Genomic DNA, 56,683 nt, shown 5'->3' on the forward strand with positions numbered 1-56,683 from the left:
GCAGCACCATCGGCACCACCGTCGGCTCCAGTTTCCCCACCAATGACTACGGCCTGATCAAGTACGCCGGCAACTCGCCCGTGCCGCCCGGCACCGTCGGCAGCCAGGACATCACCAGCGCCGTCGACGCCACCACCGGCATGTCCGTCACCCGACGCGGCTCCACCACCGGAGTCCACGGCGGCACCGTCACCGGCCTCAACGCCACCGTCAACTACGGCAACGGCGACATCGTCTACGGCATGATCAAGACCAATGTCTGCGCGGAGCCCGGCGACAGCGGCGGCCCGCTCTACTCCGGCAGCCGCGCGGTCGGCCTCACCTCCGGCGGCAGCGGCAACTGCTCCTCCGGCGGGACCACCTTCTTCCAGCCCGTCGTGGAAGCCCTGAACGCCTACGGCGTCAGCGTGTACTGAGCCACCCGCGTCCGCGTACCCCTGGACGTCCTCCCGCCTTCTGGGAGGATGTCCAGGGCGTGCGTGTTTCCGGGGGGAGGCAGGTTTCCTTATGAAACGCATCGGGGTGACCGGTCACCGGTCGATTCCCATCGAGGCGCTCGGACACGTCGGGCAGTGCCTGCGGGCCGTACTGTGCGGCCGCGAGGGGCCGTTGGAGGCGCTCTCCAGCCTCGCGGAGGGCGCGGACCAGTTGTTCGCCGGCATCGCCCTGGAATGCGGCGCGGACCTCACCGTGGTGATCCCCAGCGAGGACTACGAGGACGACTTCGCGGACGCCGAAGCCCTGGCCCGCTACCGGCGGCTCAGGCGCCGGGCCGCCCAGGAGGTGCGGATGGGCTTCGCCCGCTCCACCGACGAGGCGTACTACGCCGCCGGCACCTACATCGCCGAGTCGTGCGACCGCCTGGTCGCCGTCTGGGACGGCCTCCCGGCCCGCGGCCACGGCGGCACCGGCGAGATCGTCGCCTACGCCCGGGCACTCGGCAAACCCGTCACCGTCATCTGGCGGGAGGGCGTGACCCGGGAGTGAGCCACGCCCTGTGCCCGCCACCGCTCAACTGCTGTGCCGGGCGAGCCAGTCCGTGTGCTGCGGGGAGACGTACCGCTCCGTCTCGTACACCGCCGACGGCCACTGCGACTCGGTGATCGTCGTCTGCATCACCACCATCATCGCCGACAGGTCCTGCTCGATCAGCGTGTGCGCCTCGATCAGCGGATGGTGGCGCCTGACCTCGTTCCAGGCGACGGCCGCCGCGGCGGCGGCGCTCAGCAGCGCCGTGAGTGACGGGCCCGGCCCCGAGCCGAACGCGCCGAGCAGCGAGAACAGCAGGGCCACGCACGTCAGCAGCACGATCGTCCAGGACCACAGCGCAGTCGCCCGCCGGGACACCTCCGTCTTGCGCTGGTACCAGTTGCGCTGCTCGATCAACCGATCCCGTACGTACGTCTCCCGGCGCACCTGGTAGCCCAGTCCGCGCAGCCGCTGCATCGCCCCGGTGATCTCCCCGCCCTCCGGCACCAGGCCCGCGGCGCGGGGATCTTCCCAACCCATCTTGCGCAGCTCGTCCAGCCCCGCCTCCAGTCGGGTCCGGTACGTCGCCTCCGGGGCGCCGACGTCACTGCCGAACGGCGCCCCGTGCACCGCGTACCGCCAGGCCAGGGACTTGATGAACTCCGCCGCGCTCCGGTTGAGTTGCCACTGCGGACGGGCCCGGCGCCTGGTCGCCCTTACGCCCACCGCCAGCACCCCGGCGTAGGCCAGCGCGCTCAGCGCGCCGAACAGGTGCAGCGGGCCCGCGGCGGGCGCGGAGGGCAGGGTGGCGGCCGCCGCGGCCGCCACCAGCAGCATCAGCTGCCGGCGCGTGGCCCGGGTGGACTCCCGCTGCCGGGAGATCGCCGCCTGGTCGGTGTGGTGGAAGAGGGCCGGCAGGTCCTCGTTCCGGAACGTCATGCTGTCGCTCACAGCAACCCCCCAGGTCTGCTGTAGGGGCGGAGGGCGGCCCGTGCGGGGGCCGCCCTCCGTCGGATCACACGGCGAGCGGCTCCAGGTCGCGGTGGACCCGGCGCTCGTCGCGGGCGTAGCGGGTCAGACCGTGGTCCTCGCCGAGCAGGCGCGTCAGCTCGGCCACCGTCTCCGTCCGTACCCGGGCCGCTTCCTCCTTGCGGCCCATCATGTCCAGGCTCACCGCCATGTTCGACGCGGCCGCCAGGGTCTCCGGGTGGTGCGTCCCGAGCGCTTCGCGCAGCCGCAGCACCACCAGCCGCTCCAGCTCCAACGCACCCTCCGGGTCCCCGAGGTCGGCGAGGGCGTTGGCCAGGTTCAGGTTGCCGAAGATGGTGTGCGGGTGGTTGTCGCCCAGCACCTCGCGCATGTGCCGGATCGTCTGGCGCAGCATCGGCTCCGCCGTGTCAGCGGAGCCCGTGCCCCAGTGGAAGACGGCCAGGTTGTTGACGGCCGCCAGGGTGTACGGGTGCCGCTCGCCCGGCACCTTCACGTACTCGTCCACCACCTCCTGCGCCAGGTCCCGCGCCGCGCCCGCGTCCCCGGTCGCGAACAGGTCGGCCGCCAGGTTCAGTTCACAGGCCAGCAGGTCCGGGTTGACGGACGTGTACTTGGCGCGGTAGCGGTTGCGCGTCGCCGTCGTCAGCCGCAGCGCGTCCTCCAGGTCGCCCGCCCTGCGCAGCGACACCGCCAGGTTCTTCGCCGCGGACAGGGTGCCCGGGAAGGCCCGGCCGAGCGTCCGCTTGTAGATGTCGTACGTCCGGCTCAGCAACTGCACCGAATCGTCGTACCGGCCCACCTCGCGCAGGTCACGGGCCAGGTTCTGCGCCGAGGACAGGGTGTACGGGTGGTCCGGGCCCAGTACCTCGGTGCGCCGGTCGAACACCTCCTGGTCGATCTCCCGGGCCCGGGAGTACTGCCCGACCATGCGCAGGTTCAGGGCCAGGTTGTTCGCGGCGGCCAGGGTCCTGGGGTGCGCCTCGTGGAAGATCTGCCCGAAGCCCTCGTGCGCGGCCGTCGCCAGCTCCATCGCCTCGCCGTAGCGGCCGAGCGCCCCCAGGTCCATCGCGAGACCGCTGGTGGTCATGTACGTGTGCGGGTGGGAGGGCCCGAGCGCGGTCCGCTGCCGTTCCAGGGTGACCTCGTCCATCTCCTTCGCCTCCACGAACCGGCCCTGCGAGCGCAGGATGTTCGACAGGTGGAAGCGCAGGTACAGGTACTGGAGGTCGCTGTCGCCCAGCATCTCCTTCCACACCTCGCGCAGCTCCTCGCCGAGCTGGTACGCGGCCTTGAAGTCGCCGCGCTTCCACAGGTAGCGCACCCGGTCGATCAGCAGTCGGCGGGTCTCCGGCTCCTTGCAGAACCGGGCCTCCGAAGGCGTCAGGTGCGGCCAGATCGTGTTGAACCGCGGCCAGGTGGCCGGATTGTCTATGGGCTCGTCGTCATCGGGCCGGGCACCGGCCAGGATGCGGTGCACGGCGTGCCGGGCCTCGCGCTGCTCCTCCTCCGACAACTGCGCCCGGATCACGGCCTGGACGAGGCGGTGCACCTGGATGCTGTTGCCGACCTGGTCGACCTTGGCCATCGCGAACCGGCCGATCTCCCGGATCACCCGCCCCAGCATCAGCTTCTCCTGGAGCGAGGAGTCGTACGGCTTGAGGGCGTTGATCATCTCCTTGCTGTACAGGAGGTTCGCCGATATCGGCTCCGGCGCGAAGAAGGCGCACAGCTGCAACAGCCGCACGGCGGCCGGGGAGCGGGACTGGAGGCGCTCGATGGAGACGTTCCAGGTCGCGGCGACCGGCTCCGGGTAGCCGGCCGGCTGGTTCAACCCGAGCACGCTCGCGGCCTGCTGCGCCAACTGTTCCAGGTACGCGGACACGGGCGTGGCGGTCTCCGCGATCCAGGCACCCGCCTGCTCGACGGCGAGCGGCAGGTCACCCACCGCTATGGCCACCTGCTCGGCGTCCTCGTGGGAAAGACCGGGGGCGCGCCGCTGGAGGTGCTCGACGGACTCCTCGCGCAGGAACACGTCCACCGGCAGGGCGTCCCCGTACTGCGACCAGGACTGGTTGCGCGAGGTGACCAGCACGTGCCCCGGGCCGCCCGGCGGGAAGAACCGCTTGAGCGCCTCGGGGTCGTCGGCGTTGTCGAAGACCAGCAGCCAGCGCGAGGTGGGCACGCCGCGTCGCAGCAGGTCGATCGCCTCCTGGGAGGCGGCCGCCATGTCCTCGCCCGTCTGGGCGCCGAGCCGTACCGCCAGCTCGGCGAGGGCCGCGACCACGTCGTCGGTCTGCTCCGAGGAGATCCACCAGACCAGGTCGTAGTCCGCCATGAACCGGTGCACGTACTCCAGGGCCACCTGGGTCTTGCCGACGCCGCCGAGCCCGTACAGGGTCTGCGGCTGCGGCAGCACCACGGCCATCCCCCCGCCGAGCTGGTTGCGCATCCGCTCCAGCACGATGCTGCGCCCGGTGAAACCGGTGTTGCGGGGCGGCGCGTTCCAGATCTTGGGCACCGTGCCCGGGAACCGGGGGCCGGGCTGGGAGGCACTGTTGACGGTGTCGTTCAGGGCCATGGGCCGCTCCACCGCCCGCAGCAGGGCGGTCGTCGCGTGCACCTCGTCGAGACGGAAGAGGTCGACCGGGTTCCGGTCGATGTACGGGGTCGCGAGCCGTACGTCGCCCACCCGCAGCGGCACCAGCTGACGCCGGCCCCCCGTCGGGTCGTCGGCGGCGGCCCGGTTCCACACCTCGACGGCGCGCGCGGACTTGAGGAAGGCACTGGAGAGCAGCACGACCGTGCGGGCGGCGTTGTCGACGCTGATGCCCGAACCGCCGAGCGTGTCCCCGGAGGAGGGGGCGGGGGCCACTTCCGCCGACACGTCCTTGGGCACCACACGGAATCCGGCCCGGGTGAGCACCGACTCGATCCAGTCGGCCCACATCCGGTTCTCGGCGACGTAGCAGAGGAACAGGTCGGCGGGCAGGGCCGGGCGGCGCCGGGTGAAGGCGTCCCGGATGCGCATCCGCGCGTCCTCGGCGATGGCCGGCATGGAGGTGACCTCGCCCTCGGTGACCACGGCGGTGAGCCGCTCGAACGCCGAGAGCAGGGAGTTGGTGAGACCGGCCTCGTCGCCGAAGGTGGCCAGGGTCTCCTCGTAGGCGTAGTAGGGCCGGTACGGGATCTCCACGGCGCCCCAGTAGGACGTCAGGTCGTCCCCGACGAGGCCGCCCGGGAAACGGTCGAACTTGATCCGGGCCAGTGCCCGGCCCGCGTCGGCCTTCTCCTTCTCGCCCTCGTCGATGCGCATCGGCACCGGGTAGATCTTGATGCCCCGGTCGTTGAACCGTTCGTCGATCTGCCGGGCCACGGAGGCTGCGCCGTCGATGGACTGGTCGGAGAGGGTGAAGCAGTCGACCAGGACGTCCGGCAGGTGCACGGTGCAGATGTCGGCGATGTCGGACAGGCCGGTGCGGCTGTCGATCAGCACGTAGTCGTAGTTCTTCTTCATGTCGGCGCGCAACGCGTCGAAGAAGAGGCCGCCTCCGAGGCGGTCGTAGAAGTTGTCCCAGTCGAAGGTGGACACGGTCGCCGAGTACTCGCGGTTCTGCCGGCCCGCCGAGACGAAGTCGAGCGTGCCGCCGTCGGGGAACTCCCAGCCCAGCGTCTCCGGGGTGAGTGAGACCGCGTGCGGCTGTATCCGCGCGTAGTCCTTGTGCCAGTCGTCGGCGCGCTGCACCGGGCTGGTGGCGGCCCAGGCGTATTCGCTGATCAGGTCGATGACCCCGGTGGTGGCCCCGAGCGTGGAGGGGTCCAGGAAGGGGTGGAAGAAGCGGTGCAGGCCCGGCGCCTCCAGGTCCCAGTCCACGGCGAGCACGCGCTTGCCGTTGGCCGCCAGGATCCAGGCGGTGTTCGCCAGCGCCATGGTGCGGCCGGTACCGCCCTTGTAGGAATAGAAGGTGACGATGCGTCCGCCACGGCTGTCACGACCGGCTGTCATCCGTGTCCCCCCGCTCTGTGTCGCTGACGTCGTTGGTGTCGGGCCCGCCCGGTGCGTCGCCGCCCGCCTCGGTGTCGGGCGGGAAGGGGACGCGCGGCGGCGGCGGGGGCGGCTCGTCCATCCCCATCGGCCCGATCAGCCGCGGCCGTTCGATGTGGGTACCGCCTGCCGGCGGGTACACCTGGGCGTGTCTGAGGAACTGCTGGGCGGCGGCCTCGACCACCTGGGGCAGGATCTGCCCGAGCATCTCCATGTTGGCCACGCCGTTGGCGGCCGCCCGGCAGGCGGCCCGGCCCTGGCTCATCTTGACGGGCATCGTCCCCTCCAGCCGGTCCGCCAGCTCGCCCTCCTTCGCGCGGCTCTGGTGGTCGTACCGGTTCCAGGGCACGACCACGTTGATCCACGGTCGGTGTTCCTGGTCGAAGGCGGCCAGGCGCTGGCGGCGCTGCTCGTCCTCCACCGCCCAACGGTCGACGATCAGGATCTCCGGCCGGGTCGGCGGCTGCTTGCTGTCGAAGTGGCCCGCCTCGTCGTCGAAGGAGCCGAGGCTGGTCTGGTAGTTGAGGTTGCGGATCACGTCCTCGGCCACGTAGGCGATGGGCCGCTGCGCCACCGGGTGGTACGGGTTCCACTCCAGCGCGTTGTCCCCGTAGTACTCGGGGCTGCGGCCCTCCGGGATGTCGTGGCGGGAGGCGGCCGCGACCGTGATGTGCAGGGTGCGGGCCGGGTTGCCGCCGTTGCTGCCGAAGGCACTCGGGACCACCCGGTAGTCCAGCGGCTTGATCGGGTCGATGCGTACGGTCTCGGCGACGTGCACGATGCGCTTGGCGAGTTCGTACACGGCCGCCTCGTACTGCTCCGCGTAGCCGCGCAGTTTGATCAGGCCGTACAGGCCGTCGGTGACGTAGCGCTCGCCGAAGGTGTTGTGGTTGAACTGCAACCGCGAGGCCGGGCCCGGCATGTGGGTCGCCGGCACCGGGACCCACAGGGCCGGCACGATGGCCTCCGGCGGCGGCTCGTTGTGGCGCGCGCCGTGCTGGATCGCGCGCTGCGCGAAGGCGAACCACTCCTTCCCGCACATCTCGCTGGCGAAATAGCGCGGCGAGAACAGGGGGACGAAGACCCGGCAGGTGGCGAGCGCCGCCGCGAGCCGTTCCGACCAGCCCTCGCCGCTGCGTATCTCACGGTCCATGAAGCCGGCCTCGGAACCGGCGGGAAGATCAGTCAGCGCCATCACGTGGTTGCAGAGATCGCGGAAGAGCCGCTCGACCCACATGTCGGGGTCGGGCCCCCCGGCCCCGAATCTCGGCGTATGCGCATAACTGAGAAAGAAGTACGGCTGCACTGATGCGGGCACACGACCCCCGTCCCGAAGATGCGAGCGAAGAAACATCATTCCGGAGCTGCTTCGCCACATCCCCTCATCGTTCAGTCAATCAGCGTCTGTTTTCGGTCATCCAGTCGATTGCGTGACCAACGGCATCGGGAATCGAGAAGAGCACGGCCGTCGCCCCTCCCAGCCGACCCCTGCGCAACCGTGAATCCGGGAACGCGTCGCCGATCTCCCCGAAATCACTGTCGTCCAGCGCGACGTCCTCGTACGTCGTCCACCCCTCCCCCTGCCGGCCCCCCGGAAGGTTCACCTTCACCACACAGTCGTACATGCGCAAGGGGGGCTTCGGAATTCGGTACTCCGCCAGATGGAAAGCGGTGCAGGCCGAAAATCCCACATTGATCATGAGCACCTGACCCCCCTCCCCGCACATTTTCCCCAGGGGCGACTCCTCGCCCAGGTGGCATTCGAGGCGGTGACCTGCGCACAACCGCCGCGCGTCCTTTCCGAGTGCCGCGAAGGAGGTTTGCGGGTGCGCGCTGCGCGCGGCGCCCGGGGAGGTACGGACCGTCTCGGCGAAGCGCCCCACGCCCTGGCTCGGGGTCCGTCGCGGGTCGAAGGCGGGCATCCGGGCCCGGAACTCCCGCACCCGCGACGGCGAGAGGCCCGCGATCCGCTCCAGGTGCGCCGTGGAGGTACGGGAGTTCTCCGAGGTGAACGCGGGTACGACCAGGGTGCCGTCCCGACCCAGCACGTCCGTCAGGGCGTCGCGCAGCGACTCGGTCCGCAGGCCGGTCCCGCCGAGCGCCGCGTGCACCAGCAGGGGCGCGGCCGGCCGCACACCGAGCCGGCGTAACTCCCCGGCCAGCGCGGGCGCGCCCGGGCCGCCGGAAGACGTCACGCGTCGACCGCCTTCGACTCCCACCGCAACTCCGCCACCAGCCGCTTGCCGGTACTGGTCAGCTCGGCCGCACCGGCCAGCCGGTCCAGGGCCCGCTGGATACGGTCCGACGCCCCCGGCTCGGGGGCGGCCGTGGCCCGTCGGTACGCCTCCACCGCCACCCGCTCGTGCACGTCGGCCAGCAGCCGGGACACCGGCACCGGGCGCTCCCGCCAGGGCGACGGGTGCTGCCACTCCCCGTCGAGCGCGTACAGGTCCGCCACCTCGGTCAGCGCCCGCAGCCGCGCCCGCCGCCGGCCCGTCAGCAGGGCCAGGGCCGTCTCCCGGGCGCCGGCGCCGTACGGCACCCCGAGCGCCCCCGGGCCGTGCCGGCCCGCCTCGCCCCAGCCGTGCGCACGCGGACCGCCCGCGAGCGGGGTCAGCGTCGTCAGCCCCGCCGCGGCGGCCCGGGCGAACTCCGGGACGGCGGTGTGCAGCAGCGCCCAGGCCGCGTCGAGGCGGCCCCGCCACTCCTCGGCCTCCCCGGCTCCCAGTCGCAGCCGGGGCGGGCGGGCGAAGCAGTTGCGGTAAGGGTCGAGGTCCTCCAACGCCACCGGGGCGCCGTCCGACCCGGGCGGCGACCAACTCCGTACGGGCAGCCAACGCGCGTCCCCCGCCGCCGGGCCGAAGCGGTGCTCGGCGCGGCCGTCGCGCACCGCGTACCCCGAGCCGGTGGCACGCAGCGCCGCCCGGCCCTGCGTGCCCGGCGCGCCCAGCCGCAGCAGCCCCAGCGTCGGCAGGTACACCTCGCCGTCCCGGTAGGGCACCTCGGCCGGCAGGTCCAGCCCGCCCCGCAGCACGGCCGCCGCGGCCAGCGCGGCCAGTCTGCGCGCCGCGCCGGGGCCGTCCGGGCGCCCGTCCCGCCCGGCGTCCAGGGCCTCCAGGACCCAGGTGCGGGTGAAGGGGTGGTCCAGTACGGCGCCCAAGGCCCGCGCGCCCGGCTCCCCCGCCCGCTCCACTCGGGCCAGCAGCTCCCAGGACCGCGCCCACTCGGGGTCACCCGTACGGTCGGCGTTCAGCCGGGCGAGCAGGACCCGGGTCAGCTGCTCCTGCGAGCGGGCCAGTTCGGCCGGGTCGGTGAGCTCCGGCGCGGTCTGCCGGGACGCGGTGCGGCCCTCGACGCCGTCCACCAGCTCGCGCAGGTCGGTGCAGTACACGGAGGGGTGGTCGAAGCCGCCCTCGCCGCCCGGGTCGGCCCGGTAGCGGTGGGTGTACAGGCCGCCGCCGCACGAACGTACGACGGGGCACCGGCGGCACGTGGCACTGACGCCGGCCAGGCCCAGTTGCCGGGCCCGTACCCCGGGGTGGGCGGCGACCTCGTCGAAGGAGTGGCCGAAGACGTCGAAGCCGGTGGCGGCGGCGCCCTCGTAGGCGCTCTTGAGGGAGTCGACCTGCTCCAGCGTCCCGTCCGTCTCGACGACGACCAGGTCGGTCGGCGCGAGGCCCAGGGACTCGGTCAGGCTCGGGCCGCCGCGCAGGGTGGACAGCAGGGACTCGAAGAGCCGTACGGAGACCGGCCGCCCGAGGCGCTCCCAGTGGTCGAAGACCCGAAGCAGCCAGCGCGCGTACGCGTCGGGTGCGCCGTCGGGCCGGACCGGCGGGGTCTCCCACGTGGCGTGGGGGAGCAGGAAGTCCACCCGGGGCGGTTCCAGCTCCACGAGGGCGTCCAGCACGGCGACGGGGTCGTTGGCGAGGTCCACGGTGCAGAGCAGGCCCTGGTAGAGGTGGCGGTAGGGCTCCGAACGGAGCAGCGCTACGGCGGCCAGGACCAGGGGGTGACTGGTGCGCCCGTCGGCGAACCTGCGGTGGCGGTCGTTCGCTGCGCGGTCCCCGTCGAGGGAGATGCCCACGCGCACGTCGAATTCGGCGAAGAGGTCGAGGCAACGGCTGGTGAGCTGGAGCCCGTTGGTGTGGATCCGCAGGTCGAGCGCGGCGGTCCCGGCGAGCGCGCGGGTGAACTCCTCGCACACGAGGCGTAGTCGGGCGGGGCCCGCCAACAGGGGTTCCCCTCCGTGGAGAATCACCGTGACGGAGGGGAGTGCATGGTCACGGGCATGTTCGGCGAGCCGCGACGCGGTCTGCGAAACGACCTCGGGGGAGATCACTTTCGGCCGGGCTCGCCAGCTCTGATCAGCGTGTTCGTAGACATAGCAATGATCACAAGCGAGATCGCATCTGCTGTGAACCTTGAGGACGATCTCGCGAAATGCGATCAGGCCGGTCATTCCACCAGTCTAGAGCGCGGGCTCCGGTGTCAGAGCGCGGAGTTGAACATCGGTGCCTGAACGTGACGACCGTTTTCCGAGGGCAGGACGCGTCCGAGCGTCTCGGCCGCCGAGGCGCTGTGGACGTCGATCCGGTCGAGCGGGACCAGGGGGGTCTTGACCGTGCTGGTCGTGGGGGTTGCGGAAGTGTTCACGACACCGTCCTCGGGGAGGTCATGCGAAATGGGCAGGGGAGCGGCACCAGCGGACCCGCTGGTGTCAATCGTGGACTTTACTCGTCCACACCTTATTGGCAACCGAGACATGACGCCTGGTCAAGCGTTCTATGGAAAGGCTGCCGCAATTCCCGAGGTGCGGTAATCGGCCGTTTGCCGTACATCAAGATCCTTTATGCCTGACACCGGGTCACCGTCGATGTCGATCACCGGATCGGGCGGGGTTTAGCATGTCCACGCCACCCTCCTGACCTGCCGTTCGGCCGAAAGCACCCCTCATGCGCCTCCAGCGGACCCTCGCCGCGACCACCGTCCTCATCGCCCTCCCCGCACTCGCCGCCTGCCAGGGCGACCCCGCGCCGGCCGCCGGTCGTGCGGGCGCGAGCCCCTCCCCGTCCGTCGCGCGTCCGTCCGCCGGCGGGTCGATCATCGAAGCACAGCAGTACGTCAGGCAGTTCACCTCCTGCGAGGACCTCAGCGGCGAACCGGACGACCCCCGGCTGCCGACGAGCGAGTTCACCCGCGTCGGACAGTGGTCCGTGACCCAGCGGGGCGTGTGCAGCGACCGGCCCGCGCACGGCGAGCTCGTCTTCTACGTCGCCTCCGACATGAAGGAGTTCCAGGAGCGCTACAAGCAGAAGGTCATGGACGCGATCAAGGGCGGTGACGGGGCCTCCGGCCTGAGCAGCCGGGTCTTCGTCGGCAAGGGCTACGTCGTCACCCCGACGCAGACCAAGTCGGCCCTCGCCCTCGCCCGGTCCGACCTGCGGATCCTCACCTGCAACCCGACCTTCGCCGTACCCGAGGGGTACAAGAAGGAGAAGGCGCTGGTCGAGGGCTGCGTCCTCAGCGACTTCGTCAACAGTTCGGACGGCTCCGGCAGTCCGAACCCGGGGACCCCGCAGGACGCGGGCGGCGGGAAGCCGGGGCAGCCGGCCCAGGGCAGCCTCGGGCTGGCGCACGCCGCGAGCATCGCCGAGCTGAGGAAGCTGGTGGCGCCCAGCGTGGACTGCTCGCACTTCTCCACCGACCCCGACACGGTGGCGATCGAGTCGATCGACTACGCGCCCGTGGTCGAGGGCAACCCGCTCGACTGGGGCGTGGACGGTCGGGCCCTGTGCGGGGTGCCGGCGGGTGCGCAGCGCGCCCACGACCTCAACTGGCTCGACACGGTCCGCGACATGAAGCGGCTCCAGAGCAAGGCGAAGGCCGCCCAACTGGCCGACCTCAAGGACGACGGCCGGCTCAAGCACACCGCGAGCCTGCTGCTCGTCGGCGACGGCATCGCGGTGGAGACCAACGATCCGAGCGCCCGGTTCGGCCTCTACCAGTCGCAGTTCCTGTACCTGAACTGCACGCCCGGCTTCTCCGCCCCGACCGGGTACCGGCTTGAGCGGTCGCAGGTCGACGGCTGCGTCCTGACCAACTACGAGCCCGAGCACCCGGTCGAGGGCGGCCGCTAGGCCTGTCGGGCACGGCTTCGCGGGCCGGCCCCGGGGCGGCGTCCGCCCCGGGGCCGCTCAGGCGGGGAGTTGCTCGCCCAGAGGGGGCACGGGCAGGTCGCGCAGCAGCCAGGTCAGTACGTCGGGCAGCGCGCGCAGGGCCGCGAAGTGGGCGGCGGCCGGGTCGAAGGTGGTGGTGGCGCCCGGGATGCGGCGCGCCAGCCAGCGGGAGTGGCCGACGGGCGAGAAGACGTCCAGTTCGCCGTGCCAGATCAGCACCGGGCAGCGGATGTCGGCGGGGTCGAACCCCCACGGGCCGCTGAACGCCATCGCGTCGTCGATCCAGCCGTACGCCGAAGTGCGCACGCCCTCGCGGTAGTTGCGCAACAGCATCGCCCGCAGGCCGGCGTCCGCGACGATCACGCGGTCGTTCTCCGTCAGCTCCCGGCGCAGTTCCTCCAGCAGCCGGCGGGGGTCCTTGCGGATGCCGTCGGCGCGGGGGATCAGCCGGGCGGCGAACTCCTCGGGGTCGTCGTAGGCCCGGGTGTACTCCTCGACGTTCGAGGCGGCCATGCCGTCGAACCAGTCGAGGTCCTCCGCGTCCCGGGGCGCGAGCGGCACCAGGGCCGCCGTGCGGGTGACCCGGTCCGGGAGCAGGGCGGCGCAGGCCAGCGCGCCGGGACCGCCGCCGGAGCGGCCGGCGACGGCGAAGCTGTCGAGACCGAGCGCGTCGGCGATCGTGGCCACCTCTCGGGCGACGTCGGCGACGGTGCGGCCCGGGTGGCGGTCGGAGCCGCCGTAGCCGGGGCGGTCGTAGGCGATGAGTTGTACCCGCCGTTGGTAGAGGACCATGCCGCGCGGGGCCGGTCCCAGGCGGCTGCCGGGGGTGCCGTGGAGGAGGAAGACGGGCTTGCCGTCCGGGTCCCCCCAGCGCTCCACCATCAGGGCGCGGCCGTCGGCGGTGCGCACCAGATCGCGCACGCGCTCCCCCCCTCACGTTCGACGCGGGCAGTCAGGGTGATTGTGCGCTTCGGGGCCGGGGCGCGGTAGAGCGCACCCGGTGGCAATTTCCCGGCTCGTCCGGGGCGCCAAGCCGTCCCCCGTGCCTGCGTCCCCGCGGGCCGCGGCCACGGCACAGTGGGCACATGAACGCAGACGACGAGAACGTGCTGGCCCGGGGACGCGTGGCGACCCGGCTCCCGGCCGCGGACCTGGACCGCGCGCGGCGCTTCTACTCCGAGCGGCTCGGTCTGGAGCCCGTGGACGAACGGCCCGGCGGGCTGCTGTACCGGTGCGGCGGCACGGAGTTCGCGGTGTTCCGGTCGGCGGGGACCTCGACCGGCACCTTCACCCAGATGGGGTGGGAGGTCGACGACCTGGAGTCGGCCGTGTCGCAGCTCAGGCGGCGCGGCGTGGTGTTCGAGGAGGTCGACGTACCCGGGTTGCGGACGAGGGACGGGATCGCCGAGGTCGAGGGCAACTACCCGAGCAAGGGGGCCCGGGGGGAGCGCGCCGCCTGGTTCCGCGACAGCGAGGGGAACCTGCTGGGCATCGGCGAGCCGGTCGCCTGAGGAGGCACCGGGCCGGGCCCCGGGCAGGGCGTTGCGGGCATCCAGGCCGGCGCCCCGGGGTCAGGGCCCCGGCCGGCGCCCCGGTCAGGGTCCAGGCGTCCGGGCGGCGGGGCCCGTCGGGGCGCCGCTGCCCACCGCCGGGCCGCCCTTGCCGCGGTGGAGGACCGCACTGATCAGGGTGACGGCCGCTCCGAGGACCGCCCAGGCGGACAGCACCAGCGTCGGCGGGCCCGCGTCGTTGCCCCGGAAGTACGTGATCGAGCGGGCCGCGTACGTACCGGCGCCCGGTGGCAGGGCCGGTCCGATGGCGCTCCAGAACGGCGGGAGCAGCGGATAGGCGTAGGCGCCGCCCGCGCTCGGGTTGCCCAGGACCACCACCAGCAGGATCGCCAGGCCGATGCCCACCACCCCCGCCACGCCCTGGAACGCCAGGGTGATCGCGCCCACGGCGAAGACGACCAGGGTGCCCAGCCCCCACAGGGCCATGACGTTGCCGGGCAGCGCGCCCAGGATCGGGCCCGCGATGACCGTGCCCAGCAGCCCGGCGGCGATCGAGTACAGCAGCAGGGCGCCGAGCCGGATGACGGCGCGGGCCAAGTTCGCGGGCCGCGCCCCGGCGCTGATCGCCAGGACCGCGGCGCACAGGTAGCCGCCGACGCACCAGCCCACGACCAGGTAGAAGGAGCTCAGGCCCCGGGCGTCCCCGGCGGCGGCCGGGGCCACGTCGACGATCCGCACCTCGCGCCCCTGGGCCGCCTCGGCCCGGCCGACGACCTCTGCGAGCGCCTGGGAGAGCGAGGCCCCGGCGCCACTGGCGACCAGCAGCCGGTCGGTCTTGCCGCTCGGGTCGATGATCAGCGCGCCGTCCACGTCCCGGTCCCCGATCCGCGCGAGGGCGGCGGTCTCGTCCGGGACGGTGCGGGCGTCGAGCGGGCCGCCGGGCAGGGCGTCGAGGCGCTGCGCGGCGCGTGCGGCGACCTGTTCGGCGGGCGCGGTCACCGCGAGGGGGATCCGGCTCGGCGCGGGGTGGTGGAAGGCCCCGATGTAGGAGGTGATGAAGGCGAGCTGGAGCGCCAGTACCCCCAGGACCAGCAGGAAGGCGCGGGTGCTGACGGCGTCCTTGAACTCGGCGGGGAAGCCGCCGGAGGGACCCGCGGATGCGTCGGTGGTGGGCTGGGTCATGCCTCACACGCTCGGCGGAGCGGGGACCGGGCGCAGCAGGGGTGGGCCGAACGGGGGAGCGGGCCCCTCGGAACGGGCGCGGATGGATGATCGAACAGGTGTTTCGCACGGGTATTCGAATTGCTCTATGGTGGAGACGGGGGAGGTCGAAGGAGTGCGGGGAGCATCGAGGGAAAGCAGGAGGCCGCGGGTGCCCGGGTTCACGCATCTGCACACCGTTTCGGGGTTCTCCATGCGCTACGGAGCCTCCCATCCGGAACGGTTGGCGCAGCGCGCCGCCGAGCGGGGCATGGACGCCCTCGCCCTCACCGACCGCGACGGCCTCGCGGGCGCGGTCCGTTTCGCGCGGGCGGCGGCCGAAGCCGGGGTGCGGCCCCTGTTCGGGGTCGACCTGGGGGTCGCCGCAAGCCCCGCGGCCGCCGCCCGCGCCGACTCCGGGGAGACCTCCTCCCGGCGGCGCAACCCCGTCAGGGGCGGCGCCTTCGTCGACGAGTCCGCCGCCCGCGCCGTCTTCCTCGCCCGCGACGGCGCGGCCGGCTGGGCCGAGCTGTGCCGCATGGTCACCGCCGCCCACGCGGGCGCCCCCGACGTCCCGCTCCTGCCCAGGGAGGAGCTGCGCGGCGCGAGCGGCGTGTTCGTCCTGCTCGGCCCCGGCTCCGAAGTGGGCCGGGCCCTCGCCGCCGGTCGACCGGACCGCGCCGCGCGCCTGCTCGCGCCCTGGCGGGAGGTCTACGGCGACGACCTGCGCCTGGAGGCCGTCCACCACGGCCGTACCGGCACCGGGCCCGGCTCGCTGCGCCTGGCCGCCCGTACGGTCGGCTTCGCCGCGGAGCAGGGCGTCCAGGCCGTGCTCACCAACGCGGTCCGGTACGCCGACCCCGGCCAGGGACCTGTCGCCGACGTCCTCGACGCGGCCCGCCGGCTGGTCCCCGTCGACCCCCGCAAGCCCCTCGACAGCGGGGAACGCTGGCTCAAGGACCCCGCCGCCATGGCCGAGGCCGCCGACCGGATCGCCCAGGCGGCCGGACTGCGTCCCGCCGACGCCCGCGGGCTGCTCGCGCAGACCCGGCGGACCGCCGAGGCCTGTGTGGTGGACCCCGAGGACGACCTGGGGATCGGGTCCGTCCACTTCCCCGAGCCCCGGCTCGTCGGCGCCGCCCACCGCACCGCCCAGCGGGTCCTCGCCTCCCGGGCGGCCGCGGGCATGGTGCTGCGCGGCTACGCCGGCGAGCGCCGGTACTGGGAGCGGATGCACGAGGAACTCGACGTCATCGCCTACCACGGCTTCGCCTCGTACTTCCTGACGGTCGCCCACGTCGTGGACGACGTACGGGAGATGGGCATCCGGGTGGCGGCCCGCGGCTCCGGCGCCGGTTCCCTCGTCAACCACCTCCTCGGCATCGCGCACGCCGACCCCCTCGCCAACGGCCTGCTGATGGAGCGCTTCCTGTCCAAGCGCCGCCGGGTCCTGCCCGACATCGACATCGACGTGGAGTCCGCCCGCCGGCTGGAGGTCTACCGGCGGATCATCGACCGGTTCGGCGCCGAACGCGTCGCCACCGTCTCCATGCCCGAGACCTACCGGGTCCGCCACGCCATCCGTGACGTGGGCGCCGCCCTGTCCATGGAACCGGCCGCCGTCGACCGGCTCGCCAAGGCCTTCCCGCACATCCGGGCCCGCGACGCCCGCGCCGCGCTCGCCGAACTCCCCGAACTCCAAGGCGTACGGGGAGAGTCGCACGGGCGGCTGTGGGAGCTGGTCGAAGCGCTGGACGGGTTGCCGCGCGGGATCGCCATGCACCCGTGCGGGGTGCTGCTCTCCGACGCGACGCTGCTCGCCCGTACCCCGGTCGTGCCCAGCAGCGGCGAAGGCTTCCCCATGTCCCAGTTCGACAAGGACGACGTGGAGGAACTCGGGCTGCTCAAACTCGACGTGTTGGGCGTGCGGATGCAGTCCGCGATGGCGCACGCCGTCGCGGAACTGCGGCGCGCCACCGGGCAGGAGCTCGACCTGGACGACCCGGCGCAGGTGCCTCCGGGCGACGAGGCCACGTACGAGCTGATCCGCTCGGCCGAGACGCTCGGCTGCTTCCAGATCGAGTCCCCGGGCCAGCGCGACCTGGTGGGTCGGCTCCAGCCCTCCACCTTCCACGACCTGGTCGTGGACATCTCGCTGTTCCGCCCCGGCCCGGTGGCCGCCGACATGGTGCGGCCGTTCATCGAGGCCCGGCACGGGCGGGCCCCGGTCCGCTTCCCGCACCCGGACCTGGCGGACGCGTTGCGGGAGACGTACGGGGTGGTGGTCTTCCACGAGCAGATCATCGAGATCGTGCACGTCCTGACCGGCTGCGGCCGTGACGAGGCCGACCGGGTGCGGCGCGGGCTGTCCGACCCGGACTCGCAGGGGCGGATCAAGGTCTGGTTCGCGGCGACGGCGCGGGCACGCGGCTATTCGCCCGAGGTGATCGCCCGGACCTGGGAGATCGTGGAGGCCTTCGGCTCGTACGGGTTCTGCAAGGCGCACGCCGTGGCCTTCGCCGTCCCCACCTACCAGTCCGCCTGGCTCAAGGCCCACCACCCGGCCGCCTTCTACGCCGGGCTGCTCACCCACGACCCCGGCATGTACCCCAAGCGGCTGCTGCTGGCGGACGCGCGACGCCGGGGCGTGCCCGTGCTGCCGCTGGACGTGAACCGGTCCTCGGTCCACCACCGTATCGAACTGGTGTCCGATGTGCCGCCGCTGTGGGGGCTCCGGCTCGCGCTGGCCGACGTCCACGGCATCAGCGAGGCCGAGGCCGCCAGGATCGAGGCGGGCCGGCCCTACGCCTCCCTGCGCGACTTCTGGGACCGGGCCCACCCGGGGCGCCCCGTGGCCGAACGACTGGCCCAGGTAGGGGCGTTGGACGCGTTCGGCGCGAACCGCCGGGACCTGCTGCTGCACTTGAGCGAACTGCACGGCGCCCAGCGCGTCGCCGACGCCAGGGGAAGCGCACAACTCCCGCTCGGCGGCGGACGGTCCACCGCCGCCGTCGGGCTGCCCGACCTCAGCGACGCCGAGCGGCTCAGCGCCGAACTGGGCGTCCTCGGCATGGACGCCTCGCGGCACCTGATGGCGGACCACCATGCCTTCCTGGCCGAGCTGGGGGTCGTCCCCGCCCGGCGGCTGCGCGACGCCGAGCACGGGCGGACCGTGCTGGTCGCCGGCGCCAAGGCGGCCACCCAGACCCCGCCCATCCGCTCCGGCCGGCGCGTCATCTTCACCACCCTCGACGACGGGACCGGCCTGGTCGACCTGGCTTTCTTCGACGACAGCCACGAGGCCTGCGCCCACACCGTCTTCCACTCCTTCCTGCTGCTGGTGCGCGGAGTGGTGCAACGGCGCGGCCCGCAGAGCCTGAGCATCGTCGGAGCGGCGGCCTGGAACCTCGCCGAACTGGTCGAACTGCGCGCGGAGAGCGGCCTGGCGGCGGTCACCGCCCGGCTGTCCGAACCCGTCCGCGAAGACACCGCGGCGCCGCCCGCCCCCGGCCGCCGCATCCACCTGCCGACCGGCTACGAGATGAACCCGTGGGCCGACCTCCAACCGCCCGGGACGGGCCCCGCGACCGGACGCAAGCTGTGGCACTCCAGCCCGGGGAGCGCGGGATGAACAGCGCGGTCCTGCACGTCCGGTGCGCCCCGACGCTGACCGGCGAGGGCTACCGCGAGGTCCTGGAGCTGCTGCGGGAGTTCTCCCCGGTGGTGCAGGCCCTGCCGCCGCGCGCCGCGCTGGTCCAGGTGGGCGGGGCCCGGCGCTACTTCGGCGCGGACGCCGCCCGGATCGCCGAGGTGGTCCGGCTGCGCGCGGTGGCCCGGCTGGGCACCGACGTCCGGATCGGGGTCGCCGGCACCTGGGCCGTGGCGGCGACGGCCTCCGCGCGGGTGCCCGGACCCGGCGGCGTCCTGGCCGTCCCCGAAGGGGAGGTGCCCGGCTTCCTCGGGCCGCTGCCGGTGGAAGCGCTGTACGGGATCGGCTCCCGGCAGGCCGAGGCGCTGCGCGGCTATGGGCTGCATACGATCGGGGCGCTCACCGAGGTGTCCCCGGGGGTCGTCGAGCGCATCCTCGGCAAGCGGGCCGGCCGACTGGTCGTGGAGCGTGCCCACGGTATCGACCCCCGCCCGGTCACCCCCAGGGACCTGCCCTCCTCGGCCGCCGTCCGTGCCCGGTTCCCCCGGGAGGAGTTGGACGGCCCGCACGCCCGGGCCGCGCTGCTCGCCCTGGTCGTGCGGCTCGGCGCCACCCTGCGCGGGCGCCGCCAGGCCGCGCGGGCCCTGACCCTGACCCTGCAGTTCGCCGGCGGTACCCGCTGGGAGAAGACCCGGCGGCTGAGTGAACCCTCCGCCCACGACGAGGACCTGCGCGCGATGGCGTACCGGCTGATGGACGCGGCCGGCCTGCAACGGGCCCGGCTGACCGGAGTGGTGCTGCGGGCCGAGGACCTCACCGGCGCCGAGGGGGTGGCCCGCCAGCTCACCCTGGACCCCGTCCGTGAGTCCCGGCTGACGGTCGAGGCGGCCATCGACCGCGCCAACGCCCGCTTCGGCCCGGGCACCGTCCGCCCGGCGGCCACCTTCCGCAAGGCCTCGTAGGTCCCGCGAGGCCTAAGGCCGTGTCTTCGGATCATGCCGGGCCCGCGGCCTGATCCGAATGACACGGCCAGCGGTAGACCGGAGGCCGGCTCGACACCCGAGTTTTTACCGACGCGTAACTTCCAAGTCTTGCTACTCGCCCGTAATTTATCGGCAGCAGCTCCCCTTGTGATCCGGATCACGGGACAAACCCCCCGCACCATCCCCATGACGCAAGGAGACCACTCGATGCTGCCCTGGCGCCGCCTGCTCCGCCCGCTGGCCGTCCTCACCCTCGCAGCCGCCGCGCTCGTCGCCCCCACCGGCGCGGCGCAAGCCGCCTCCGCCCCCACCAGCGGTTGGAACGACTGGACCTGCAAGCCGTCCGCAGCCCACCCGCGTCCCGTCGTGCTCGTGCACGGCACCTTCGGGAACTCCGTCGACAACTGGCTCGGCTTCGCCCCGTACCTCGTCAACCGCGGCTACTGCGTCTATTCCCTCGACTACGGCCAACTCCCCGGCCAGGCCTTCTTCAACGGACTGGGACCCATCGACAAGTCCGCAGTCCAACTCGGGACCTTCGTGGACCGGGTGCTCGCCTCCACCGGCGCCGCCAAGACCGACATCGTCGGCCACTCCCAGGGCGGCATGATGCCCCGCCAGTACCTCAAGTTCCTCGGCGGCGCCGCCAAGGTGGGCACCCTCGTCGGACTCGCCCCCGACAACCACGGCACCACCCTGTCCGGCCTGACGCAGTTGCTCCCGTACTTCCCCGGCGCCGAGGACCTGGTCAGCTCGGCGACCCCGGGCCTGGCCGACCAGATCGCCGGGTCCGCCTTCGTCACCAAGCTCAACGCGGGCGGCGACACCGTCCCGGGAGTGTCCTACACGGTGATCACCACCAAGTACGACGAGGTGGTGACCCCCTACACCAGCGGATTCCTCAGCGGGGCGAACGTCCACAACGTCGTGCTCCAGGACCTGTGCGCGCTCGACCTCTCCGAGCACGTCGCCATCGGACTGACCGACCGCATCGCCTGGCACGAGGCGGTCAACGCCCTCGACCCCGCCCACGCCGAGCGGACGACCTGCGCCTCGGTCTTCCGGTGACCCTGGGCGGCCGGGACGTCTAACGGCCGCGGTGGCCCGTCGTCGCACGGCGGCGGGCCACCGCGAAGAGCACGGCCGAACCGACGGCCAGGGTGGCCGCCCCGGCGATCGCGATCATCGGGGCGGAGCCGTCGCCGCCGGTCTGCGCGAGACCCCCGCCCGTCGCGGTCGCCGCCGTCGCCGACGACGGCGAGGCGAGCGGGGAGTCGGCGGTCGAGCCGTTCGTGTTCGGGTCGTTGTCGCCGTGGCCGCCGTGCTCCACCGTCGACTTGGACGCGCCCTCGGAGATCTGCTCGTCCGTCGGGGGCTTGGCCACGGGGCCGTTCGACGGCTTGGCGCTCGCCGTGGCGCCGCCGGCGTTCGCGGTGCTGCTCGGCTTCGAGCCGGGCTTGCCGCTCCCGGTGTCCTTGCCGAAGACCACGTCCGAGCAGGTGTAGAAGGCCTCCGGGCTGTCCGAGCGCTGCCAGATGCTGTAGATCAGGTGGCGGCCGCTCTTCTTCGGGACCGTGCCGGAGAAGACGTAGTCACCGCCCCGCATCCCCGGGTCGGTGACCTTCGCGAACGGCTCGGGTTCCAGGTCGGACCACTTGAGCGGCTTCGTCGGGTCGTAGCCGTCCTTCGTCACGTACAGCTCGAAGGTGCCCTTGTGCGGGGCCGTGCCCTTGTAGCGGAAGGTGTGCGGGCCGGACGTCAGCGCACTGGCCGGCCAGTCCGCGCGGGCCAGGTCCAGGCCCCGGTACTTGTCGTTGCCCGCCGAACACAGCTGCCCGTTCGGGATCAGCGCGCGGTGGTTGCCCGCCGCGTTGGCGATGTTCACCGCGTTCCAGTCGTAGAACGCCTGGGCGCCGCCCGCCGCGACCGCCGCCTTGCAGGCCGCCGACCGCGGCGACTCGGGGCCTTCCGCGTAACAGGCCGCCACCCGGCTGACCGGGTCCGTCATCGAACCGTGGGCGGCCGCCGGCGCGGCGGCGTACGCGGCCACCGCGAGCGGGGCGAGGCCTGCGGCGGCGATGCGGCCGACGGTGCGGGTGACGGTACGCATGGTGGTTCTCCTCCGGGCGGTGGCGTCGTGGGGTACGCCAGGGGGGCCGGGCGGCGCGTCCCCGGACACGAGGTGTCTCCGACGCCGTCCCGGCCCTCCCTGGCCCCGCCAACCTAACCGCCCCGACCTGCGGTTCCGCGCGGATCGGGGCCGCCGAGGCGATCCTTAGGCCCCTCTTAAGGCAGGGGTAAGCGGCCCCTGAGGAAGGGGGCTCACTTCACGTTGACCGCGGTCCAGGCCGCGGCGACCGCCTGGTACTCGGTGCCACCCGTCCCGTACAGGTCCGCGGCGGCCTTGAGGGTCGCCACCCGCGCCCCCGCGTAGTCCGTCGAGGAGGTCATGTACACCGACAGCGCCTTGTACCAGATCTTGTACGCCTTGGTCCGGCCGATGCCGGCCACCGCGGAGCCGTTGGCGGTGGGGGAGTTGTAGCTGACGCCGTTGATCGTCTTGGCGCCGCTCCCCTCGGACAGCAGGTAGAAGAAGTGGTTGGCGACACCGGAGGAGTTGTGGACGTCGAGGCGGCCGACGTTCTTGTCCCAGTAGTCCGCGGAGGCGCCGTCGCGGCTCGGCTTGTCCATGTACCGCAGCGGCGTGCCGTTCCCGTGGATGTCGATCTTCTCGCCGATGAGGTAGTCGCCGGGGTCGGAGGAGTTGGCGGCGTAGAACTCCACCGAGGTGCCGAAGATGTCGGAGGTGGCCTCGTTGAGGCCGCCGGACTCCCGGGTGTAGCGCAGCCCCGCCGTCGAGGCGGTCAGACCGTGCGACATCTCGTGTCCCGCCACGTCCAGCGCGGTCAGCGGCTTGGTGTTGTTCGTGCCGTCGCCGTAGGTCATGCAGAAGCAGCTGTCGTCCCAGAACGCGTTGACGTAGGCGTTTCCGTAGTGGACGCGGGAGTACGCCGCGACGCCGTCGCCCCGGATGCCCAGCCGGCCCAGTTCGTTCTTGTAGAAGTCCCACGTCACGGCGGCGCCGTAGTGGGCGTCGACGGCGGCGGTCTGCCGGTTGGCGGGGGTGCCGTCCCCCCAGGTGTCGTCGGCGTCGGTGAACAGCGACCCGGTCCCGGTCGTGCCGCCGGCCAGGTCGTAGGTCTTGTGGCCGCCGCGGGCGGCGTCGTTCAGCTCGAACTGCGAGCCGCTCGCCTTCGTGCCGACGGTGACGGAGCCGCTGTACTCGCTGGCGCCGATGCCCGTCTCGATGGCGTCGTAGGAGTAGAGCACCTTGCCGCTGCGGGCGTCCGTGACGGTGTGCAGCTTGCTCGGCGTACCGTCGTCGCCGACGCCCTCGGTGACGCTCTCCCAGGCCGGCACCGGCGCTCCGCCGACGGCCCAGACGACCTTGCGGGCGCCCTTGGGGGCCGCGAGCGAAGCGGTCTTGGTGTCCACGGATATCGGGGCCCCGTAGGCCTTCGTGGTGGAGCGCGCGCCGTTCTTGGCGTGCACGACCAGGTCGCCGCCGAGAACCGGCAGGCCGGCGTAGGTGCGCTCGTAGCGGGTGTGGACCGTGCCGTCCGCGTCCTTGACGACGTCCCGGGCCACGAGCCCTTCCTGGTCGCCGAGGCCGATGGCCTTGGCGGTGGACGGGGCGTCGGACTGCGCCTGGGCGATCGCGGAGGCGCGCGCCGTCCCGGTGAGCGAGACGGCCGTGGCGCCGGCCTCGCGCTCGGCGGCGGCGTTGGCGGGGCCGCTCTGCACGGCGAGGGCGACCATCGCGGCGGACGCGACGAGGGCGGCGGCGCGGAGGGCGTGAACACGGCTGCGGGAGGTGGGGGTTGAGGACGTGGGGTGAGTCACTCGTTGCTCCTTGGCTGGCCAGTGGGGGGCAGTGAGGGAGACAGTGCCAGGAAGTCACCCCGGATTGGCAGGTGCGCAACAAGAATTTGACCTTCTCGTTGTCCGCAGAACGCGAAGCGGTGTCCGCTCGGCGGTGAATGCGCCCGGTTTCGGAGGGAGTTGTTCCGCTACCGCCCCGGGACGACGGCCCGGGGCGGAAGCGGTCGTGCGCGAGGTCAGGGGTTACCCGATCCCGGGGATCCGCCGGGCCGCGAAGGCGGCGCGGACGGCGTCCGCCGCGTTCTTGCCGTACATGCGTTGCGCCGTCGAGATCGTCGTCCGCGCCGCGTCCGTGAAGTCGGTGTCCACGCGGAAGCCGAACTGCGCGTTGACGATGATCCGGTCGGCCGTACGGGCACCCAGCGCGCCCCGGATGTCGAAGAGCGCGCGCGACCAGATCTCCCCGTCCGCGTGCACCTCGCCCACCCGGTCGGCGTACACCTTGGACCCGTCGATCCGCCGCAGGCAGTGCGGGGCCGCGCTGTAGTCGGTCGAGTCCCAGTCGCCCACGCACGCCAGGTCCGTCTTGCGCGGCCAGCCGTATACGTCGTCCGCGTGCGCGCCGACCTCGACCGCGAGGTAGTCGCCGAACGCCTCGCCGATCGCACCCGCCTCCGGGGACGTGCCGAAGCCCGGGACCTGCGCGTCGTGCACCGCGTGGCCGTACTCGTGGACGATCACCTCGGCGTCCTCGGCGTCGTCCACCCCGCCCTTGCCGAAGCGGATCTCGCCCTTCTTGTCGGAGAAGAACGAGTTGTCGGCGCCCCACTGGTTGATCCGCACCGGCTGGGCGCGGTCGTTGGCTCCCGGCAGTTCGCTCCCGAAGCCCAGGCCCTGGAGGTACTCCTGCGCCTCGTTCACCCAGAAGTACGCCATGACCTGCTCGAACCGGTCGTCGGCGCGGTCGTACCCGGCGGCCTCCGAGGTCTTCGCGGAGGGGCCGGTGTCGGAGCGGACGTACGCCCACTTCCCGGACAGCGAGCCACTGCCGTCCAGGTTGCGCAGCGAGGCCAGGGCGTAGGCGGAGCCGGGCACGGCGTCGGCGCCGTCCTTGGAGTCGGTCAACGCCTGGTCACCGGAGGACTGGACGGGGTTGACCATGAAGACCCGGGCCTGGGGCAGCGGCGCCGTCGCGGGGTGTGCCGAGGGCAGGGCCGAGACCGGACCGGCCAGGGCGAACAGCGCCGCGGTGGCGGTGCCCGCGCAGACGAGGCCGCGGGGTATGCGGCGAGCCATAGACGTCCTCCTGTAAGGAAGTGGTGGCGTGGTGAGGCCGTGATCCTCGCTCACGCCGACTCCCGTGCACCAGAGGCGGGAGGGAAGTGACGGTGCGGGTGGGGTGGGCGGCCGGCCCGGGACCGGGCGCGCACGCGACGGCGCCCGGGCACCGGGCCCCTCCCGCGCCGCGACGGTCAGGGCGTCCGCGCAACGGCCGGTCGCAGGGGCCGGTACCGCCGACAGGGCCTGGGCCGTGTCTTTCGGATCATGCCGGGCCCGATCCGGAGGACACGGCCCAGGCGAGCAGGCCGGGCAGGCCGGCAGGGGTCCTGGCCTGGGCTTCGAGGGCGTCGAGGGCCCGTACGGCCTGCGCGGCGGCCTCCGGGTCGCGCTCGGCGAGGCCGCTCGCCGCGAACTCGTCCTCGTCCAGGCGCAGGATGTCCGACCCGTCTGCCGACACCCACAGGTCGAGGTCGAGGTCCTCCACCACGATCTCGCCCTCGCCGACCACGGCCGGCCGGGTCACGTCGCAGTACCAGCCCTTGAGGTGCCCGTGGCCCGTCCGCACCTCCTTGATCGCGTACCAGCGGCCGCGCCAGAAGTGCTCGGTGAACACGTCGCCCGGCTCGAAGCGCACGAAGCCGAAGTCCCGTGCGCCCGCCGCCGCCCAGGGAGCGCGCACGGAGATCCGGTCACCGGTGTCGGCGACGAGTTCGGCCGGATAGCGGATCTTGGTGCGGCCGGCCTTGACGAGGGCGACGGTGAGCGGGTCGGTCATGCCGTCACTTCCTTCGGGACCGAGCCGGGAGCGAGCCGCTTCGCGAAGCGGGTCTCGGTGGCGCGGATCTCGTATCCGAACCACTTGTTGACGGCGAGCATCGGCGCGTTGCCCGCGTCGTTGCCGGTCAACGCCTCGGTGTAGCCGGCCGCGAGGGCCCGGTGCAGTGAGACGGTCTTGGCGAGCTTGGCCAGGCCGCGACCGCGGTGGGCGCGGCGCGTGCCGGTCATCGCGGAGCCGTAGCGGCCCGCCCCGTCGGTCCGGGCGGCCGCGAAGGCGGCCACCACGCCGTCGACGAGGACGACCGTCGTCAGGTCGTGGTCGAGCGAGGGCTCGTGCCACACCTCGGTGAGCCAGTTGTCGTAGTCGTCCAGGTCCACCGGCAGGTCGCCCGGCTCGTCGGACGAGACCTCCGCGTCCGCCTCGTACAGCGGGCGCGGATCGTCCGCGAACGCGGTGCCGGGGCGCAGTTCGACGCCGGGGGGCAGCACGGCCGGATACGGCGGCAGGGTGTCGGCCGACAGCTCCAGGCGCAGGAAGTGCGCGGAGCGGCCCGGCCGGTACCCGTGCCGTGCGGCGAAGGCGTGGTAGGCCGGTCCGTCCAGGACCCAGGCGTACGCCTCCACCGCGCCGGCGGCGGTCAGGTGCTCCTCCGCCGCACGCAGCAGGGCGCTTGCGACACCGAGGCCGCGATGGTCGGGGTGGACCTGGAGGTTGACGTAGCCCCGGCCCGGTTCGGGACTCTCGTGCGCGATGCCGACCTGGGCGGTGGCGACGGCCCGGCCGTCCGCGCGCTCGGCGAGCAGGACGCGGTGCCGCTTGTCGGGGTGGGCGGAGGCGACCTCGTGGGCCACCCCCGCCGAGGTGCTGATCATGAACGGGAGGGCGGACCGGCGCAGGCGTACGACGGCCTCCGCGTCCTCCGGATCACCGGTGCGCAGGTCACGGATCGAAACGGTCATGCGGCCGACGCTAAGCCGCAGGGCCGCCCCGGCGCCTGCGAATTAACGGCGCGGTGGGGGACAATCGGCCCCGTGACCTCGACTTCGACCAAGCTGAAGATCAAGATCGACGGGGCGGCCGGCGCCGCCGCCCCGTACGAGCAACTGCGCGCGCAGATCGCGGACGGGGCTCGCGCCGGGCGGCTGCCGACCGGATTCAAACTCCCGACGGTCCGGGGACTGGCGGAGGAACTGGGGCTCGCGGCCAACACGGTCGCCAAGGCGTACCGGGCCCTGGAGGCGGACGGCGTGATCGAGACCCGGGGGCGCAACGGGACGTTCGTCGCCGCCGCCGGGGACTCCGCCGCCCGGGAAGCCGCCGCGGCGGCGCAGGCGTTCGCGGAACGCGCCCACCGGCTGGGCCTGACCCGCGCCGAGGCCGCCGCCGCGGCGGACGAGGCCCTGCGGGCGCGCTACGGCGCGTGAAGCCCGCACGGCAGGGGCGCCGGTCAGGCCTTCCGGAAGGCGAGCCGCGCCATCAGGTGATGCCGCATCGGTTGGCCCATGGCCTCCATCTCCTGCACCACGACCAGCTCCCCGCCCTCCAGGGTGTACCGACGGCGCATCCCGGTCACCTCCTTGGCCCGGGGGGTCAGCGACACGGTCCGCGTCGCCATCTCGAACTCCGAACCGCGGGCCCGGCCGACGTACGTCTCCACGATGCCGGTCGGGTGGGCCAGCACCACCTCCAGGGAGGCGTCGGGCAACACCCGCCACCAGCCGACCTCCCGCCCCGACGGGCGCAGGGCCGTGCCCGCCTCGTCGATCAACCAGGCGCGGGACTCGTAGCGCAGGAAGGGCCTTCCGTCATGGCTGAAGGTGACCTCCTGCTCGTAGCGGAACCCGTGCTCCAGCGTGGGGTACTCGCCGCTCCCCCGGCCGTGCCAGCGTCCGATGAGCGCCAGCACGGGCCGCAGCTGCGGGTGCGGCTCCGGACCCTCGCCGAGGACGTGGGTGTCGGGGTAGGGGTTCTCCTGCGCCGGTTCGAGCACGTGGACTCCTGTTCGGTGTGCCGGGTCCGCCGGGGCTGCCCGGGTGCGGCGGGGCGGTCGTCGCGGCCATGGCCGTCGCGGCCATTGTCGTCGCCCGGGGGCCGTCCGGGCGGGAGCTACAGGTAGAGTCCCGGTTCCGCGCCGTGGCCCTGCGGCGGCAGGAGGGCCGCCGTCGGTCCCGTACCGCGGCGCAGGGCGAAGAGTTCGGCCAGCGTGGCGCCCTCGCGGGAGACGCCCTCGTCGGTGCCGAGCCAGTCCGTCGCCTCACGGGGCGTCAGCCGCCCCACCTCGATGCGGGCCAGGCAGCGGCCCGGGCGGACCACCGCCGGGTGCAGGCGTTCGAGGTCCTCGTTGGTCGTCACCCCGACCAGGACGTTGCGGCCCTGGCCCAGCAGGCCGTCCGTCAGGTTCAGCAGCCGGGACAGCGCCTGCCCGGCCTGGTGGCGCGCCTCGCCGCGGATCAGCTCGTCGCAGTCCTCCAGCAGCAGCAGTCGCCAGCGGCCCTTGGCCGTTCCCTCGTCCTCGCCGATCGCGATGTCCATCAGGTAACCCACGTCGTTGAACAGCCGCTCGGGGTCCAGGACGCAGTCCACCTGGCACCAGTCCCGCCACGACCGGGCCAGCGTCCGCAGCGCGGAGGTCTTCCCGGTACCGGGCGGCCCGTGCAGCAGGAGCAGCCGGCCCGCGATGTCGTCCGGGGTCACCTTCATCAGCCGGTCCATCGCCTCGGCCACCGGCGCGGTGTAGTTGGGCCGCACCTCCGCCCAGGTGCCCGCCGCGATCTGCCGGGTGGTGCGGTAGGGGCCGCGGCGCGGGGAGACGTACCAGAACCCCATCGTGACGTTCTCGGGCTGCGGTTCGGGTTCGTCCAGCGCCCCTTCGGTGGCCTGGTCCAGCACGAGCACCGCGAGTTCGTCGTCGACGGCCGTCACCGTCACGTCCGCGCCCCGGCTCCAGCGCGACACGAGCACGGTCCAACCGTCGCCCTCGGCGAGCGTGGCACTGCGGTCGCTGTCGCGCGCCGAGCGCAGCACGGTGGCGCCGGGCGGCAGCAAGGTGGCCTCCGCCTTGACCCGTTCGATGGAGACGCTGTGCGAGTACGGCTGCTCGCCGGACGCGAACCGGCCGAGGAAGAGGGCGTCGACGACGTCGGACGGTGAGTCGCTGTCGTCGAGGGTGAGCCGGATCGGCAGCGCGTCGTGCGGGTTGGCTGACATGGCGCCCATGATCCGGCACGGACCGGGGTCCCGCACCCGTGTTTCGCCGGATCGGGTGCTCGGGTTTCCTCCTCAAACCCCGCGTCGGTGAAGGTTCGGAGCGGATTCTGCCTCGAACATTCTTGGCATGAACACTTCCAGCCAGGCCGTGCTCGCTGTACCAACGACTCAGGAGTAACCCCCACTAGGAGCCGCACACATGAGCAAGAGCCTGTCGCGCTTCGCCACCCTCACCTCCGCCCTCTTACTCGCCGCGGGCACCGCCCTGTTCGGCGCAGGCCAGGCGGCCGCCTCCGCCCAGGCCGACTTCGGCTACGTCGCCCTCGGAGACTCGTACTCCTCCGGCGTGGGCTCCGGCAACTACGACAGCGGGAGCGGTGACTGCAAGCGCACACCCCGGGCCTATCCGGCCCTGTGGGCCGCCGCCCACTCCCCGCAGACCTTCTCCTTCGCCGCCTGTTCGGGCGCCCGGACGGGTGACGTCCTCTCCGGGCAGCTCGGCCCGCTGAACTCCGGCACCGACCTCGTCAGCATCACCATCGGCGGCAACGACGCCGGATTCTCGGACGTCATGACGACCTGTGTACTCCAGTCCGAGTCCACCTGCGTCAACCGCGTCAACCAGGCCAAGGCGTACGTCGACTCCACCCTCCCCGGCCAACTCGACCAGGTCTACAACGCCATCGCCGGCCGCGCCCCGTCGGCCCACGTGGTGGTCCTCGGCTATCCCCGCTTCTACCAGCTGAACGGTTCCTGCATCGCGGGACTGACCGAGGGCGAACGCAGTGCCATCAACGGCGCCGCCGACTACCTCAACGCCGCCATCGCCAAACGCGCCGCCAACCACGGCTTCACCTTCGCCTCGGTGACCGGCGCCTTCACCGGACACGAGATCTGCTCCGGAAGCGCCTGGCTCCACAGCCTCAACTGGGCCGACATCGGGGAGTCCTACCACCCGACCGCCACGGGGCAGTCGAGCGGATACCTGCCCGTCTTCGCCGGCAAGGCGTAAGGCGCGCCGGTCCGGCCGCTACGGCGTGCTCCCGGGTCCGGAGACGGGCTCGGGGAGCCGGTGGCGGTCGGTGGAGCGGAGGAGGAGGCCCCGGCCGTCGGGGTCTCCTCCTCGCACGTCACGGAGAAGTCCAGTCAAGCCGAGACCGCCCGGGCGGGTCGGCGCACCTCCAGCCGCGCCGCGTCGGCGAAGCCCCCACCGGTCCCGCGGTCGGACTCGGTGTGGTCGAACTGTCGGGTCCTGGCGCCGCCCGCCTCGTACGTGACGCTCTGCCAGCCGGCGTTCGAGGCGGCCCCGCCGCGCGTCACCCAGCGGTACTCCACCTCGGCGGGCACGGCGTCCACCTCGATCGTCCCGGTGAAGGCGGGCGCGTCGGCCGGACGCGGCGGGCAGGCGCCGCGGTAGCCGCCGCGCAGGGTATGGACGTACAGCGTCACCTTGGGCGCGGGCGTCGGGGCGCCGCTCGGCGAGGGCGAGGCGGAGGGGACGGGCGTCGGACTCGTGGAGGGCTGCGCCGAGCCTGTGGGGCCGCTCCCGACGCTTCCGCCGCTCGCGTCCGTCTTCTCGTGTCCGTCGAGCAGCAGCCGGCCCAGGACGACCACCGCCGGCAACAGCACCACGATCCCGATCGTCAGCACCAGCCCGACCCGTGTCCGTTGGGCTCGCGGAGCCGAGTCCCGAGGGGCGAGGGGCGCCGGGCCGTAGGGGCCGGGCGCCGGGTCGCGTCCGTACAACGGGGTCGTCGCCGCGTTCGGCCCGGCCGCCGGGCCGCCCGGGTCCCGTACGGTCCCACCCGCGCCGACGACCCGCAGCATCGGGGCCGCCTCCGCCGCGGACAACCGCCCGGCCGGGGCCTTGCGCAGCAGCCCCTCCAGTACGGGCGCCAGCGGTCCGGCCCGGCGCGGCGGCGGCAACTCGTCCTCCACCACCGCCCGCAGCGTGGACAGCGGGGTGTCCCGGCGGAGGGTGTCCCGGCGGAACGGCGAAACCCCCTCGACGGCCGCGTACAACAGCGCCCCGAGCGACCACGGGTCCGACGCGGGCCCCGGCCCGCGGCCCGACGTCCGCTCGGGCGCGAGGAACTCGGGGGACCCCACCACCTCGCCGGTCATCGTGATCGCCGAAGAGCCCTCCAGGCTCGCGATACCGAAGTCCCCGAGGAGCACCCGGCCGTCATTGGCCATCAGCACGTCGGCGGGCTTGACGTCCCGGTGCGCCACCCCCGACTCGTGCGCGCCCGCAGCGCGGCCGGCACCTGCTCGCCGACGTGCGCGGCCCGCTGGGGACTCATCGGCCCCTCGCCTTCCAGTACCTCCGCCAGCGAGAGGCCCCGCACCAGCTCCATCACGATCCAGGGGCGCCCCTCCTCGGTCGCCACGTCGTAGACCGTCACCACCCCGCGGTGCGACATCCGCGCCGCGGCCCAGGCCTCCCGCTCCAACCGCCGGTACATCCGCTCGACCTCGGCGGCGTCCATCCCCGCCGGGGCCCGGACCTCCTTCACCGCAACCTCACGGCCGAGCACCTCGTCCCGGGCCCGCCACACGATGCCCATGCCGCCCCGACCCAGCGGACCCGACAGCCGGTACCGGCCCGCGACGACACGCCCGCCCTCATCCATGTTCCCGCTCACCGGAGCCCCCGAGTCCGTCACCGGATGATCACTCCGAGTTACCGCAGCGGAAGCGGCTTGACACGGGTGGTGACAGGACTGCCGCGAAGGCGCCCCCGAGGCGCCCCGGACGCCCTTCCATCGCTGCGGAGAGTGATCGTCCACTGCGCTGAGTAATCGTCAACTCCCCGTAGGTATAGGGGTAATTCACACCACCGGGATACCCGGGGGCGACGTGGGGACGATAGGGTTAACCTGCCCGGGCCGGGTGCCCTCGTACGGGTGGGGAGAGACATGGAACAGATAGCAATGCGCAGCAGGCCGCCCCGCGTGCCTGCCATCACCTGCGGCAGCAGTGCGACCAGCTCGCGCCTCGACCGCCACCTCGCCGTGCTGGGCGGACCCGCCGTCCCGCACCACGAGGCCGCCGAGGCGACCCTGCTGATGCGCGAACTCACTTCCCGCGACCACACGCACGTCCAGCGGAGCCGGAGCGCGCGCGTCGCGCTGTTCGCGCCGCTGCGCCGGCTGCGGCGCACGCTCTTCGGCAGCCGCCGCTCGTAACTGCCCCTGCGAGGCGGCCGGTCGCTCCGGTCGCGATCCCCGGCCCCGTCTTGTCCACGGCTCGTCCGACAGTGCGCTCCGGCTGTGCCCTCGGGTCGGCCGCGGCGTGCCCCGGCCCTTCCGGGCGGCCCCTCGGTACCGGCGCTCTCACGGTATCGGGCGGCCCCTCGGCATTCCGGTAACCCGGCGCGCGCCCGCGCCGGGGTTCCCGGGCCCCGCTGCGCAGGGGTTCGGCCGCGGTCGCGAGGCCGCGTCGACGGACTCCGTCCCCGCCGCCGTCCCGCTCAGGCGATCACGCCGTCCCGGCGCAGCGCGGTGATCCCCCCGTCGGTCATCCCCAGGTCCCGTAGCAGCGCGTCGGTGTGTTCGCCCAGCGCGGGTACCGCCCCCATCCTGGGCGGCGGGCCGTCGGGCAGCCCGATCGGCGGCAGCAGCGCCCGCAGCGGGCCCGCCGGTGACCCCACCTCCCGCCAGCGGTCGCGAGCGGCCAACTGCGGGTGCGCGGCCAGCCGCGCCACCGAGTTCAGTCGCGCACAGGCGATGCCCGCCGCCTCCAGGCGCCCGATCGCCTCGTCCGCGTCCAGCCCGGCCAGCGCCTCGGCCACCACCGTGTCGGTCTTCTCCCGGCCCCGGGTGCGGGCGGCGTTCGTCGCGTACGCCGGATTGTCCGCCAACTCGGGTCGTTCCAGCACCTGTTCGGTGAGGCGGCGCCATTCGCGATCGTTCTGCACGGACAGCAGGACGCGGTCCCCGTCGGCGGTGGGGTAGGCGTCGTAGGGCGCGATGACGGCGTGCGCGAGGCCGGTCCGTGCCGGCTGGCGTCCGCCGTGCATCGTGTGGTGCAGGGGGTGCCCCATCCACTCGGCGAGCGCGTCCAGCATGGACACCTCCACCCGGCCGCCGCGCCCGGTGGTCCCGCGGCGCAGCAGGGCGGCGAGCACCCCCGACAACGCGTACATGGCGGCGGCGATGTCGGCCGCCGGAATCCCCGCCTTCACGGGCTGCTCCGGGGTGCCCGTCACCGACACCAGCCCCGCCTCGCACTGCACGAGCATGTCGTAGGCGCGCTTGTGGGCGTACGGGCCCTCGGCGCCGTACCCGGAGATGTCGACGGCGATCAGCCGCGGGTAGCGGGCGCACAACGCGGCCGAGTCGAGGCCGAGCCGGGCGGCGGCGCCCTGGGCGAGGTTCTGGACGAAGACGTCGGCACCGTCCAGCAGGCCGTGCAGGACGTCCCTGCCGCGCGGATTCTTGAGGTCCAGCGCGATCGACTCCTTGCCGCGGTTGGCCCAGACGAAGTGCGACGCGAGGCCCTGGGCGGTGGTGTCGTAGGCGCGGGCGAAGTCGCCCCCGTCGGGACGCTCGACCTTGATCACCCGAGCTCCGAGATCGGCGAGCTGGCGGGTGGCGAAGGGGGCCGAGACGGCCTGTTCGACGGCGACGACGGTGACGCCGTCGAGGGGCAGCGGATCGGCGACGGGCGGCGCGGGGTGCGTATCGGGAGCCATGACCACCTGCCTACCCGCCGGGACCCGCGCCTGTCATCCCGCACAGTGCCGAGATCTCGTCAGGTCCCGTCCCCGGTTTGCCGCCGGCGGATGGCGGGCGGGACGGTCGCGGCACCGCCGCCGGCGCTGAGGCGGGTGGACTCGGCGCACCGAGGCACCCCGGGCGCACCGCCGTGTCGGACAAGTGGCACGAGCGCCGGGTCGGCGGTCGTACGGCTCGGACACCGCTCGACCGCCCGGCATCCTCGCCACCCCGCTCGTCCCGCCGCCCTTGAACACCCCGTGGACGACGGCCCGGCCCCGGCACCGAGGGCCGGGCACCGCGAGGCTGAGCCCGCCCGCGCCGTGGGCAGCCGGCCCCGGGCAGGGACGGTGCGGGCACCGGCAAGGGCAGAGGGACGCCGGCCCGCTGGTGGCTCGGCCCGGCGCGTCGGCGGACCTGCTCCACGGCCTCGCATCTCCGCGCCGACTCCACCGGAGCCGGTGCCGTCCGCCCACGGGGATACGGGGCCCCTGCCGGAGCGGCGCCGAGAGGCGGCGCGCTTCGCCCCGGGCGAGGCGGTTGACCGCCTCGCCTCCGCCCGGTCGGGCCGCGTGCCAACGGCGCCGGGGCCCATCCGCCGAACCGACACAGGGCTCGATCCGTCGAGACCGGCGCTGTTCGCGATGGCGCTGACGCGGGGCGGGCGGGCGCGACGGGCTTCGGAGCACCACCCGCCGGGCGCCCGCGCCGTCCTCGGGGCGGCGCGGTCCCGCTCCACGGCGGCAGGGGAAGGGTGCCTGCCCGTTCGACCTGCGGACCGCCGCAGCGCGCGGGTGGCTCCGCGCGGCCACCCGGCGGGGCCCGACCGGCGCCGCGAGCGCGGTGCGTGCCGTACCGGGGCGTTGCGGGCGACGCGCGTGCCGTACAGGGGCGTTGAGCGCGGCGCCCACCCCTTGGTGCTGCTCGCGCCGACGGCGCAACGGCAGGCCCCTGTCCGAGGTCGGCCGCCGTTCACCGCGCCGGAGGGCGGGCATGCCCGCCGACCCGCGCGGATGCGGTCGGCCGTCGCCCGTTGTCGCGGCCTGCGGCGGGCCGGGCACCCCTAGGCCCGGCGGGACCGCCGTACCCGGGCGGACCGGGAGCGTAGGGGTCGGCCGGTCGCCACGCGGGCGCCGGCCGGCCGCTTCGACGGGCGGAACGTCCCTTCGGCGGGCGGCGCGGGGCCGCCGCTACAGCAGGGCGAACTGGCCGCCCGGACCCTCCTCCCGGTGGTCCAGGACGGAGGCCGGGCGCCGGGCCCAGCGGGGCGGCGGCAGCACCCCGGCGGCTTCGAGGTCCCCGACCGACACCGTCGGCCCCGGCTCGAACGCCGCCCGCGTTGCGGCCAGATCGGCGAGCAGCGCCAGGGTCGTCACCAGCGACAGCAGCTCCGAGGTCCACGCCTGCGGCCACTCGACGGGGCCCAGCGCCTCCAGCCCCTCCGCCCCCGCCGCCCGGTGCGCGGTGCGGGCGGCGAACCAGGCCTCCAGTACCCGCGCGCCCTGGGTCTCGTACTCCCACACGCCCGCCGGGACGGGGGAGATGCTGCCGCCCCCGAGGGGCAGCGTCTCGGTCTCCGGGTCGTAGGCGAGTCCGTCCGGCCAGGCGGTGACCGCCGAGCGGACGTACGGCCGGCGCCCGCCGGGCAGCCGGGGCGCGTCCCCGCCCCGCGCCCCGCGCAACTGGACCGCGAGCAGCCGCCGGCCCAGTTCCAGGCCGGCGCGCCAGCGCTCGGGGTCGGCGGTGAGGGGGACCTCGGGGACCCCCTTGGGCCCGGGTCGGGACGCCGCCAGAATCCAGCACAGGACGTCCTCCGTGGCGACCGGGCCGCCGTACCGCTCGCCCAGCAGGGCCGGCAGCCCCGGCGCCAGGTTGGGCTCCGCGCCGCCGGGGCGCCGGTGAAGGGGGCGCAGGCGACCGAGCCGGCCGACCGGGAGGTGGGCGGTGACCAGCGGTTCGGGAGCCTCGACGAGGAACAGTTGCCGATCGTCGCGGACCCGCCACAGCTCGGGACGGGCCGCGTCGATGAGCCGCTGGTCCGGCAGGAGCCACTGCTCGTCGAAGGGGGCGCGCAGGACACGTACGGGTTGCGGGCAGGGGCCGGGCGCTGCCGCGAAGGGGGCCGTGGCGGACCGCTGCCCGGGCAGCGCGGCCGCGCCCGTGGCCGGCGTACGCCCCCTGGCCGGGCGGAACAACCGCTCCTGTTCGGTGCCTTTCGCGGCGGCGAGCGCCGTCCAGCGGGCCCGCAAGGTCGCCGGGTCGGGGGCCGCGACCCAGTCCCGTCCCAGGCGCAGAGGACGCACGGCCCAGGGCATCAGATCGTCCAGCAGCGGGTTCTGCGGCGGTACGTCGGTGCTCACGCGGCCGATGGTATCGACGGCGAGCGACGGCCGGGCCCGGTCCCGGCCGAAGCGTTACGCTCCTTGTGTAGGCCTATGTGGGCATTATGTGGGCACTTCCGGCAGGAGGCGGTCATGAGTCAGTACGACGAATACTCGACCCCGTCGCAGGCGGAGGGCGAGCGCCTCGACGAAGACATGGACGAGAAGGAGAAGGGACAGCGGCACCCGCAGACCATGCGCGGAACGCCGTCCCAGGCGGAGGGCGAGCGGGGCTCGGAGGACGAGGAGAAGAAGCGCTGACCGGGGCCCGGGCAGCGGTGGCTCAGGTGGCGTCGACGGTCACCGAGAAGGAGAACCGGTCGCCCCGGTAGCGGATGCGTGCGACGTCCACCACCCGCCCGCCCTCGTCGTACGTCACGCCCGTGTAGTGCAGGATCGGGCTGAGCAGCGGGACGCACAGCAAATCGGCCGTCTCCGGGTCGGCGAGCCGTGCCTCCACGGTGTCGGTGATCCGGCTGATCTTCACACCCACGATGTCCCGGAGCACCTTCGTCATCGGCCAGCGCTCCAGATCCGCCGGGTCGATCGCGGCGGCCAGTTCGGGCAGGACCGCGTTCTCCGCCCAGTTGCTCGGCTCGCCGGTCTGGCTGTCGTGGCGCAGGCGGCGGTAGGTGACCACCTCCGCGGTGTCCGGGAAGTGCTCCAACAGGTCCCCGGCCACCACCACGCGGGAGTGGCCGAGGATCGTCGTACGTTCGCCCGACTGCTGGGCCACGATCGCGTCCACCGAACCGAGCAGCCGGACGGGAGCCCCGCGCCGGGCACCCGGTTCGATGAAGGTCCCGCGCCGCCGGTGCCGGCTGATCAGCCCCTCGCCCTCCAACTCCTTGAGCGCCTGGCGCATCGTCAGCACGCTGACCCCGTAGTGCTCGGCCAACTGCTCCTCGGTGGGCAGCCGCAGCGAGGCGTCCGGGGCGCGGCCCAGTATCGAGGCGCGCAGCGACTGGGAGACCTGGTACCAGAGCGGGAGCTTCCGGTTCAGTACCAGTGAGTCGGGGGCGAAGGCGGTCACGGTGTTTCTCCGTACGGGCGGGACCTGCGGGACTTTGACGACCGACGCCCGTCAGGCGCGGAAGTGGCGCTCCAGACCCTGCCACACGTCGTCGTACCCGCGCTGGAGGTGTTCGGCGCCGGCCGCCTGGGCGGTGGCGGTGACGGGCCAACGGGTCTCGAACATGAAGGCCAGACCGTCGTCGATCTTCTGCGGCTTCAGCTCCGCGGCGCTCGCGCGGTCGAAGGTCTCACGGTCCGGTCCGTGCGCGGACATCATGTTGTGCAGCGAGCCGCCGCCGGGCACGAAGCCCTCGGCCTTGGCGTCGTAGGCGCCCTCGATCAGGCCCATGTACTCGCTCATCACGTTCCGGTGGAAGTACGGCGGGCGGAAGGTGTCCTCCCCGACCAGCCAGCGCGGCGCGAAGACGACGAAGTCCACGCCCGCGAGCCCCGGGGTGTCGGAGGGCGAGGTCAGGACGGTGAAGATCGACGGGTCCGGGTGGTCGAAGCTGATGGAGCCGATGACGTTGAAGCGGCGCATGTCGTACACGTACGGGGTGTGCGTGCCGTGCCAGGCGACCACGTCGAGGGGGGAGTGGTCGTAGGTCGCGGACCAGAGGTTCCCGCAGAACTTGTTGACCACCTCGGTCGGACGCTCGACGTCCTCGTACGCGGCCACGGGCGCCCGGAAGTCCCGCGCCGCGGCCAGGCCGTTGGCGCCGATCGGACCGAGGTTCGGGAGCTCGAAGGGCTGCCCGTAGTTCTCGCAGACGTAGCCGCGGGCGTCCGCGTCCAGCGGCTCGACACGGAAGCGGACGCCGCGGGGGATCAGCGCCATCTCGCCCGGGCGGGCGCTGAGCAGACCGAACTCGGTGCGCAGCAGCAGCCCGCCGCGCTCGGGGACGATGAGCAGCTCGCCGTCGGAGTCGCTGAACACCCGGTCCGTCATGGGGGCGTTGGCGGCGTAGAGGTGGATGGCCATGCCCGTGCGCTGGGTGGCGTCGCCGTTGCCGCCGAGGGTCCAGAGGCCGGCCAGGAAATCGGTGCCGGGGGCCGGGTCGGGGAGCGGGTTCCAGCGCAGGCGGTTGGGGTCGGGGACGGTCTCGGTGAAGGGCGCGGTGCGCAGGGCGCCGTTGTCGACGCGGGTGAAGGGCGGGTGCGCGGCCGAGGGGCGGATCCGGTAGAGCCAGGAGCGGCGGTTGTGGGTACGGGGCTCGGTGAACGCGCTGCCGCTGAGCTGCTCGGCGTAGAGGCCGAGCGGGGAACGCTGGGGCGAGTTCCGGCCATGGGGGAGCGCCCCGGGAACGGCCTCGGAGCTGTGCTCGTTCCCGAAGCCGGTGAGGTACGCCAGCCCTTCCGCGATCTTCGAGGCCTGCTCGCTGGTGCTGCCGCCGTCACTCATGCAACGCTCCCGTGTCTGCCGTAGGAATCCTATGCCTGACAGTAGGATTCTGTCCCACCCCCCGTCAACGCCCCCCGCCCTGGCGCGCCCCCTGTCCGCCACTGGGTGGCGGGGTACTGGCCTGGTGCGGGGGCGCCGGGGGCGGGGGCGGGCGTCCAGGGATCGGGCGGTACCCGGGGCGCTGTCCGGCCGGAGCCTCCGGGGTCGGCGTCCGAGGGGCCCGGGACCGGGGGCCCGGGGGTTGGAAGGTCGTGGCCCCGTGGCGAGGGGCGGCGGCGTTTGGGGGTCGGGACCCGGGGGTCGGGGGTCGCGGCCCCCGGGGCGGGGGTGGCGCCCGGGGTGCTGTCCGGCCGGAGCCCCCCCCGGGGTCGGGCGCCGGGGGGTGGGGTCGGAGATCCAAGGGGCGTGGCCTCGTGGCGGGGGTCGGGACCCGGGGGTCGGGGGTCGCGGCCCCAGGGCGGGGGTGGCGCCCCATGGTGCTTGCCCGGACGGAGCCCCCGGGGTCGGCGTCCGAGGGGCCGGGGGGTCGTGCTCCCGTGGCGGGGGTCGGGGTGGCGCCCATGATGCTTGCCCGGACGGAGCCCCCGGGGCCGGGCGTCCGGGGTGCTGTCCGGCCGGAGCAGCCGGGGTCGGGCGCCCGAGGGTAGGGGCGGGGACCCAGGGGTCGTGGTCCCGTCGCCGGGGCGGGGGTGGCGCTCGTGGTGCTTGTCCGGACGGAGCCCCCGGGGTCGGCGTCCGCGGGGGCCGGGGTGGGGGGCCCTCGGCAGCGGCCCCCGCAGTGCCGCACGCGCGCTTTCCCGATGCGGTCCGCGGAGGCCCCGGCTCACCTGGACGGGGGCGCTGGGCGCGCCGATCCGGCTTGGCGGCGGCCTTGCGGCTGCCCGAAGGGCGCGCCGCTTCGGCTCGGCGCTCCGCTCCCGCAGCCCGGGACTCGGACTCCCCCTGGGTCCTGTCTTCAAAGTAGCGCCGTTGAGGCCGGGCCAAGGGCGTCCGGGGCCGTGCATCGCAAGGCGGAGGGGCGCCCGTGTACTGGACGTAATCGGGCGCTCCGCCAACGCGGCGAGCTGCGGCACCGGGCAGCCCGGGCCAGGAGGCACTTTGGCGACAGGGCCTGGGCATCACGGCGACCCAGGCCCAACCGGTCGCACGTACGGCCTTCCCCCGGGCCACTCGCCGGCCTTGGCCCCGGTAGGACCGGGAGCCAGAGGCTCGCCGTCAGCGCCGCACGGCACCCTGGTCTGCAGCGGTCCCTACCCGGTAGCTGCCAGGCAGGGCCCCTGGGCCGAGCGGCTTCCCCGCCCGCAAGCCCCGCCCGAGCCGGCCGCACCGCGAGCCATCACCGGGCGCCGCACGCGACGCGTACTCGCCCGTGTCGTGTGGTCCCGCTCCCGGCGCGGTGCCAAGGCGCCGGCCCCCCCAGGGCTTGGGGGGCACCGCTCCGGATCGACGCCCGCGCCCCGCACCCCGCGCTCAGGCCCCGCACCCCGCGCCCCGCGCTCAGGCCCCGCGTACGCGATCACGGCGACCCCGGTCTCTCCCGGTCGCGCCCGCAGCCGGCGCCGACCCTTGGCGCCGGCAGGGCCCGGGAGCCGCATGTCCCGACGCCTCCGCCACCGAGCCCCGGGCGGCGAGGCCAACGCCCAGCCCCCGCCGACGAAGGGGGCCCCGGCGGCCTCGCCCGCCCCGGTCGACAACGGCCCCACCCGGGTCGCGGCCGGGCCGCCACCGCGCGAAGACCGGCACCCCAGAACGCAGTTCGACGTGATTCGTGCCCGAGGGGATCCGGAAAGGTGAACATTGCTCTACTCTCTCGCGCATGTCGTGGACCCGCAGGATTCCTGCCGTGCCGGCGATGCTCCCCGCCGCCCTCCTCGCTCTCCTGTCCCTCCTCGTCGCCGCGCCCACCGCCGCCGCGCACGAGGAGCGCCCCGTCACCCTCCCCGACGGAACCGGCTCCGTACCCCGCTACCGCGCCGCCGAGCCCGACCTGCTGGTCTGCAAGACCGACCGCCCGGACTTCGAGCGCCGGATATCCGCCTTCCCCGAAGACCTCAGGCAGCGCAACCTCGCCCTGTACGAGCGCTGCGAGAAGAGCGGCTACCGCCACCTCCAAGACGCCGTCGACGCCGTGGACCGGCCCGGGATGAACATCGCGATCCTGCCCGGCCTGTACGAGGAGGAGCCCTCGCTCCCCAAGCCCACAGGGGAGTGCGCCCACCTCAAGGCCCCGAACTCCGCGCTGGGCTACCAGATCCTGTCGTACGAGCAGCAGGAGCAGTGCCGCCACAACCAGAACCTGGTCGCCATCCTCGGCAAGACGGACCTCCAGATCGAGGGCACCGGCGCCTCCCGACTGGACGTGGTCATCGACGCCAAGTACCAAAAGCTCAACGCCATCCGTGCGGACAAGTCCAACGGCGTCTACTTCCGCAACTTCACCGCCCAGCGGACCACCTTCAACTCGCTCTACGTGCTCGCCGGCGACGGCTTCGTCATCGACGACGTACTGACCCGTTGGAACGACGAATACGGCTTCCTGACCTTCGCCAGCGACCACGGCCTCTACAAGAACTGCGAGTCGTACGGGAACGGGGACTCCGGCATCTATCCCGGCAGCGCCTCCAACATCAACGACCGCCGCGGTTACGACGTCCCGCGCTACTCCATCGAGATCACCGGCTGTCACAGCCACCACAACATGGTCGGCTACTCCGGCACCGCCGGAGACTCGGTCTGGGTGCACGACAACGACTTCGACCAGAACATGGGCGGCGCCTCGATGGACAGCGCCTTCCCCGGCCACCCCGGTCTACCGCAAAACCACGCCAAGTTCGAGCGGAACCTGATCCACGACAACAACGCGGACTACTACCCGAACGTCGCGAACGGCACCTGCGCCAAGCCGCCCATCGAGCGCGGCTACGAACAGGGCGTGGTCTGCCCCCAGATCTCCATGCCACCGGGCACGGGCATCATCACCGCGGGCGGGAACTGGAACCTGTACGAGAACAACTGGGTGTACGGACAGCGGCGCGCGGGTTTCTTCCTCAGCGCCGTGCCCGCGTTCATCCGCGGTGAGGAGGCGTGGTCGAAGCAGGCGGACACCTCCCACCACAACCGCTACGCCGGCAACGTCCTCGGCAAGGACAAGTCGGGTGCCTCCCGCCCCAACGGCATGGACGTGTGGTGGGACGGCCAGGGCAGTGGCAACTGCTGGCAGGCCGGGCCGGACGGCTCGACCCCCGGCACCCTGCCCGAGTGCGGAGACCGCCGCGGCTCCGTCTCCGGCGGCTCCGCGCGCCTGGCCGGCGAACCGGTCAAGCTGGTCCAGCTACTCGTCTGCGCCGACTACAACGTCCAAGCGCGCAAACTCCCCGCAGGGTGCGACTGGTACGGCTCCCGCGGCCTGGAGCGGGTGGAGACCCAGATCGCACTCGCCGTCGCCGCCGTGTTGCTGCTGGTCGGAGGCGTGTTGTGGTGGCGCCGCCTTCGCCGCTCGCGGCTCGGGACAGCCGCTTCGCTGCTGGGCGTGGCCGGGCTGGTGTTGGATGTCGCCGGCTCCACCACGACGCTCGACCCGACCTTCGTCCCCGCCCTCGCCCTTCTGCTCCTGGGACTCTGGTGGTCGGGAGTCGGCCTGGCGCTGCGACCGACCCGGCCCTGGTTCGCCCGGTTGACCCTGCTGCTGGGCGTGCTCACCCTGCTCGACGCGTTCGACAAGGCCGTACTGATGATCCCCTGGATCCCCCTCGGTCCCGCCTGGATACGAGGCCTCGTGGCGGTGCTCTGGGTCCTGTGGGCGGTCGTCGCCTCCGCCCGACCGGGCGCCACCCCGGGCCGCCCCGCCGGCCCCGGCGGCGACCCGGATGGCGACCGCGTCCCCGTCCCGGCGGGCCCCGAGCCGACCCTGAGCACCGCCGCCACCCCGGACTCACCGGCCACCACGACCGGAGGCCCCCAGTGACCGACCGACCCGCCGACCACCCTGGCCCCTCCGCTGCCGACCGCGTCACCTGCGACGTCTGCACCCCGCTTCCCCACCCCGCCCCCGCCCCCTTCTCCCACGCCGCCCCCTTCTCCCACCCCGTCGCACTCGCCCACCCCGCGCCCTTCCTCCGCCACCGGCCGCGCACGCCCCGCCGGATCGCCCACACCGCCCGGAACGCGGCCCTGGTCGCGCTCCTCCTCCTGCTCGCGGGCGGCGCGGCGGCCGGCTGCGGGGGCCGGGCCACCACCCACCACAAGCCGGGTACGAGCCACGAGCAGGCTTCCGGCAACGTCGGCACCCTGCTGCCCGCCCAGGACGGCGCCGGCCACCACCTCCGGGAAGTCGCGGCCGAGGGCGCACCTCAGGTGCGCCTCACGGCGCGCCCCGACTCGGAGGACGGCTGGAACCTCCAACTGACCGTGTCGAACTTCCGCTTCACCCCAGACAGCACCGGCGGCGCCGCCCTCCCCGGCGCCGGCCACGCCCACCTGGAGCTCGACGGCCGCGATCTGGCCAGGGTGTACGGCCCCTGGTTCCACCTGCCCGCGACCCAGGTGCCCGAAGGCGCGCACACCCTCACCGTCCGCCTGTACGCCGACGACCACACCGCCTGGGCCGTCGCCGGCAAGGCGGTGGAGGCGTCCGTCCCGCTGACCGGCGGCGCCTCCGGCGAAGCCGGCCACACCCATGCCGCCCCCACCTCGCCACCGACCACCCAGGAGGCGGACCGGACCGTCACCCTCACCGTCCGGGCCGGCAAGGTCACCCCGCCCCCGGGCCGGATCGAGGTGACGCACGGCGAACGCGTGGCCCTTCGGGTCACCAGCGACCGCGCGGACACCCTGCACGTCCACGGCTACGACAAGGAACTCGCCCTGCCCGCAGGTCAGGAGGTCACGCTTATTTTGACGGCCGACCGCACCGGTCTGTTCGAGGTCGAGACCCACGAGTCGGGACTCGTCCTGACCCAGCTCCTCGTCCGATGACCCCACCGCGACCGCTCCTGGTACCCACCCTGTGCGCGGGAGGTGACTGCGGTGGCCGGAACGTGGTCCCGCACCCGGCCGATCCGGCCGTCACCTTCCTCGCGCACGGGATCGGGTCCCAGCACGACCTGCCCATATCTCCCTTCTATGCCTTCGCGGGTGCCTTCGCCGCGCTGTTCGTCTCCTTCCTCGCCCTCGGCCTGCTCTGGTCCACCTCCCGTTTCCGCGGCGACCGCTCCGGACTCGCCCTGCCTGCCGGGCTCCAGCGGGTGGCCGACGCGCCGGCCACCCGCACCACCCTGCGCGGACTCGGCCTCGCCGCAGCCCTCGCCGTACTCCTCCACCTCCTCCTCGGTCCCGACGATCCGGCCCGAAACCCCGCTCCCGGCGCCGTCTACGTCCTCCTCTGGGTCGGACTTGTCCCCGCCTCCCTCCTCTTCGGTCCCGTCTGGCGCCTCCTCAACCCCCTGCGCACCCTGCACCGGCTGCTCGTCCGGGCCCTGCCCCGCCCCGGCCGGCCGCTCCCGCACGGGCTCGGCCAATGGCCCGCCGCGGTCGGGCTGTTCGGCTTCACCTGGCTTGAGCTCGTCTCGCCTGATCCCGCTTCAACCACCACCCTCCTGTTTGCCCTCGGCGGCTACACCGCCCTCCAACTCGCCCTCGCCGCCCGCTTCGGCGAGGACTGGTTCGCCGACGGAGACGCCTTCGAGGCGTACTCCGCCCTCTTGGCCCGCCTCTCCCCGTTCGGCCGCCGTGACGACGGCCGCCTCGTCCTGCGCAACCCCTTCCACGGACTCGACGCGACGCCCGAGCGGCCCGGACTCGTCGCCACCGTCTGTGTCCTGCTCGGCTCGACCGCCTACGACGGGTTCTCCGACAACCCCTCCTGGATCAACGCGATACAGACCTCCCCTCTCGGCCGAACCCTCGCGGCCACCCTCGGACTCCTCGGTTCCATCGCCCTCGTCGCCACCCTCTACTGCCTGTGCGCGGCGGCCACCCGCCTCGTCAGCGGCCCGCACCCCGGCCCGCTGACCGCCTTCGCGCACTCACTCGTGCCGATATCGCTCGGCTATCTCACCGCCCACTACCTCTCCCTCCTCGTCACCGAAGGACCACGCACAGTAAGCATGGCACTGGGCACTGACAACGCCCCGGAACCCTTGTCCCCACTGGGTCCCGGGGCCCTCGCCGCCCTTCAGGTCGTCGCGGTGGTCACGGGCCACGTCCTCGGAGTCGTCGCGGCCCACGACCGCTCCGTACGCCTCTTCCCGCCGGCGAAGGCCGTCGCCGGACAACTGCCGCTGCTCGCGCTGATGATCACGTACACCATCGGCGGCCTCAGCCTCCTGCTGAACTGAGACCGCCGCCCCCGGCACCCGCCAGGAGCGGCATGATGGACCCCGTGCCCCCCGCCCAGCCCATGCGCCGGACCCCGATCCAGCAGCGCAGCGCCGACCGCCTCGCCCGCATCCTCGACGCCTGCGCGGAACTGCTCGACGAGACCGGGTACGAAGACCTCAGCACCCGCGCCGTGGCCCAGCGCGCCGGAGTGCCCATCGGATCGGTCTACCGCTTCTTCGGGAACAAGCGGGCGATGGCCATCGCCCTTGCGCACCGCAACCTGGACCGTTACGCCGAGGGCATCCAAGAGCGGCTCGCCGCGCTCCCGGGCACCCACTGGCAGCCCGTCGTGGACGCGGTGCTGGACGAGTACCTGGCCATGAAGCGCAGCGTTCCCGGCTTCGCCCTCGTGGACTTCGGCGTGCCCGCCCCGCCCCCCGAGGGACCGGCGGCCGACCCGAACCACCTGGTGGCCGTCCGGCTCACCGAACTGCTCTCGCGCCACCTCGGGCTCGTTCCCGACGTCACCCTGGAGCGGGCGGTCCTGGTCGCGGTCGAAGCCACCGACGCGCTCATCCAACTCGCGTTCCGGACCGACCCCGCGGGAGACCCCGGCATCGTCGCGGAAACCCGGGCCATGATGCGGGCGTACCTCGCCAGGGTGCTGGACTGATCCGCGTCGCCGAAGCCCCGGGCCCGTCGCCGGCCGAAGCCCCGGCCCGTCGTCGGCCGTGGGCGCCGGCAGCCTGCGGGAACCGAATAGGTTGCTTACCCCTCCCCAACCTCCCTACCGGTCGGTATGCTCGGTGCGCCGTCGGCCCGCCGCCGCGGCCTGCCGCCCTCTGGAGGGTCCATGCCCCGCACCGCCCTGCGCATCTGCCCCCTGTGCGAAGCCACTTGCGGCCTCACCCTCACCATCGAGGGCACCACCGTCACCGGCGCTCGGGGCGACCGCGACGACGTGTTCAGCCGCGGCTTCATCTGCCCCAAGGGCGCCTCCTTCGGCGCCCTCGACGCCGACCCCGACCGCCTGCGCACCCCCCTCGTCCGCCGTGACGGCGTCCTTCGGGAAGCCACGTGGGAAGAGGCCTACGACGCCATCGCCGCCGCCGTGCCCGCCCTGGTCCGGGAGCACGGAGCCCAGGCCGTCGGCGTGGTCCTCGGCAACCCCAACGTCCACACCATGGCCGGCGCGCTCTACCCCCCGCTGCTCCTCAAGGCGCTCGGCACCCGCAACCTCTTCACCGCCAGCACCTTGGACCAGATGCCCAAGCACGTCTCCAGCGGGCTGCTCTTCGGCGACCCCTTCGCCATCCCGGTCCCCGACCTGGAACGCACCGATTTCCTCCTCCTGCTCGGCGCCAACCCCGTCGAGTCCAATGGCTCCCTGTGCACCGCTCCGGACTTCCCCGGGCTGCTCAAAGCGCTGCGCGCACGCGGCGGCAAGCTGGTCGTCGTCGATCCGCGCCGTACGCGCACCGCCCGGCTCGCCGACCGGCACCTCGCCCCGCGCCCCGGCAGCGACGCCCTGTTGCTGGCCGCGCTCGCGCACACCCTGCTCGCCGAGGGGCTCGCGGTCCCCGGACCGCTCGCGGAACACACCGAAGGACTCGGGGAACTCGGCACCGCGCTCGCGAGTTTCACTCCTGAGGCCGTCGCCCCCGCCTGCGACCTCCCGGCCACCGAGATCCGTGCCCTCGCCCGCGAACTCGCGGCCGCGCCCACCGCCGCCGTGTACGGGCGGATCGGCAGCTGCACCGTGGAGTACGGCACCCTCGCCAGCTGGCTGGTCGACGTACTGAACATCCTCACCGGCAACCTCGACCGCCCGGGCGGAGCCCTCTTCCCGCTCCCGGCCGCCGGCCCGCGGCCCCGGCCCGCGGGTCCCGGCAAGGGGTTCGCCATGGGCCGGTGGCACAGCCGGGTCAGCGGCCACCCCGAGGTCAAGAGCGAACTGCCCACCGCCGCGCTGGCCGAGGAGATCGAGACGCCGGGGGAGGGACGCATCCGGGCGCTGATCGCCATCGCCGCCAATCCGGTGCTGTCCGCCCCCGACGGCCGCCGCCTCGACGGTGCCCTGGCCGGTCTCGACTTCATGGTCAGCGTCGACCCATACCTCAACGAGACCTCCCGCCACGCCCATGTCGTCCTCCCCCCGCCGCCACCCAGTCAGAGCGCGCACCACGACTTCGCCTTCAACGGCTTCGCCATCCGCAACCAAGTGCGTTACACCCGGCCGGCCGTGCCCCTCGAAGCCGACCGGCTCGACGAGTGCGAGATCCACGCCCGTCTCGTCCTCGCCGTCTCCGGCATGCACGGCGCCGCCGCGCCGTCCGCCGTCGACGAAACGGCCATCCAGGCCACCCTCCGCAAGGAGACCGCCGACCCGCACTCGCCCCTGCACGGCGAGGACCCGGCGCGTCTCGCCGGCCTGCTCACCGGCGAAACCGGCCCCGAGCGGCGGCTCGATCTGATGCTCCGGCTAGGGCCGTACGGTGACCGGTTCGGCAGCGAGCCGCACGCCGAAGCCGCCGCCGAAGTGCGTCCGGGCGCGTCCGGACGCGGGACCGATGGCGCACCCGAGGGCGGCCTCGGCCTGGAGCGGGTACTCGCCCACCCGCACGGCATCGACCTGGGCCCGATGCGCCCCCGGCTCCCGAGCGTGCTCAGGACCCGCAGCGGCAGGATCGAGCTGCTGCCGGACCCGATCGCGGCCGAGCTGCCCAGGCTGCGCGCGGCGCTCGCCGAACGCCCCGCCGCCCTCGTGCTCGTGGGCCGCCGCCATCTGCGGTCCAACAACAGCTGGTTGCACAACGTCCCGGCCTTGGTCGGAGGTTCCAACCGCTGCACCCTCCAGGTCCACCCCCATGACGCGGACCGGCTCGGGCTCACCGACGGCGGCCGCGCCCGGATCACCGCCGACGGCGGCGCCCTGGACGTCCCGGTGGAGATCACCGACAGCGTCCGCAGCGGAGTGGTGAGCCTCCCGCACGGCTGGGGACACGACCGGGCCGGGTCCAGACTGTCGGTCGCCGCCGCCGACCCGGGAGTCAACGTGAACCAACTGCTGGACGGCACCCGGCTGGACCCGCTGTCGGGCACCGCCGTCCTCAACGGGTTCCCCGTCGAGCTGACACCCCTGCCCTGAGCTGGGGTTTTGCTCGTATTGCTCACGCCCGCACGTCTTGTTGGCGCGAGGAGGAGACGCCTACGTTCCCTGCATGCTGACTCTCCTCGGCTTCGCCATGATCGGGACTTTCCTCGTCCTGATCATGATGAAGAAAATGTCGCCCATCGCGGCCCTCGTCCTCATCCCCGCGCTCTTCTGCGTATTCGCCGGGAAGGGTGCCCACCTCGGCGACTACGTCATCGACGGCGTGGGAAAGCTCGCACCGACCGCCGCCATGCTGATGTTCGCCATCGTCTACTTCGGAGTGATGATCGACGTCGGCCTCTTCGACCCGGTCGTGCGGGGCATCCTGCGCTTCTGCAAGGCCGACCCGATGCGCGTCGTGGTCGGCACCGCGGTACTCGCGGCGGTCGTCTCGCTCGACGGTGACGGATCGACCACGTTCATGATCACGGTCTCGGCCATGTATCCGCTCTACAAGCGGCTCGGGTTGAGCCTGGTGGTCATGACCGGCGTCGCGGCCACGGCCAACGGCGTCATGAACACCCTTCCCTGGGGCGGCCCCACCGCCCGCGCGGCCACCGCCCTCAAGCTCGACGCCGCCGACATCTTCGTGCCCATGATCCCGGCTCTCGCAGTGGGGCTGGTGTGCGTGCTCGCCCTCGCCTATGTGCTGGGTGTGAGGGAGCGCCGACGCGTCGGCACCCTCGCGCTTCCCGGCGAGGGCGTCCGCGAGGACGTGCACGAGGACGTGCGCAAGGACGTCCTCGTGGCGGAGCCCGCCGGAGCGCCGCCCGTCGCGGTCACGCTTGGCGCAGGCGCAGGCGCAGGCGCAGGCGCAGGCGCAGGCGCAGGCGCAGGCGCAGGCGCGGGCTCGAGCGAGCGCGCAGGCACGAGCGCAGGCGAAACGACCGCCCCGACCACGCCCGCCCCGGTCCCCGCGCCGGCCGCCGGGGAGGGGGACGCCGACGGGATGCAAGGTCTCGACCCGAACCGGCCGACCCTCCGCCCCCGCCTGTACTGGTTCAACGCCGCCCTGACCGTCGCCCTGCTCACGGCGATGATCATGGAGTTGCTCCCGATCCCGGTGCTCTTCCTGCTCGGCGCCGCCCTCGCCCTGACCGTGAACTTCCCGCACATGCCCGACCAAAAGGCCCGCGTCGCCGCCCACGCCGACAACGTCCTGAACGTCGCCGGGATGGTCTTCGCAGCCGCCGTCTTCACCGGCGTCCTGAACGGCACCGGCATGGTCAAGCACATGGCCGACTGGCTGGTCGGCGCCATTCCCGACGGCATGGGCCCGCACATGGCGCTGGTCACCGGAGTGCTCAGCCTTCCCCTGACGTACTTCATGTCGAACGACGGCTTCTACTTCGGCGTCCTGCCGGTATTGGCCGAAGCCGGTGCCGCCCACGGCGTTTCCTCGCTGGAGATCGCGCGCGCCTCCCTCGTCGGCCAGGCCCTGCACATGTCCAGCCCACTGGTTCCGGCCGTCTACGTGCTCGTCGGCATGGCCAAGGTCGAATTCGGCGACCACACCCGCTTCACCGTCAAATGGGCGGCGCTGACCTCCCTCGTGGTCCTCGCGGCAGGGATGGTTTTCGGCATCATCTGACCCCGGCGAACCCTGGCGCCGGTAAAACTACCGTTGCTAGTTTGTAGGCTGTCCGCGAGGTCAGCGTCTACACGCTCGTGCGTGCTCGGGAGGAAAGCCATGAAGGCCCACGACGGGATGTACATCGGCGGCGCATGGCGGCCCGCCGCGGGACGCGACCGGATCGAGGTCGTGAACCCGGCCGACGAGCAGGTCATCGGCGGGGTCCCGGCCGGAACCGCGGACGACGTGGACGCCGCGGTACGGGCGGCCCGCGCCGCCCTGCCCGGCTGGGCGGCCACGGCGCCGGCCGAACGGGCCGCCCTGATCGGCGCCCTGCGCGACGTACTGATCGCCCGCAGGAGCGAGATCGCCGAAACGATCACCGCCGAGCTCGGCACCACGCTCGGTTTCGCGGAGGCCGTGCATGTCGGCGCTCCCATCGGCGTCGCCGCCTCGTACGCCGAACTCGCCGCCACCTACGCCTTCGAGGAGCGCCTGGGCAACTCCACGGTGCTGCTCGAACCGGTCGGCGTGGTCGGGGCCATCACGCCCTGGAACTACCCGCTGCACCAGATCGTTGCCAAGGTGGCGCCCGCTCTCGCCGCCGGCTGCACCCTCGTCCTCAAGCCGGCGGAGGACACCCCGCTGACCGCACAGCTCTTCGCCGAGGCCGTACACGAGGCGGGCATCCCGGCCGGAGTCTTCAACCTGGTGACCGGTACCGGCCCGGTCGCCGGGCAGGCACTGGCCGAGCACGAGGGAGTCGACCTCGTCTCCTTCACCGGGTCGACCGCCGTCGGCCGTCTCATCGGCGCCACCGCCGGCGCCGCGATCAAGCGGGTCGCCCTCGAACTGGGCGGCAAGTCGGCCAACGTCATCCTGCCCGGAGCCGACCTCGCCAAGGCCGTCTCCACCGGCGTGGCCGACGTCATGCGCAACTCCGGTCAGAGCTGCAACGCGCTCACCCGCATGCTCGTCCACCGGGACCAGTACGAGGAGGCCGTCAGCCTCGCGGCCGCCGCCGTCGCCAAGTACCCCACCGGCGACCCCACCCAGCCGGGCACCCGCGTCGGCCCGGTCGTCAACGCCAAGCAGCGCGACCGCGTCCGCGCGTACATCGTCAAGGGAGTGGAGGAAGGCGCGCGCCTCGTCGCGGGCGGCCCCGAAGCGCCCCAGGAACAGGGGTACTTCGTCGCCCCGACCGTGTTCGCCGACGTCACGCCCGAGATGACCATCGCCCAGGAGGAGATCTTCGGCCCCGTGCTGTCGATCCTGCGCTACGAGGATGAAGAGGATGCCCTGCGCATCGCGAACGGCACCGTGTACGGGCTGAGCGGAGCCGTGTGGGCCGCAGACGAAGAGGCAGCGGTCGCGTTCGCCCGCCGTATGGACACCGGCCAGGTGGACATCAACGGCGGTCGCTTCAACGTGCTCGCGCCCTTCGGCGGCTACAAGCAGTCGGGTGTCGGCCGCGAGCTGGGCCCGCACGGTCTGGCCGAATACCTCCAGACCAAGTCCCTCCAGTTCTGACCCCCGCCCCCGATCGGCCCGCCCGCACCCCGACCGGCCCGCCCGCACCACGCACGCCCCCGCCCCACCGGCCGCGGCCGGCGCGTGCCCGGGCCCGCGCCACACCCGCCCCACCCGCCCCCGAGAGACACCCCGAGAGACGGAAACGCCCATGGTCCGCGCTGCCATCTTGCCCGCCGTCGGAGCTCCGCTGGAGATCCGGGACATCGTGCTGCCCGAGCCCGGGCCCGGGCAGGTCCGGGTGCGGCTCGCCGCGGCCGGTGTCTGCCACTCCGACCTCTCCCTCACCAACGGCACCATGCGGGTCCCTGTCCCCGCGGTCCTCGGGCACGAGGGCGCCGGGACGGTGCTCGCGGTGGGGGAGGGCGTCACGCATGTCGCCCCGGGGGACGGGGTGGTGCTCAACTGGGCCCCCTCGTGCGGCGGGTGCCACCACTGCCTGATCGGCGAGGTATGGCTCTGCGCCAAGGCCCTCACCGGAGTCGGCGCCGTCTACGCACACGACGCCGACGGCACCGACCTGCACCCCGGGCTCAATGTCGCCGCCTTCGCCGAGGAGACGGTCGTCGCGGCGAACTGCGTGCTGCCCGCCCCCGACGGCATCCCGCTCACCGAGGCCGCCCTGCTCGGCTGCGCCGTCCTGACCGGCTACGGCGCCGTCCACCACAGCGCCCAGGTCCGCCCGGGCGAGTCGGTCGCCGTCTTCGGCGTCGGCGGCGTCGGACTGGCCGCCCTCCAGGCCGCGCGGATCGCCCAGGCGGGCCCGATCGTCGCCGTCGACGTCTCCCCGGCCAAGGAGGAGCTGGCGCGGGCGGCCGGAGCCACCGAGTTCGTGCTCGCGTCCGACACCACCGCCAAGCAGATCCGCGCCCTCACGGCCGGCCAGGGCGCGGACGTCGCCATCGAGTGCGTCGGCCGGGCGGAGACCATTCGGGGCGCGTGGGAGTCGACGCGTCGCGGCGGCCGCACCACCGTCGTCGGCATCGGCGGCAAGGAGCAGCAGGTCACCTTCCACGCCCTGGAGATCTTCCACTTCGCCCGCACCCTCACCGGGTGCGTCTACGGCAACAGCGATCCGGCCCGCGACCTGCCGGTCATCGCCGACCACGTGCGGGCCGGTCGCCTGGACCTCGGGGCCCTCGTCACCGACCGCATCACCCTCGACGGCATCCCGGGCGCCTTCGACGACATGCTGGCCGGCAAGGGCGGCCGTTCCCTCGTCGTGTTCTAGTCCTTCTCGTCAAAAGGCTCCGCCCCCGGCCCCGCCGGGGGCCGGGGCCCGGGCTCCGGACGGCGTCAGGATGTCTGCCGCAACGCCTCGTACTGGAGGCCCAAGCCGTCCAGCAGGGCCGTCAGGCCCGTCTCGAACGCACCCTCGTCCACCTCCCGCTGCCGCTCCGCCAGCAGGTGGGCCTGCCCCAGGTGCGGGTAGTCGCCGGGGTCGTAGGCCGTCCGGTCGTCCACGAAACCCCGGGCGAAGGACGCGACCGCCGAGCCCAGGATGAAGTACCGCATCAGGGCGCCGATCCGCGTCGCCTGGGCCGGCGGCCACCCCGCCGCCGTCATGGCGCCGAAGACGGCGTCCGCGACCCGCAGCCCCGCCGGGCGACGGCCCGGTCCCCGCGCCAGTACCGGCACGATGTTCGGATGGTCGGCCAAGGCCGCCCGGTAGGAGTGCGCCCAGTCGTGCAGGGCCTCCCGCCACTCACGCCCCCCGTCGAACATCGACAAGTCGACCCTGCCGCTCACGGAGTCCGCCACCGCCTCCAGGATCTCGTCCTTCGTCCGGAAGTGGTTGTAGAGGGAGGGCCCGCTGACCCCGAGCGCGGCCGCCAGTCGCCGGGTCGACACCGCCTCCAGCCCCTCCGCGTCCACCAACGCTCCCGCCGCCTCGACGATGCGGTCTCTGCTCAGGAGGGGCTTGCGCGGTCTGGCCATGCGCCACATAGTAGGGCCTGACCCCGTTAAACTAGCGGTGCTAATTAACCCCGGCCCGGCCTTGCCCCCACCCGGCTGCCGCCCCCGGGGGCAGGCGCCACGACGCCCGGAGGCCACGGTGAACCTGGAGCTCAGCGAGGAGCAGACCGCCGTACGCCGGCTCGCCCGCGAGTTCACCGAGCGCGAGATCGCCCCGTACGCCGCCGACTGGGACCGCGCCGAGAGCGTCGACCGATCCATCGTGCGCAAACTCGGCGACCTCGGCTTCCTCGGGCTGACCGTCCCCGAGCAGTACGGCGGCTCCGGCGGTGACCACCTCGCGTACGCGCTCGTCACCGAGGAGCTCGGCCGGGGCGACTCCGCCGTGCGGGGCATCGTGTCGGTCTCCCTCGGCCTCGTCGCCAAGACCATCGCCGCCTGGGGCACCGAGGAGCAGAAGCAGGCCTGGCTGCCCCGCCTGTGCTCGGGCGAGGCGCTCGGCTGCTTCGGCCTGACCGAACCGGACACCGGCTCCGACGCGGGCAACCTCACCACCCGCGCCACGCGCGAGGGGGACGAGTACGTCCTCGGCGGCAGCAAGATGTTCATCACCAACGGCACCTGGGCCGACGTGGTACTCCTCTTCGCCCGCACCAACGCCGAGCCCGGCCACCGAGGTGTCTCCGCCTTCCTCGTCCCCGCCGACAGCCCCGGTCTGACCCGCCGCGAGATCCACGGAAAGCTCGGCCTCCGCGGCCAGGCCACCGCCGAACTCGCCCTCGACGGCGTCCGCGTACCGGCGGGCGCCATGCTCGGCCCCGAGGGCAAGGGCTTCTCCGTCGCCATGTCGGCACTGGCCAAGGGGCGGATGTCGGTCGCGGCCGGCTGTGTCGGCATAGCCCAGGCCGCGCTCGACGCCGCGGTCGCGTACGCGGGCCGGCGCGAGCAGTTCGGCAAGCCCATCGCCCGGCACCAACTGGTGCAGGAACTCATCGCCGACATCTCCGTCGACGTCGACGCCGCCCGCCTCCTCACCTGGAGGGTCGCCGACCTGATCGATCGGGGGCAGTCCTTCGCCACCGAGGCCTCCACCGCCAAGCTCTTCGCCTCCGAGGCCGCCGTGCGCGCCGCGAGCAATGCCCTCCAGGTGCACGGCGGCTACGGCTACATCGACGAGTATCCGGCCGGAAAGCTGCTGCGCGATGCCCGTGTCATGACCCTGTACGAGGGCACCAGCCAGATCCAGAAGCTCCTCATCGGCCGGGCCCGCACCGGCGTTTCGGCCTTCTGACGGGGTGTCGGAGCCCTGGGGCGCCGATCTGAGTACCTACGTGAGTACGCGCGCGCATACGCCGCGGGCAGCCCCGCCGCGATGCTGGACCCATGAACGAGACACCGGTCAAGCAGCAGAACACGGGGGCGTACTACGGCCAGGCCGTCGCGTCCTTCGCCATCGCCCTCGCCGCTGTCGGGCTGGGCATCTACAACATGGACGCCGACGGCTGGGTCCGCGCCTTCCTCGGTATCGCGGTCCTCTACCTCACCACCTCCGCCTTCACCCTCGCCAAGGTCGTCCGCGACCGCCAGGAGGTCACGCAGATCGTCAGCCGGGTCGACAAGGCCCGAATGGAGAAGATCATGGCGGAGTACGACCCCTTCGCACCGAAGTAGCCGCCGGACGCCCGGGTGTCCGACCGCTCGGCACTAAGCGCTTGCTCACCCTCCGGTAGGGTGTTGGTTCCTACGAGCCGAAGAGGGTGAGCGAGCGATGGACAGTCCCGGCGCGGCCGAGACCGACGGCTACCAGCCGTGGTCGGAGGTCACCCCCGACGCCGCCCGGCGGCTTCTGGTCGCCGCCGTCGAGACCTTCGCGGCGCGCGGCTATCACGCCACCACCACCCGGGACATCGCCGCCCGCGCCGGGATGAGTCCCGCCGCGCTCTACATCCACTACAAGACCAAGGAAGAGCTGCTCCACCGGATCAGCAGGATCGGCCACGACAAGGCGCTGGAGATCCTGGAGACGGCCGCCGACGGCCCGGGGACCGCCGCCGAGCGCCTCGTCGAGGCCGTGCGCTCGTTCGTGCTGTGGCACGCCGCGCACCACACCACGGCGCGGGTGGTCCAGTACGAGCTCGACGCCCTCGCCCCGGAGCACCGCTCCGAGATCGTGGCGTTGCGCCGCCGCAGCGACGCCGCCGTCCGGCGCATCCTCGCGGACGGTGTCGGGTCCGGGGAGTTCGACGTGCCCGACGTCCCGGGCACGACCCTCGCCGTGCTGTCGCTGTGCATCGACGTGGCCCGCTGGTTCGACATCGCGGGACGGCGCACGCCCGACGAGGTCGGCGCGCTCTACGCCGACCTCGTCCTGCGCATGGTGACGGCGAAGCCCTGAGGGCGGCGAAGCCCTGAGTGGCGGCGACGCTCAGGGTGGCGGCGAAGCACTCGGCCGCCGCGCGACCCCGCCCGCGCGGGCTGCCACGCCTCACACGCCCCGGCAGGCTCAGAAGTAGTACCGGGACACCGACTCCGCCACGCACACCGGCTTCTCGCCACCCTCCCGCTCGACCGTCACGGCCGCCGTGACCTGCACCCCGCCGCCCGCCTCCCGGACGTCCGTGACCACGGCGGTGGCGCGCAGCCGCGATCCGACCGGTACCGGGGCCGGGAAGCGCACCTTGTCCGTCCCGTAGTTGATCCCCATCCGCATGCCCTCGACCCGCATGATCTGCGGAACCAGGCTCGGCAGCAGGGACAGCGTGAGGTAGCCGTGCGCGATGGTGGAGCCGAACGGCCCGGTGGCCGCCCGCTCGGGGTCCACGTGGATCCACTGGTGGTCGCCCGTGGCGTCGGCGAAGAGGTCGATGCGCTTCTGGTCCACCTCCAGCCACCCGCTCGGGCCCAACTGTTCGCCGATGGCGGCGCGCAGCTCCTCGGCGGACGTGAAGATCCTCGGTTCGGCCATGCCCTGCCCCTGCCTCTCGCTGATCAAGCTAATAAGCGCTTGCTCAGCATGCTGGGACCGCCCGCCCCTGTCAACGGACCTCCGCCATCGAGTCGCCGCCGCGCCGACTACCCTCGACCGGGTGCCGCAGATTCCCGGAAAGATCCACGAACTCACCGTCGGCCAGCTGTCCGCGCGCAGCGGCGCGGCCGTCTCCGCGCTCCACTTCTACGAGGCCAAAGGCCTCATCAGCAGCCGCCGCACCTCCGGCAATCAACGTCGCTACACCCGCGACGTGCTGCGCCGGGTGGCCTTCGTACGCGCCGCCCAGCGGGTCGGCATCCCCCTCGCCAGCATCCGCGAGGCCCTGGCCCGGCTCCCCGAGGAACGCACGCCCACCCGCGAGGACTGGGCGGCGCTCTCCGAAGCGTGGCGCACCGAACTCGACGAGCGGATCAGGCGGCTGACCCGGCTGCGCGAGAACCTCTCGGACTGCATCGGCTGCGGCTGTCTCTCGCTGACGGCCTGTGCCCTGTCCAACCCCGACGACGTCTTCGGCGAACGCCTCACCGGCTCCCGGCTGTCGCTGTAGCGGCGCGCGCCCACTCCCGACCGGCGGCCGCCACCAGCTCGGCGTTCGAGCGGGCCGGCCGCCCGTCCGGCAGCAGCAGTACGTCCCCTACGCCGATGCGCGCCCCCGCACCGCACCGCGCGGCCAGCCGCAACGCCGGCCACGCGGCGCCGTCCCGCCCGAACAGCAGCCACGACACGCCCGGCGGCCCGCGCAGCCCCTCGACCAGCGCCGGGTCCGCCTCCACCAGCTCGCCGACCAACCGAACCCGCCCCGCGTAACCCGCCGCCCAGGCCCCCACATCCGCCCAGGCAGCCGCGCCCGCCCAGCCCCCCGCATCCGCCCAGTCCGCCGCACCCGCGCCCGCCCCGCCCGGTACCTGCCGCGGACCGCCCAGCGGCACCACCGCGTCCACCGCCACCCCCCGCTCCAGCAGCGCCGACGCCAACGCCCGCGCCCCCGGCTCCGCCCAGCGCACCACCGCCCGCTCGGG

Annotated in this window: 45 protein-coding genes and 1 pseudogene (2 of these 46 only partly in view); 23 read left to right on the top strand and 23 right to left on the bottom strand. The window is 73.3% G+C overall.

From position 1 onward, the window contains the following. Together E6R62_RS20515 and E6R62_RS20520 are read left to right on the top strand one after the other, a co-directional pair. A protein-coding gene (locus tag E6R62_RS20515) for a S1 family peptidase (protein ID WP_136214947.1) crosses the window boundary here: on the top strand, positions 1–416 show its final stretch. Its footprint begins 466 nt before the window's first position; only the last 416 of its 882 coding nucleotides appear in the window; its start codon lies off the left edge, out of view; the stop codon is at positions 414–416. Positions 417–507: 91 nt separating this feature from the next. After that, a complete protein-coding gene (locus E6R62_RS20520) occupies positions 508–987 on the top strand; it encodes a hypothetical protein (RefSeq protein WP_136214948.1) in 480 nt (159 codons plus the stop codon). A 24-nt stretch (positions 988–1,011) separates the two neighbouring features. On the opposite strand, the gene E6R62_RS20525 is transcribed toward E6R62_RS20520, so the two are convergent. From E6R62_RS20525 to fxsA, 6 genes are all read right to left on the bottom strand, one after another. Next, positions 1,012–1,908: a DUF4231 domain-containing protein gene (locus tag E6R62_RS20525; protein ID WP_136214949.1), complete on the bottom strand. Its 897-nt coding sequence runs from the start codon at positions 1,906–1,908 to the stop codon at positions 1,012–1,014. A gap of 76 nt (positions 1,909–1,984) precedes the next feature. After that, a complete protein-coding gene (fxsT, locus tag E6R62_RS20530) occupies positions 1,985–5,962 on the bottom strand; it encodes an FxSxx-COOH system tetratricopeptide repeat protein (protein ID WP_136214950.1) in 3,978 nt (1,325 codons plus the stop codon). Further along, positions 5,946–7,355 carry a TIR-like protein FxsC gene (locus E6R62_RS20535; RefSeq protein ID WP_168714122.1) on the bottom strand — a complete coding sequence of 470 codons (1,410 nt, stop codon included), beginning with the start codon at positions 7,353–7,355 and terminating at the stop codon, positions 5,946–5,948. The genes fxsT and E6R62_RS20535 overlap by 17 nt, the downstream gene beginning before the upstream one ends. A 43-nt stretch (positions 7,356–7,398) precedes the next feature. Then, positions 7,399–8,196: an aminoglycoside N(3)-acetyltransferase gene (locus tag E6R62_RS20540; protein WP_136214951.1), complete on the bottom strand. Its 798-nt coding sequence runs from the start codon at positions 8,194–8,196 to the stop codon at positions 7,399–7,401. Beyond that, a complete protein-coding gene (fxsB, locus tag E6R62_RS20545) occupies positions 8,193–10,460 on the bottom strand; it encodes a radical SAM/SPASM protein FxsB, inactivated metallohydrolase extension form (RefSeq protein ID WP_206308787.1) in 2,268 nt (755 codons plus the stop codon). The genes E6R62_RS20540 and fxsB overlap by 4 nt, the downstream gene beginning before the upstream one ends. Positions 10,461–10,489: 29 nt before the next feature. After that, a complete protein-coding gene (fxsA, locus tag E6R62_RS39640) occupies positions 10,490–10,654 on the bottom strand; it encodes an FxSxx-COOH cyclophane-containing RiPP peptide (RefSeq protein WP_168714120.1) in 165 nt (54 codons plus the stop codon). Between the two features lie 299 nt (positions 10,655–10,953). On the opposite strand from fxsA, the gene E6R62_RS20555 reads away from it, so the two are divergent. After that, positions 10,954–12,138: a hypothetical protein gene (locus E6R62_RS20555; protein WP_136214953.1), complete on the top strand. Its 1,185-nt coding sequence runs from the start codon at positions 10,954–10,956 to the stop codon at positions 12,136–12,138. Positions 12,139–12,195: 57 nt separating this feature from the next. Here the strand turns inward: E6R62_RS20555 and E6R62_RS20560 are convergent, their stop codons facing one another. After that, the gene (locus tag E6R62_RS20560) at positions 12,196–13,098 is read right to left on the bottom strand and encodes an alpha/beta fold hydrolase (RefSeq protein ID WP_240801791.1); all 903 of its coding nucleotides are present in this window, start codon (positions 13,096–13,098) and stop codon (positions 12,196–12,198) included. Between the two features lie 164 nt (positions 13,099–13,262). On the opposite strand from E6R62_RS20560, the gene E6R62_RS20565 reads away from it, so the two are divergent. Then, positions 13,263–13,688 (top strand): VOC family protein, encoded by a 426-nt coding sequence (locus tag E6R62_RS20565; protein ID WP_136214954.1) that lies wholly within the window; start codon positions 13,263–13,265, stop codon positions 13,686–13,688. A gap of 84 nt (positions 13,689–13,772) precedes the next feature. Here the strand turns inward: E6R62_RS20565 and E6R62_RS20570 are convergent, their stop codons facing one another. After that, positions 13,773–14,870 carry a DUF3533 domain-containing protein gene (locus tag E6R62_RS20570; protein ID WP_136214955.1) on the bottom strand — a complete coding sequence of 366 codons (1,098 nt, stop codon included), beginning with the start codon at positions 14,868–14,870 and terminating at the stop codon, positions 13,773–13,775. A gap of 190 nt (positions 14,871–15,060) precedes the next feature. On the opposite strand from E6R62_RS20570, the gene E6R62_RS20575 reads away from it, so the two are divergent. The 3 genes from E6R62_RS20575 to E6R62_RS20585 all read left to right on the top strand — a co-directional run bounded on the left by E6R62_RS20575 (position 15,061) and on the right by E6R62_RS20585 (position 20,588). Further along, complete coding sequence (locus E6R62_RS20575; RefSeq protein ID WP_136214956.1) at positions 15,061–18,519, top strand: DNA polymerase III subunit alpha; 3,459 nt, start codon at positions 15,061–15,063, stop codon at positions 18,517–18,519. Continuing rightward, the gene (locus E6R62_RS20580) at positions 18,516–19,499 is read left to right on the top strand and encodes a hypothetical protein (RefSeq protein WP_136214957.1); all 984 of its coding nucleotides are present in this window, start codon (positions 18,516–18,518) and stop codon (positions 19,497–19,499) included. The genes E6R62_RS20575 and E6R62_RS20580 overlap by 4 nt, the downstream gene beginning before the upstream one ends. A gap of 228 nt (positions 19,500–19,727) precedes the next feature. Further along, on the top strand, positions 19,728–20,588 hold the full coding sequence (locus tag E6R62_RS20585; RefSeq protein WP_136215030.1) for a triacylglycerol lipase: 861 nt from the start codon (positions 19,728–19,730) through the stop codon (positions 20,586–20,588). A gap of 19 nt (positions 20,589–20,607) precedes the next feature. Here E6R62_RS20585 and E6R62_RS20590 read toward each other — a convergent pair whose 3' ends face one another. The 5 genes from E6R62_RS20590 to E6R62_RS20610 form a co-directional block, all read right to left on the bottom strand. Continuing rightward, positions 20,608–21,630: a lytic polysaccharide monooxygenase gene (locus tag E6R62_RS20590; RefSeq protein ID WP_136214958.1), complete on the bottom strand. Its 1,023-nt coding sequence runs from the start codon at positions 21,628–21,630 to the stop codon at positions 20,608–20,610. A gap of 212 nt (positions 21,631–21,842) precedes the next feature. Continuing rightward, positions 21,843–23,339 (bottom strand): M4 family metallopeptidase, encoded by a 1,497-nt coding sequence (locus tag E6R62_RS20595; protein WP_136215031.1) that lies wholly within the window; start codon positions 23,337–23,339, stop codon positions 21,843–21,845. A gap of 306 nt (positions 23,340–23,645) precedes the next feature. Beyond that, complete coding sequence (locus E6R62_RS20600; protein WP_136214959.1) at positions 23,646–24,698, bottom strand: M4 family metallopeptidase; 1,053 nt, start codon at positions 24,696–24,698, stop codon at positions 23,646–23,648. A gap of 247 nt (positions 24,699–24,945) precedes the next feature. Beyond that, entirely contained in the window at positions 24,946–25,458 is a 513-nt protein-coding gene (locus tag E6R62_RS20605) for a DUF402 domain-containing protein (protein WP_136214960.1), read from the bottom strand. After that, positions 25,455–26,420 carry a GNAT family N-acetyltransferase gene (locus E6R62_RS20610; RefSeq protein ID WP_136214961.1) on the bottom strand — a complete coding sequence of 322 codons (966 nt, stop codon included), beginning with the start codon at positions 26,418–26,420 and terminating at the stop codon, positions 25,455–25,457. Before E6R62_RS20610 ends, E6R62_RS20605 begins: the two co-directional genes overlap by 4 nt. Before the next feature lie 72 nt (positions 26,421–26,492). On the opposite strand from E6R62_RS20610, the gene E6R62_RS20615 reads away from it, so the two are divergent. Next, positions 26,493–26,885, top strand: a complete 393-nt coding sequence (locus E6R62_RS20615) for a GntR family transcriptional regulator (protein ID WP_240801792.1) — start codon at positions 26,493–26,495, stop codon at positions 26,883–26,885. A gap of 23 nt (positions 26,886–26,908) precedes the next feature. On the opposite strand, the gene E6R62_RS20620 is transcribed toward E6R62_RS20615, so the two are convergent. Together E6R62_RS20620 and E6R62_RS20625 are read right to left on the bottom strand one after the other, a co-directional pair. Beyond that, positions 26,909–27,451 (bottom strand): FABP family protein, encoded by a 543-nt coding sequence (locus E6R62_RS20620; RefSeq protein WP_136214962.1) that lies wholly within the window; start codon positions 27,449–27,451, stop codon positions 26,909–26,911. 116 nt (positions 27,452–27,567) lie between these two features. Beyond that, complete coding sequence (locus E6R62_RS20625; RefSeq protein ID WP_206308788.1) at positions 27,568–28,677, bottom strand: DUF5925 domain-containing protein; 1,110 nt, start codon at positions 28,675–28,677, stop codon at positions 27,568–27,570. Between the two features lie 190 nt (positions 28,678–28,867). On the opposite strand from E6R62_RS20625, the gene E6R62_RS20630 reads away from it, so the two are divergent. Then, a complete protein-coding gene (locus tag E6R62_RS20630) occupies positions 28,868–29,680 on the top strand; it encodes an SGNH/GDSL hydrolase family protein (RefSeq protein ID WP_136214964.1) in 813 nt (270 codons plus the stop codon). Here the strand turns inward: E6R62_RS20630 and E6R62_RS20635 are convergent. Then, positions 29,617–31,301, bottom strand: a pseudogene (locus E6R62_RS20635) (serine/threonine-protein kinase). The gene E6R62_RS20630 and the pseudogene E6R62_RS20635 overlap by 64 nt on opposite strands. Positions 31,302–31,586: 285 nt before the next feature. Between E6R62_RS20635 and E6R62_RS20640 the strand changes: the two are divergent. Further along, on the top strand, positions 31,587–31,856 hold the full coding sequence (locus tag E6R62_RS20640) for a hypothetical protein (protein WP_136214965.1): 270 nt from the start codon (positions 31,587–31,589) through the stop codon (positions 31,854–31,856). A 284-nt stretch (positions 31,857–32,140) separates the two neighbouring features. On the opposite strand, the gene E6R62_RS20645 is transcribed toward E6R62_RS20640, so the two are convergent. Continuing rightward, on the bottom strand, positions 32,141–33,364 hold the full coding sequence (locus E6R62_RS20645) for a CaiB/BaiF CoA-transferase family protein (protein ID WP_136214966.1): 1,224 nt from the start codon (positions 33,362–33,364) through the stop codon (positions 32,141–32,143). A 1,212-nt stretch (positions 33,365–34,576) separates the two neighbouring features. Then, positions 34,577–35,701 (bottom strand): type ISP restriction/modification enzyme, encoded by a 1,125-nt coding sequence (locus tag E6R62_RS20650; RefSeq protein WP_168714123.1) that lies wholly within the window; start codon positions 35,699–35,701, stop codon positions 34,577–34,579. A 159-nt stretch (positions 35,702–35,860) separates the two neighbouring features. Between E6R62_RS20650 and E6R62_RS39645 the strand changes: the two genes are divergently transcribed. Further along, on the top strand, positions 35,861–36,028 hold the full coding sequence (locus E6R62_RS39645; protein ID WP_168714121.1) for a hypothetical protein: 168 nt from the start codon (positions 35,861–35,863) through the stop codon (positions 36,026–36,028). 22 nt (positions 36,029–36,050) lie between these two features. Here the strand turns inward: E6R62_RS39645 and E6R62_RS20655 are convergent, their stop codons facing one another. After that, positions 36,051–36,800: a GntR family transcriptional regulator gene (locus E6R62_RS20655; protein WP_136214968.1), complete on the bottom strand. Its 750-nt coding sequence runs from the start codon at positions 36,798–36,800 to the stop codon at positions 36,051–36,053. 51 nt (positions 36,801–36,851) lie between these two features. After that, on the bottom strand, positions 36,852–38,183 hold the full coding sequence (gene hmgA, locus E6R62_RS20660; protein ID WP_136214969.1) for a homogentisate 1,2-dioxygenase: 1,332 nt from the start codon (positions 38,181–38,183) through the stop codon (positions 36,852–36,854). 1,816 nt (positions 38,184–39,999) lie between these two features. Here hmgA and E6R62_RS20665 point away from each other — a divergent pair. From E6R62_RS20665 to E6R62_RS20705, 8 genes are all read left to right on the top strand, one after another. Beyond that, positions 40,000–42,147: a right-handed parallel beta-helix repeat-containing protein gene (locus E6R62_RS20665; protein ID WP_136214970.1), complete on the top strand. Its 2,148-nt coding sequence runs from the start codon at positions 40,000–40,002 to the stop codon at positions 42,145–42,147. Positions 42,148–42,326: 179 nt separating this feature from the next. After that, complete coding sequence (locus E6R62_RS20675; RefSeq protein ID WP_136215033.1) at positions 42,327–43,157, top strand: hypothetical protein; 831 nt, start codon at positions 42,327–42,329, stop codon at positions 43,155–43,157. After that, positions 43,154–44,518 carry a hypothetical protein gene (locus E6R62_RS20680; RefSeq protein WP_240801793.1) on the top strand — a complete coding sequence of 455 codons (1,365 nt, stop codon included), beginning with the start codon at positions 43,154–43,156 and terminating at the stop codon, positions 44,516–44,518. The genes E6R62_RS20675 and E6R62_RS20680 overlap by 4 nt, the downstream gene beginning before the upstream one ends. Before the next feature lie 35 nt (positions 44,519–44,553). Beyond that, entirely contained in the window at positions 44,554–45,174 is a 621-nt protein-coding gene (locus E6R62_RS20685; protein WP_136214971.1) for a TetR/AcrR family transcriptional regulator, read from the top strand. 180 nt (positions 45,175–45,354) lie between these two features. Further along, positions 45,355–47,649: a molybdopterin-dependent oxidoreductase gene (locus E6R62_RS20690; RefSeq protein ID WP_136214972.1), complete on the top strand. Its 2,295-nt coding sequence runs from the start codon at positions 45,355–45,357 to the stop codon at positions 47,647–47,649. Between the two features lie 73 nt (positions 47,650–47,722). Next, on the top strand, positions 47,723–49,246 hold the full coding sequence (locus tag E6R62_RS20695) for a CitMHS family transporter (RefSeq protein WP_136214973.1): 1,524 nt from the start codon (positions 47,723–47,725) through the stop codon (positions 49,244–49,246). A gap of 99 nt (positions 49,247–49,345) precedes the next feature. Further along, the gene (locus E6R62_RS20700; protein ID WP_136214974.1) at positions 49,346–50,758 is read left to right on the top strand and encodes an aldehyde dehydrogenase family protein; all 1,413 of its coding nucleotides are present in this window, start codon (positions 49,346–49,348) and stop codon (positions 50,756–50,758) included. 151 nt (positions 50,759–50,909) lie between these two features. After that, positions 50,910–51,989: a Zn-dependent alcohol dehydrogenase gene (locus E6R62_RS20705; protein ID WP_136214975.1), complete on the top strand. Its 1,080-nt coding sequence runs from the start codon at positions 50,910–50,912 to the stop codon at positions 51,987–51,989. A gap of 65 nt (positions 51,990–52,054) precedes the next feature. Here E6R62_RS20705 and E6R62_RS20710 read toward each other — a convergent pair whose 3' ends face one another. After that, complete coding sequence (locus E6R62_RS20710) at positions 52,055–52,696, bottom strand: TetR/AcrR family transcriptional regulator (protein ID WP_136214976.1); 642 nt, start codon at positions 52,694–52,696, stop codon at positions 52,055–52,057. A gap of 118 nt (positions 52,697–52,814) precedes the next feature. Here E6R62_RS20710 and E6R62_RS20715 point away from each other — a divergent pair, with 118 nt between their 5' ends. The 3 genes from E6R62_RS20715 to E6R62_RS20725 all read left to right on the top strand — a co-directional run bounded on the left by E6R62_RS20715 (position 52,815) and on the right by E6R62_RS20725 (position 55,070). Continuing rightward, on the top strand, positions 52,815–53,966 hold the full coding sequence (locus E6R62_RS20715; RefSeq protein ID WP_136214977.1) for an acyl-CoA dehydrogenase family protein: 1,152 nt from the start codon (positions 52,815–52,817) through the stop codon (positions 53,964–53,966). Between the two features lie 92 nt (positions 53,967–54,058). Further along, positions 54,059–54,346, top strand: a complete 288-nt coding sequence (locus tag E6R62_RS20720; protein ID WP_136214978.1) for a YiaA/YiaB family inner membrane protein — start codon at positions 54,059–54,061, stop codon at positions 54,344–54,346. Between the two features lie 97 nt (positions 54,347–54,443). Continuing rightward, positions 54,444–55,070: a TetR/AcrR family transcriptional regulator gene (locus tag E6R62_RS20725; protein WP_136214979.1), complete on the top strand. Its 627-nt coding sequence runs from the start codon at positions 54,444–54,446 to the stop codon at positions 55,068–55,070. Positions 55,071–55,178: 108 nt separating this feature from the next. Here the strand turns inward: E6R62_RS20725 and E6R62_RS20730 are convergent, their stop codons facing one another. Further along, a complete protein-coding gene (locus E6R62_RS20730; protein ID WP_136214980.1) occupies positions 55,179–55,640 on the bottom strand; it encodes a MaoC family dehydratase in 462 nt (153 codons plus the stop codon). 121 nt (positions 55,641–55,761) lie between these two features. On the opposite strand from E6R62_RS20730, the gene soxR reads away from it, so the two are divergent. Continuing rightward, positions 55,762–56,211, top strand: coding sequence for a redox-sensitive transcriptional activator SoxR (gene soxR, locus E6R62_RS20735; RefSeq protein WP_136214981.1), 450 nt, complete (start codon positions 55,762–55,764; stop codon positions 56,209–56,211). On the opposite strand, the gene E6R62_RS20740 is transcribed toward soxR, so the two are convergent. Beyond that, positions 56,186–56,683 carry the 3' portion of a 3-keto-5-aminohexanoate cleavage protein gene (locus tag E6R62_RS20740; protein WP_240801794.1) on the bottom strand. It continues 366 nt past the right edge of the window, so only the last 498 of its 864 coding nucleotides appear in the window; its start codon lies off the right edge, out of view — the gene reads right to left on this strand; the stop codon is at positions 56,186–56,188. The two genes, soxR and E6R62_RS20740, sit on opposite strands and share 26 nt — an antisense overlap.

The sequence above is a fragment of the Streptomyces sp. A1136 genome (genome assembly GCF_004795055.1).
In the GTDB taxonomy this organism is placed as follows: domain Bacteria; phylum Actinomycetota; class Actinomycetes; order Streptomycetales; family Streptomycetaceae; genus Streptomyces.

What these genes read in the sequence shown, in the direction of transcription:
- E6R62_RS39645 (WP_168714121.1), top strand. Translation starts at nt 35,861, where the DNA reads ATGAGTCAGTACGACGAATACTCGACCCCGTCGCAGGCGGAGGGCGAG.
- E6R62_RS20535 (WP_168714122.1), bottom strand. Translation starts at nt 7,355, where the DNA reads ATGTTTCTTCGCTCGCATCTTCGGGACGGGGGTCGTGTGCCCGCATCA.
- E6R62_RS20555 (WP_136214953.1), top strand. Translation starts at nt 10,954, where the DNA reads ATGCGCCTCCAGCGGACCCTCGCCGCGACCACCGTCCTCATCGCCCTC.
- E6R62_RS20720 (WP_136214978.1), top strand. Translation starts at nt 54,059, where the DNA reads ATGAACGAGACACCGGTCAAGCAGCAGAACACGGGGGCGTACTACGGC.
- fxsT (WP_136214950.1), bottom strand. Translation starts at nt 5,962, where the DNA reads ATGACAGCCGGTCGTGACAGCCGTGGCGGACGCATCGTCACCTTCTAT.
- E6R62_RS20625 (WP_206308788.1), bottom strand. Translation starts at nt 28,677, where the DNA reads ATGGGCGCCATGTCAGCCAACCCGCACGACGCGCTGCCGATCCGGCTC.
- E6R62_RS20580 (WP_136214957.1), top strand. Translation starts at nt 18,516, where the DNA reads ATGAACAGCGCGGTCCTGCACGTCCGGTGCGCCCCGACGCTGACCGGC.
- E6R62_RS20590 (WP_136214958.1), bottom strand. Translation starts at nt 21,630, where the DNA reads ATGCGTACCGTCACCCGCACCGTCGGCCGCATCGCCGCCGCAGGCCTC.
- E6R62_RS20520 (WP_136214948.1), top strand. Translation starts at nt 508, where the DNA reads ATGAAACGCATCGGGGTGACCGGTCACCGGTCGATTCCCATCGAGGCG.
- E6R62_RS20700 (WP_136214974.1), top strand. Translation starts at nt 49,346, where the DNA reads ATGAAGGCCCACGACGGGATGTACATCGGCGGCGCATGGCGGCCCGCC.
- E6R62_RS20565 (WP_136214954.1), top strand. Translation starts at nt 13,263, where the DNA reads ATGAACGCAGACGACGAGAACGTGCTGGCCCGGGGACGCGTGGCGACC.
- E6R62_RS20595 (WP_136215031.1), bottom strand. Translation starts at nt 23,339, where the DNA reads ATGGTCGCCCTCGCCGTGCAGAGCGGCCCCGCCAACGCCGCCGCCGAG.
- E6R62_RS20725 (WP_136214979.1), top strand. Translation starts at nt 54,444, where the DNA reads ATGGACAGTCCCGGCGCGGCCGAGACCGACGGCTACCAGCCGTGGTCG.
- E6R62_RS20630 (WP_136214964.1), top strand. Translation starts at nt 28,868, where the DNA reads ATGAGCAAGAGCCTGTCGCGCTTCGCCACCCTCACCTCCGCCCTCTTA.
- E6R62_RS20605 (WP_136214960.1), bottom strand. Translation starts at nt 25,458, where the DNA reads ATGACCGACCCGCTCACCGTCGCCCTCGTCAAGGCCGGCCGCACCAAG.
- E6R62_RS20690 (WP_136214972.1), top strand. Translation starts at nt 45,355, where the DNA reads ATGCCCCGCACCGCCCTGCGCATCTGCCCCCTGTGCGAAGCCACTTGC.
- E6R62_RS20645 (WP_136214966.1), bottom strand. Translation starts at nt 33,364, where the DNA reads ATGGCTCCCGATACGCACCCCGCGCCGCCCGTCGCCGATCCGCTGCCC.
- E6R62_RS20600 (WP_136214959.1), bottom strand. Translation starts at nt 24,698, where the DNA reads ATGGCTCGCCGCATACCCCGCGGCCTCGTCTGCGCGGGCACCGCCACC.
- E6R62_RS20730 (WP_136214980.1), bottom strand. Translation starts at nt 55,640, where the DNA reads ATGGCCGAACCGAGGATCTTCACGTCCGCCGAGGAGCTGCGCGCCGCC.
- E6R62_RS20525 (WP_136214949.1), bottom strand. Translation starts at nt 1,908, where the DNA reads ATGACGTTCCGGAACGAGGACCTGCCGGCCCTCTTCCACCACACCGAC.
- E6R62_RS20650 (WP_168714123.1), bottom strand. Translation starts at nt 35,701, where the DNA reads ATGCCCTGGGCCGTGCGTCCTCTGCGCCTGGGACGGGACTGGGTCGCG.
- E6R62_RS20570 (WP_136214955.1), bottom strand. Translation starts at nt 14,870, where the DNA reads ATGACCCAGCCCACCACCGACGCATCCGCGGGTCCCTCCGGCGGCTTC.
- E6R62_RS20640 (WP_136214965.1), top strand. Translation starts at nt 31,587, where the DNA reads ATGGAACAGATAGCAATGCGCAGCAGGCCGCCCCGCGTGCCTGCCATC.
- E6R62_RS20710 (WP_136214976.1), bottom strand. Translation starts at nt 52,696, where the DNA reads ATGGCCAGACCGCGCAAGCCCCTCCTGAGCAGAGACCGCATCGTCGAG.
- E6R62_RS20610 (WP_136214961.1), bottom strand. Translation starts at nt 26,420, where the DNA reads ATGACCGTTTCGATCCGTGACCTGCGCACCGGTGATCCGGAGGACGCG.
- fxsB (WP_206308787.1), bottom strand. Translation starts at nt 10,460, where the DNA reads ATGACCGGCCTGATCGCATTTCGCGAGATCGTCCTCAAGGTTCACAGC.
- E6R62_RS20705 (WP_136214975.1), top strand. Translation starts at nt 50,910, where the DNA reads ATGGTCCGCGCTGCCATCTTGCCCGCCGTCGGAGCTCCGCTGGAGATC.
- E6R62_RS20665 (WP_136214970.1), top strand. Translation starts at nt 40,000, where the DNA reads ATGTCGTGGACCCGCAGGATTCCTGCCGTGCCGGCGATGCTCCCCGCC.
- E6R62_RS20685 (WP_136214971.1), top strand. Translation starts at nt 44,554, where the DNA reads ATGGACCCCGTGCCCCCCGCCCAGCCCATGCGCCGGACCCCGATCCAG.
- E6R62_RS20680 (WP_240801793.1), top strand. Translation starts at nt 43,154, where the DNA reads ATGACCCCACCGCGACCGCTCCTGGTACCCACCCTGTGCGCGGGAGGT.
- E6R62_RS20585 (WP_136215030.1), top strand. Translation starts at nt 19,728, where the DNA reads ATGCTGCCCTGGCGCCGCCTGCTCCGCCCGCTGGCCGTCCTCACCCTC.
- E6R62_RS20695 (WP_136214973.1), top strand. Translation starts at nt 47,723, where the DNA reads ATGCTGACTCTCCTCGGCTTCGCCATGATCGGGACTTTCCTCGTCCTG.
- hmgA (WP_136214969.1), bottom strand. Translation starts at nt 38,183, where the DNA reads ATGAGTGACGGCGGCAGCACCAGCGAGCAGGCCTCGAAGATCGCGGAA.